Annotated in this window: 51 protein-coding genes and 3 pseudogenes (2 of these 54 cut by a window edge); 28 read left to right on the top strand and 26 right to left on the bottom strand. The window is 57.9% G+C overall.

Annotated features, from left to right (window positions below; genetic code table 11):
- From Q4D83_RS04160 to Q4D83_RS04145, 4 genes are all read left to right on the top strand, one after another.
- Nucleotides 1-1,244: the end of a cation-translocating P-type ATPase gene (locus Q4D83_RS04160; RefSeq protein ID WP_303173242.1), read on the top strand. 1,486 nt of this gene lie to the left of the window's left edge; 1,244 of the gene's 2,730 nt are visible here — the last part of the coding sequence; the start codon falls outside the window, past its left edge; it ends in the stop codon at nt 1,242-1,244.
- Between the two features lie 24 nt (nt 1,245-1,268).
- Nucleotides 1,269-2,192, top strand: coding sequence for a DUF808 domain-containing protein (locus Q4D83_RS04155; RefSeq protein ID WP_303173240.1), 924 nt, complete (start codon nt 1,269-1,271; stop codon nt 2,190-2,192).
- Between the two features lie 101 nt (nt 2,193-2,293).
- Complete coding sequence (locus Q4D83_RS04150) at nt 2,294-3,904, top strand: inorganic phosphate transporter (protein WP_303173239.1); 1,611 nt, start codon at nt 2,294-2,296, stop codon at nt 3,902-3,904.
- Nucleotides 3,905-3,962: 58 nt separating this feature from the next.
- The gene (locus Q4D83_RS04145) at nt 3,963-4,505 is read left to right on the top strand and encodes a hypothetical protein (RefSeq protein WP_303173237.1); all 543 of its coding nucleotides are present in this window, start codon (nt 3,963-3,965) and stop codon (nt 4,503-4,505) included.
- Here Q4D83_RS04145 and zupT read toward each other — a convergent pair.
- From zupT to Q4D83_RS04130, 3 genes are read right to left on the bottom strand one after another with little or no spacing between them, the layout of a single operon-like run.
- A complete protein-coding gene (zupT, locus tag Q4D83_RS04140) occupies nt 4,502-5,272 on the bottom strand; it encodes a zinc transporter ZupT (protein WP_303173235.1) in 771 nt (256 codons plus the stop codon). The genes Q4D83_RS04145 and zupT overlap by 4 nt on opposite strands.
- 22 nt (nt 5,273-5,294) lie before the next feature.
- Entirely contained in the window at nt 5,295-6,257 is a 963-nt protein-coding gene (locus tag Q4D83_RS04135) for an arsenic resistance protein (RefSeq protein WP_303173232.1), read from the bottom strand.
- A gap of 55 nt (nt 6,258-6,312) precedes the next feature.
- On the bottom strand, nt 6,313-7,038 hold the full coding sequence (locus Q4D83_RS04130; protein ID WP_303173231.1) for an adenylate/guanylate cyclase domain-containing protein: 726 nt from the start codon (nt 7,036-7,038) through the stop codon (nt 6,313-6,315).
- Here Q4D83_RS04130 and Q4D83_RS04125 point away from each other — a divergent pair.
- Nucleotides 7,037-7,165: a hypothetical protein gene (locus tag Q4D83_RS04125; RefSeq protein ID WP_303173228.1), complete on the top strand. Its 129-nt coding sequence runs from the start codon at nt 7,037-7,039 to the stop codon at nt 7,163-7,165. The genes Q4D83_RS04130 and Q4D83_RS04125 overlap by 2 nt on opposite strands.
- A 13-nt stretch (nt 7,166-7,178) precedes the next feature.
- Here the strand turns inward: Q4D83_RS04125 and Q4D83_RS04120 are convergent, their stop codons facing one another.
- Complete coding sequence (locus Q4D83_RS04120) at nt 7,179-7,793, bottom strand: YdcF family protein (RefSeq protein ID WP_303173226.1); 615 nt, start codon at nt 7,791-7,793, stop codon at nt 7,179-7,181.
- Nucleotides 7,794-8,064: 271 nt separating this feature from the next.
- Here Q4D83_RS04120 and Q4D83_RS04115 point away from each other — a divergent pair, with 271 nt between their 5' ends.
- A complete protein-coding gene (locus tag Q4D83_RS04115) occupies nt 8,065-9,117 on the top strand; it encodes a Tat pathway signal sequence (protein ID WP_303173225.1) in 1,053 nt (350 codons plus the stop codon).
- Nucleotides 9,118-9,192: 75 nt separating this feature from the next.
- Entirely contained in the window at nt 9,193-9,822 is a 630-nt protein-coding gene (locus Q4D83_RS04110; protein WP_303173223.1) for an HAD family hydrolase, read from the top strand.
- A gap of 166 nt (nt 9,823-9,988) precedes the next feature.
- Here the strand turns inward: Q4D83_RS04110 and Q4D83_RS04105 are convergent, their stop codons facing one another.
- Together Q4D83_RS04105 and Q4D83_RS04100 are read right to left on the bottom strand one after the other, a co-directional pair.
- Entirely contained in the window at nt 9,989-10,372 is a 384-nt protein-coding gene (locus Q4D83_RS04105) for a hypothetical protein (RefSeq protein ID WP_303173222.1), read from the bottom strand.
- A 157-nt stretch (nt 10,373-10,529) separates the two neighbouring features.
- Complete coding sequence (locus Q4D83_RS04100) at nt 10,530-12,113, bottom strand: hypothetical protein (protein WP_303173221.1); 1,584 nt, start codon at nt 12,111-12,113, stop codon at nt 10,530-10,532.
- Between the two features lie 419 nt (nt 12,114-12,532).
- On the opposite strand from Q4D83_RS04100, the gene Q4D83_RS04095 reads away from it, so the two are divergent.
- Nucleotides 12,533-12,955, top strand: a complete 423-nt coding sequence (locus Q4D83_RS04095; protein ID WP_303173220.1) for a helix-turn-helix domain-containing protein — start codon at nt 12,533-12,535, stop codon at nt 12,953-12,955.
- A 506-nt stretch (nt 12,956-13,461) separates the two neighbouring features.
- Here Q4D83_RS04095 and Q4D83_RS04090 read toward each other — a convergent pair.
- From Q4D83_RS04090 to Q4D83_RS04080, 3 genes are read right to left on the bottom strand one after another with little or no spacing between them, the layout of a single operon-like run.
- Nucleotides 13,462-16,932, bottom strand: a complete 3,471-nt coding sequence (locus Q4D83_RS04090) for a DUF499 domain-containing protein (protein ID WP_303173217.1) — start codon at nt 16,930-16,932, stop codon at nt 13,462-13,464.
- 20 nt (nt 16,933-16,952) lie between these two features.
- Nucleotides 16,953-19,736: a DUF1156 domain-containing protein gene (locus Q4D83_RS04085; RefSeq protein ID WP_303173216.1), complete on the bottom strand. Its 2,784-nt coding sequence runs from the start codon at nt 19,734-19,736 to the stop codon at nt 16,953-16,955.
- On the bottom strand, nt 19,736-23,317 hold the full coding sequence (locus tag Q4D83_RS04080; RefSeq protein ID WP_303173215.1) for a helicase-related protein: 3,582 nt from the start codon (nt 23,315-23,317) through the stop codon (nt 19,736-19,738). Before Q4D83_RS04080 ends, Q4D83_RS04085 begins: the two co-directional genes overlap by 1 nt.
- A 1,588-nt stretch (nt 23,318-24,905) precedes the next feature.
- On the opposite strand from Q4D83_RS04080, the gene Q4D83_RS04075 reads away from it, so the two are divergent.
- Nucleotides 24,906-25,778 carry a DUF3800 domain-containing protein gene (locus tag Q4D83_RS04075; protein WP_303173213.1) on the top strand — a complete coding sequence of 291 codons (873 nt, stop codon included), beginning with the start codon at nt 24,906-24,908 and terminating at the stop codon, nt 25,776-25,778.
- A gap of 322 nt (nt 25,779-26,100) precedes the next feature.
- Here the strand turns inward: Q4D83_RS04075 and Q4D83_RS04070 are convergent.
- The 3 genes and pseudogenes from Q4D83_RS04070 to Q4D83_RS04060 all read right to left on the bottom strand — a co-directional run bounded on the left by Q4D83_RS04070 (nt 26,101) and on the right by Q4D83_RS04060 (nt 27,729).
- Nucleotides 26,101-26,837 (bottom strand): annotated as a pseudogene (locus Q4D83_RS04070) (ATP-binding protein).
- On the bottom strand, nt 26,827-27,507 hold the full coding sequence (locus Q4D83_RS04065; RefSeq protein ID WP_303173211.1) for a hypothetical protein: 681 nt from the start codon (nt 27,505-27,507) through the stop codon (nt 26,827-26,829). The pseudogene Q4D83_RS04070 and the gene Q4D83_RS04065 overlap by 11 nt, the downstream one beginning before the upstream one ends.
- Nucleotides 27,508-27,534: 27 nt before the next feature.
- Complete coding sequence (locus Q4D83_RS04060) at nt 27,535-27,729, bottom strand: hypothetical protein (RefSeq protein WP_303173209.1); 195 nt, start codon at nt 27,727-27,729, stop codon at nt 27,535-27,537.
- A gap of 37 nt (nt 27,730-27,766) precedes the next feature.
- Here Q4D83_RS04060 and Q4D83_RS04055 point away from each other — a divergent pair, with 37 nt between their 5' ends.
- Nucleotides 27,767-28,117, top strand: coding sequence for a VOC family protein (locus tag Q4D83_RS04055; RefSeq protein WP_303173205.1), 351 nt, complete (start codon nt 27,767-27,769; stop codon nt 28,115-28,117).
- A 136-nt stretch (nt 28,118-28,253) separates the two neighbouring features.
- On the opposite strand, the pseudogene Q4D83_RS04050 reads toward Q4D83_RS04055, so the two are convergent.
- Both Q4D83_RS04050 and Q4D83_RS04045 read right to left on the bottom strand, forming a co-directional pair.
- Nucleotides 28,254-28,481: pseudogene (locus tag Q4D83_RS04050) on the bottom strand (acetyl-CoA hydrolase/transferase C-terminal domain-containing protein); the annotation flags it as partial.
- A gap of 72 nt (nt 28,482-28,553) precedes the next feature.
- Entirely contained in the window at nt 28,554-28,895 is a 342-nt protein-coding gene (locus tag Q4D83_RS04045; RefSeq protein WP_303173590.1) for a helix-turn-helix domain-containing protein, read from the bottom strand.
- 335 nt (nt 28,896-29,230) lie between these two features.
- On the opposite strand from Q4D83_RS04045, the pseudogene Q4D83_RS12055 reads away from it, so the two are divergent.
- The 3 genes and pseudogenes from Q4D83_RS12055 to Q4D83_RS04030 all read left to right on the top strand — a co-directional run.
- Nucleotides 29,231-29,344 (top strand): annotated as a pseudogene (locus Q4D83_RS12055) (NADP-dependent oxidoreductase); the annotation flags it as partial.
- A gap of 147 nt (nt 29,345-29,491) precedes the next feature.
- Nucleotides 29,492-30,067: an NADP-dependent oxidoreductase gene (locus tag Q4D83_RS04035; protein WP_303173201.1), complete on the top strand. Its 576-nt coding sequence runs from the start codon at nt 29,492-29,494 to the stop codon at nt 30,065-30,067.
- Between the two features lie 856 nt (nt 30,068-30,923).
- Nucleotides 30,924-31,382, top strand: a complete 459-nt coding sequence (locus tag Q4D83_RS04030) for a hypothetical protein (RefSeq protein ID WP_303173199.1) — start codon at nt 30,924-30,926, stop codon at nt 31,380-31,382.
- Nucleotides 31,383-32,316: 934 nt separating this feature from the next.
- Here Q4D83_RS04030 and Q4D83_RS04025 read toward each other — a convergent pair.
- Entirely contained in the window at nt 32,317-33,753 is a 1,437-nt protein-coding gene (locus Q4D83_RS04025; protein WP_303173197.1) for a HEPN domain-containing protein, read from the bottom strand.
- Nucleotides 33,754-33,803: 50 nt separating this feature from the next.
- The gene (gene ychF, locus Q4D83_RS04020) at nt 33,804-34,889 is read right to left on the bottom strand and encodes a redox-regulated ATPase YchF (RefSeq protein ID WP_303173195.1); all 1,086 of its coding nucleotides are present in this window, start codon (nt 34,887-34,889) and stop codon (nt 33,804-33,806) included.
- A 46-nt stretch (nt 34,890-34,935) separates the two neighbouring features.
- Between ychF and Q4D83_RS04015 the strand changes: the two genes are divergently transcribed.
- The 5 genes from Q4D83_RS04015 to Q4D83_RS03995 all read left to right on the top strand — a co-directional run bounded on the left by Q4D83_RS04015 (nt 34,936) and on the right by Q4D83_RS03995 (nt 40,704).
- Nucleotides 34,936-36,720, top strand: coding sequence for a SulP family inorganic anion transporter (locus Q4D83_RS04015; protein WP_303173193.1), 1,785 nt, complete (start codon nt 34,936-34,938; stop codon nt 36,718-36,720).
- 151 nt (nt 36,721-36,871) lie between these two features.
- On the top strand, nt 36,872-38,497 hold the full coding sequence (locus tag Q4D83_RS04010; protein WP_303173191.1) for a sodium-dependent transporter: 1,626 nt from the start codon (nt 36,872-36,874) through the stop codon (nt 38,495-38,497).
- 25 nt (nt 38,498-38,522) lie between these two features.
- On the top strand, nt 38,523-38,690 hold the full coding sequence (gene metS, locus Q4D83_RS04005; protein WP_303173189.1) for a methionine/alanine import NSS transporter subunit MetS: 168 nt from the start codon (nt 38,523-38,525) through the stop codon (nt 38,688-38,690).
- A 134-nt stretch (nt 38,691-38,824) separates the two neighbouring features.
- Nucleotides 38,825-40,045 (top strand): AI-2E family transporter, encoded by a 1,221-nt coding sequence (locus Q4D83_RS04000; RefSeq protein ID WP_303173587.1) that lies wholly within the window; start codon nt 38,825-38,827, stop codon nt 40,043-40,045.
- Between the two features lie 20 nt (nt 40,046-40,065).
- A complete protein-coding gene (locus tag Q4D83_RS03995; protein WP_303173188.1) occupies nt 40,066-40,704 on the top strand; it encodes a DUF6542 domain-containing protein in 639 nt (212 codons plus the stop codon).
- Here the strand turns inward: Q4D83_RS03995 and Q4D83_RS03990 are convergent.
- A complete protein-coding gene (locus tag Q4D83_RS03990) occupies nt 40,701-41,657 on the bottom strand; it encodes a 4-hydroxy-3-methylbut-2-enyl diphosphate reductase (protein ID WP_303173186.1) in 957 nt (318 codons plus the stop codon). The genes Q4D83_RS03995 and Q4D83_RS03990 overlap by 4 nt on opposite strands.
- 68 nt (nt 41,658-41,725) lie before the next feature.
- Here Q4D83_RS03990 and xseA point away from each other — a divergent pair, with 68 nt between their 5' ends.
- Both xseA and Q4D83_RS03980 read left to right on the top strand, forming a co-directional pair.
- Complete coding sequence (gene xseA, locus Q4D83_RS03985) at nt 41,726-42,940, top strand: exodeoxyribonuclease VII large subunit (RefSeq protein WP_303173184.1); 1,215 nt, start codon at nt 41,726-41,728, stop codon at nt 42,938-42,940.
- A 25-nt stretch (nt 42,941-42,965) separates the two neighbouring features.
- On the top strand, nt 42,966-43,202 hold the full coding sequence (locus Q4D83_RS03980; protein ID WP_303173183.1) for an exodeoxyribonuclease VII small subunit: 237 nt from the start codon (nt 42,966-42,968) through the stop codon (nt 43,200-43,202).
- 13 nt (nt 43,203-43,215) lie between these two features.
- Here Q4D83_RS03980 and Q4D83_RS03975 read toward each other — a convergent pair whose 3' ends face one another.
- Nucleotides 43,216-43,782: a DUF4245 domain-containing protein gene (locus Q4D83_RS03975; RefSeq protein ID WP_303173181.1), complete on the bottom strand. Its 567-nt coding sequence runs from the start codon at nt 43,780-43,782 to the stop codon at nt 43,216-43,218.
- Between the two features lie 155 nt (nt 43,783-43,937).
- Here Q4D83_RS03975 and glpX point away from each other — a divergent pair, with 155 nt between their 5' ends.
- Nucleotides 43,938-44,951 (top strand): class II fructose-bisphosphatase, encoded by a 1,014-nt coding sequence (gene glpX / locus Q4D83_RS03970; RefSeq protein ID WP_303173180.1) that lies wholly within the window; start codon nt 43,938-43,940, stop codon nt 44,949-44,951.
- Between the two features lie 141 nt (nt 44,952-45,092).
- Entirely contained in the window at nt 45,093-46,496 is a 1,404-nt protein-coding gene (locus tag Q4D83_RS03965; protein ID WP_303173178.1) for a class II fumarate hydratase, read from the top strand.
- A 70-nt stretch (nt 46,497-46,566) separates the two neighbouring features.
- Here the strand turns inward: Q4D83_RS03965 and Q4D83_RS03960 are convergent, their stop codons facing one another.
- On the bottom strand, nt 46,567-47,199 hold the full coding sequence (locus Q4D83_RS03960) for a GntR family transcriptional regulator (protein WP_303173176.1): 633 nt from the start codon (nt 47,197-47,199) through the stop codon (nt 46,567-46,569).
- 170 nt (nt 47,200-47,369) lie between these two features.
- Between Q4D83_RS03960 and Q4D83_RS03955 the strand changes: the two genes are divergently transcribed.
- The 4 genes from Q4D83_RS03955 to Q4D83_RS03940 are packed head-to-tail and all read left to right on the top strand — an operon-like array spanning nt 47,370 to nt 50,872.
- Nucleotides 47,370-48,602 carry an NRAMP family divalent metal transporter gene (locus tag Q4D83_RS03955; protein ID WP_303173174.1) on the top strand — a complete coding sequence of 411 codons (1,233 nt, stop codon included), beginning with the start codon at nt 47,370-47,372 and terminating at the stop codon, nt 48,600-48,602.
- Between the two features lie 21 nt (nt 48,603-48,623).
- A complete protein-coding gene (locus tag Q4D83_RS03950) occupies nt 48,624-49,370 on the top strand; it encodes a LamB/YcsF family protein (RefSeq protein WP_303173172.1) in 747 nt (248 codons plus the stop codon).
- Nucleotides 49,360-50,004 (top strand): allophanate hydrolase subunit 1, encoded by a 645-nt coding sequence (locus Q4D83_RS03945; protein WP_303173171.1) that lies wholly within the window; start codon nt 49,360-49,362, stop codon nt 50,002-50,004. Before Q4D83_RS03950 ends, Q4D83_RS03945 begins: the two co-directional genes overlap by 11 nt.
- Nucleotides 49,997-50,872 carry a biotin-dependent carboxyltransferase family protein gene (locus tag Q4D83_RS03940; RefSeq protein WP_303173169.1) on the top strand — a complete coding sequence of 292 codons (876 nt, stop codon included), beginning with the start codon at nt 49,997-49,999 and terminating at the stop codon, nt 50,870-50,872. The genes Q4D83_RS03945 and Q4D83_RS03940 overlap by 8 nt, the downstream gene beginning before the upstream one ends.
- Before the next feature lie 7 nt (nt 50,873-50,879).
- On the opposite strand, the gene Q4D83_RS03935 is transcribed toward Q4D83_RS03940, so the two are convergent.
- A complete protein-coding gene (locus Q4D83_RS03935) occupies nt 50,880-51,515 on the bottom strand; it encodes a LysR family transcriptional regulator (protein WP_303173167.1) in 636 nt (211 codons plus the stop codon).
- 45 nt (nt 51,516-51,560) lie between these two features.
- On the opposite strand from Q4D83_RS03935, the gene Q4D83_RS03930 reads away from it, so the two are divergent.
- Nucleotides 51,561-51,911 (top strand): DUF5997 family protein, encoded by a 351-nt coding sequence (locus Q4D83_RS03930; RefSeq protein ID WP_303173585.1) that lies wholly within the window; start codon nt 51,561-51,563, stop codon nt 51,909-51,911.
- Nucleotides 51,912-52,063: 152 nt separating this feature from the next.
- On the opposite strand, the gene Q4D83_RS03925 is transcribed toward Q4D83_RS03930, so the two are convergent.
- Nucleotides 52,064-52,978, bottom strand: a complete 915-nt coding sequence (locus tag Q4D83_RS03925) for a hypothetical protein (protein WP_303173165.1) — start codon at nt 52,976-52,978, stop codon at nt 52,064-52,066.
- Nucleotides 52,979-53,326: 348 nt separating this feature from the next.
- Nucleotides 53,327-54,625: a serine hydroxymethyltransferase gene (glyA, locus tag Q4D83_RS03920; protein WP_303173163.1), complete on the bottom strand. Its 1,299-nt coding sequence runs from the start codon at nt 54,623-54,625 to the stop codon at nt 53,327-53,329.
- Between the two features lie 173 nt (nt 54,626-54,798).
- Here glyA and coaA point away from each other — a divergent pair, with 173 nt between their 5' ends.
- Nucleotides 54,799-55,725 (top strand): type I pantothenate kinase, encoded by a 927-nt coding sequence (coaA, locus tag Q4D83_RS03915; RefSeq protein WP_303173161.1) that lies wholly within the window; start codon nt 54,799-54,801, stop codon nt 55,723-55,725.
- Here the strand turns inward: coaA and Q4D83_RS03910 are convergent.
- The 4 genes from Q4D83_RS03910 to mca all read right to left on the bottom strand — a co-directional run.
- Complete coding sequence (locus tag Q4D83_RS03910; protein ID WP_303173159.1) at nt 55,722-56,273, bottom strand: flavodoxin domain-containing protein; 552 nt, start codon at nt 56,271-56,273, stop codon at nt 55,722-55,724. The genes coaA and Q4D83_RS03910 overlap by 4 nt on opposite strands.
- Complete coding sequence (locus Q4D83_RS03905) at nt 56,270-57,040, bottom strand: isoprenyl transferase (RefSeq protein ID WP_303173157.1); 771 nt, start codon at nt 57,038-57,040, stop codon at nt 56,270-56,272. The genes Q4D83_RS03910 and Q4D83_RS03905 overlap by 4 nt, the downstream gene beginning before the upstream one ends.
- A 98-nt stretch (nt 57,041-57,138) precedes the next feature.
- A complete protein-coding gene (locus Q4D83_RS03900) occupies nt 57,139-57,408 on the bottom strand; it encodes a hypothetical protein (RefSeq protein ID WP_303173155.1) in 270 nt (89 codons plus the stop codon).
- Nucleotides 57,409-57,434: 26 nt separating this feature from the next.
- A protein-coding gene (gene mca / locus Q4D83_RS03895; RefSeq protein ID WP_303173154.1) for a mycothiol conjugate amidase Mca crosses the window boundary here: on the bottom strand, nt 57,435-57,671 show its end. Its footprint extends 645 nt past the window's final position; 237 of the gene's 882 nt are visible here — the last part of the coding sequence; the start codon falls outside the window, past its right edge; the stop codon is at nt 57,435-57,437.

Raw genomic sequence — 57,671 nt, 5'->3', positions numbered from 1 at the left:
CCCAGGGGTATCGCACCCTCGGGGTGGCCACCGGTGCCGCCGCCCCAGATTCGGACGCGCCCTTTGCAGAAGCGGATTTCACGCTGCTTGGGCTGGTGGCAATCATCGACCCGCCGCGCACGGAGGCGATGGAAGCCTTGGCGCAAGCGCACAGCGCGGGGATCCGCACGCTCATGATCACCGGCGACCACCCCGCCACCGCGCAGAAAATCGCCCTGGAGTTGGGCCTGACCAGCACCGACCGCGCCCTCTCCGGCACGGAGTTGGACGCGTTGGGCGAGGCGGAGTTCAACCAAGCGGTGCGTGAGGTGGACGTGTACGCACGGGTCACCCCGGCGCACAAGTTGCGCATTGTGGATACCCTGCAGGCGCAAGGCGCGGTGGTTGCCATGACCGGCGACGGTGTCAACGACGCCCCCGCGCTGAAAAGTGCGGATATCGGGGTGGCCATGGGGATCACCGGCACGGAGGTGACAAAGGAAGCCGCCACAATGATCCTGGCTGACGATAACTACGCCACGATCGTCGCCGCCGTGCGCCGCGGGCGCGGGATTTTTGACAACATTACGAAATTCCTCCGCTACCTGCTCAGCTCCAATATGGGCGAGGTGGTTACCGTGTTTTTCGGCGTGGTGCTGGCCACCTGGCTGGGGTTGCGCCAGCCCGGTTCGGAGGAAGTGGCGCTGCCGCTGCTGGCCACGCAAATCTTATGGATCAACCTGGTCACGGATTCGGGGCCGGCGTTGGCAATGGGCGTGGACCCGGCCGACGAAGACATTATGAAACGCGAACCGCGCGACCCGCGCCACCCGATTATTGACGCCGACATGTGGAAACGCGTCCTGTTTATCGGTGCCGTCATGGGCGCGGCCACGCTGCTCACCATTGATATGTTCCTGCCGGGTGGTTTCATTGCTGGCCACGATTCCTTGGACACGGCCCGCACCGCCGGCTTTACCACCCTCGTGTTCGCGCAACTCTTCAACGCTTTAAACGCGCGTTCGACCCTGCGTTCGGCGTTCCACCAGCTGTTTGATAACCACTGGCTATGGGCTTCCATCGCCGTTGCAGCAGCGCTCCAGGTCGCGGTGGTGAACGTGCCGCTGCTGCAAACCGCGTTCGGCACCACCGCCCTGTCCGGTGAGCAGTGGTGCGTTGCACTAGCGATGGCTTCTACCGTGCTGTGGGCGGAGGAGCTAGTGAAACTGGTGCGCCGAAGCTTGTACACTCTGTACAGCACATAACCGAACGAACACTGGAGCGTGACCATGCCCGGAGGACTTGCGGCACTACTCGACGATGTTGCCCTGATTGCAAAAACAGCCGCCGCCAGCGTTGATGATGTTGCCGCAGCCGCCGGACGTACCAGCGTCAAAGCCGCCGGCGTGGTGGTTGACGACGCCGCGGTAACCCCCCGCTACGTCCACGGCGTCACGCCCGCCCGCGAATTGCCCATCATTTGGCGCATCGCGAAAGGCTCGTTGTTCAACAAGCTGGTGATCATCCTGCCGGTGGCGTTGTTGCTGAGCTGGCTTGCCCCGTGGCTGCTCACGCCAATACTCATGTTGGGCGGCGCCTACCTCTGCTTCGAAGGATCCGAAAAGATAATCGAGAAGCTCACTGGCCATGGTGAGAAAGAAGAAACCGCGATCGAATCCGGCCCGGATGCGGAAAACAAGCTGGTCAAGGGCGCGGTGACCACGGACTTGATCCTCAGCGCGGAAATCATGGTGATTTCCCTCAATGAAATCGCCGCCGAATCCTTCGCCATGCGAGCCTCCGTGCTCATCGCCGTCGCGCTAGGCATTACCGCACTCGTGTACGGCGCGGTGGCCCTGCTAGTGAAAATGGACGACGTGGGCTTGAAGCTCGCGGCGCGGGATTCTGCGGGTGCGCAGGCGTTCGGCAGGGGGCTGGTGGCGGCCATGCCGAAGCTGCTCACCGCCATCGCCGTCATCGGCACCTTCGCCATGTTGTGGGTAGGCGGGCACATCTTGGTGGCTGGTGTCGCCGAGCTGGGCTGGCACGCCCCCTATGATTTCGTTCACCATATGACCGAGGCAGTCGCCCACCTCGGCGGCTTTGTGATGTGGCTGGTGGACACCTTCTTCTCCCTGATCGCCGGCGCAATCGTGGGGGTGATTATCGCGGGCGTGGTGCACGTAATCAAGCACCGAAAGCACGCACACTAGCTACGGCGGTCACAGGGAAATCTAATGTGTACTTTGCATGCATTAGACTTTTTACGTAACAGCCCGGACATTCCCAACATCCAACCGAGGACCGCAGCACCATGACGCAGGACACGCTGAGTTCACCGAGTGAAATCTCGGAACACAGAAACGAATCAGATTTCTGGTGGCACGTCACATTCGGAGCGTTATTAGCGGCAGCTGCGATCACGTTCATCCTGTGGGCATACGGTTCGATCGGTCAAACCACCCACTATTGGGTTTTGGGTTTGACCATTGTTTTTGGCTTGTTCATGGCCTTCAATATTGGCGGCAACGACGTAGCCAACTCCTTTGGCACAAGTGTCGGCGCCAAAACACTCACCATGAAACAGGCGCTCATTATTGCCGCAATTTTCGAAGTCGGCGGCGCCATCCTCGCCGGTGGTGAAGTCACGGAAACCGTGCGCAACGGCATTGTCGATCTGCACGGCGTAGCCCTCCAGCCCATGGACTTCGTGTTCATCATGATGGCGGCCCTGTTGGGCGCGGCGTTGTGGCTGCTCATCGCCACCCAAATGGGCTGGCCGGTGTCGACCACGCATTCTATTATCGGCGGTATCGTGGGGGCCGCCGTGACCATCGGGCACCGCACCGGCACCGGCGGATGGTCCATTGTGCACTGGGATCAAATTGGCGAAATCGCCCTATCCTGGATACTGTCCCCGCTGCTCGGCGGCATCGCCTCCTACATATTGTTTTCGGCGATCCAACGCGGCATTTTGGTGTACAACCAGCGCGCGGACGAGCAACTCCAGGTCATCCGCCAAGAGCGCATCGAACATAAGAAGCGCCACAAAGCATCCTTTGAACGTCTCAGCGAAATGCAGCAATTGGCGTACACCACCGCCATGGTCCGCGACGCGGAAATTTCCCGCCGCCAGGGCTTCAAACGCGAAGAATTGGAAAGCGATTACTTCCGCGAACTCTACGAGCTCGACGACCGGGAACAAAACGTCAACGCCTACCGCGCCTTGCAATTGTGGGTGCCGCTACTGGCCGCCTTGGGCGCAATGATGATCACCGCGATGATGCTGTTCAAGGGGCTAAAAAACCTGCACTTGAACATTGACAACGTGGGCAATGTGCTCATCATTGGCATGATTGGCGCTGGCGTGTGGATGGCTGTGCGTGTGTTTGCGCGCACGATCCGCAACATGGAGCTCAGCCGCGCGACATTCCTCATGTTCAGCTGGATGCAGGTGTTTACCGCCGCCGCGTTTGCGTTTTCCCACGGCTCCAATGATATTGCCAACGCCGTCGGCCCCATCGCCGCGATTCTCGACGTCCTGCAAACCAACGCCATCAACGCAAAAGCCTCCGTACCCGCCCCACTGCTGCTGTGCTGTGGTGTGGCCCTAGTATCTGGGTTGTGGTTTATTGGCCGCAAGGTCATCACCACGGTGGGGTCCGGCCTGACCCGCATCCACCCCGCCAGCGGCTTCGCCGCGGAACTTGGCGCCGCGACGGTGGTCATGGGAGCGTCCATGCTGGGCCTGCCGGTGTCCTCCACCCATATTCTTATCGGTGCGATTTTGGGCGTCGGCATGGTCACCCGCTCCGCGAACTGGCGTTTAATGAAGCCCATTGCGCTCGCATGGGTGATCACCATCCCCGCCGCTGCGGGCATTGGCGCGCTGGGCGTACTCATCCTACGCATGATGTTCGGCTAAGCCGCACGCCAAAAAATCCGATACACTGGCAACCGACTTTGCGGAAGGATGTTCGCGTATGCGTTTGATGCAGTGTTGCGTTGCCCTCGCGGTCGTCGGCTTAGCCGGGTGCTCAAACCTAGCCAGCGACCGCACAACAGTCCCCCTGGTGACGGATACCTCTACACCCGCCGTCGGCTTAACGCCCGCCCCGAAAGCAACCAGCAGCACCCCGAAATCCGAGGAGCTGGCGCGAACCTTGCAGGAAGTCCCCAGCGACACCTTCATTGCCAACGGCCTGCACACCTTGCGCTTTGACACCGGCGGCGACACAAACGGCTATTGCACCCTCATGGCGGATACCTTCACCTGCTCTGGGGTGCCGGAAGACGGCGGCGACACCAACGAAGTCAGCGTCGCGCCCGAGGGCATCACCTACCTCGTCGGTTCGGGCCCGCCCGCAGAACAGGAGCTTGTGTGCCTCAACCCCGGTGAATTCACCGAAGTAGAATCCGTACGCTGCTCCATGCTGGACGCCAGCACAATGATGTGCAGCGGCCCCGGCGGCACCATCAGCATCAACGGGCCCGAACACATTGTGCACGAACAAGCCGGGAATTAGCCTGCGAGCAGCAACAAACTCACGGCCATCACAGCCATACCGGCCACCAAACCATAGACCGCAATGTGATGGCGTCCCGTCGCCTGCGCGGTAGGCAGCAATTCATCAAGCGAAACGAACACCATTACGCCCGCCACCCCGGCGAGCACCACGCCCATCGTAATTGGGCTCAACCACGGCATCAGCAACGCAAACCCAACAAGCGCACCCAACGGTTCGGCAAGGCCGGAAACAAACGTCCACCCCAGCGCTTTCGCCCGCGACCCCGTGGCCTGCCGCAACGGCACCGCCACCGCCACGCCTTCCGGAATATTATGAATAGCAATCGCAGCCGCAATCGGCACCGCAATCGTCGGGTCCTCCAGCGCGGCAATAAACGTGGCAAAGCCCTCTGGGAAATTATGAATGGCAATAGCCAGGGCCGTCATCACACCCATGCGCATCAAGTTTCTTTGACGTGCGCCATCTGTGATCTGGGAAGGCTCGTGCGGGTTCATGGGTTCGGGCACCAACCGGTCAATCACCGCGATGAGCGCAACGCCAAGAAAGAACGCGAGCACAGCCAACGGCGACCCCGCTGACGACATTGCCTCCGGCAGAATCTCCACCAGCGACACATACAACATCACGCCAGCCGAAAACCCGAGCGAACCAGCGAGGAAGCCGTCGCTGGGGGTGCGCCGCAACACGCTGACAACGCCGCCGATGCCCGTGGACAATCCGGCAAGCAAAGTTAACGAAAACGCAAACCAAAAACCCGGGACCATGGACCACAGTGTAATACTTCGCCTATGCGGCCTCCGGCACCGCTCGGTCCACAATCAACGAGGGGAACACACGCACAAAAGTCACCATGCCCACCAGCTCCACCAACGTTTGCGTCACCACCACCAGCGCGGCAAAACTCAACGTGCCCGGAAGCGCCAACGCCAGCGGCAACACCACCAACGAATTCCGCGTGGAACTAGAAAATGCCAACGCTCGCCGCTCAGAAGCTGACTGGCCGGACCCCTTCCCTACAATGCACGCCAACACCGGCATGATCAGCAAAAATGCAACGTAAATTGGAATCACTCGCAACAACGAATCCAATTGCGCAAAGGCGGCTCCAAATTGGGAAGCCACCACCAAAAACAAGGTGAGCATCATGAGCGGCACCATGAGTGCCTCCATGAGTCGCTTCGTGTTGTGGGCGAACTCATTACCCTCCGCCAGCTGCGTCCCAATCGAAAGTAACAGCGGCACAATAATCAGCAGCAGAAACGCCTGAATAAACGGCCCCCATTGGATGGTGTCAATAATCTTCGCAGTGCCAAACAACGTAAGAAACACCGGTAAAAACACAATCTGCAACAACATGAGCAACGGGGTCGCGGCAAGAATCTTGTTCCAATTTCCGCGCGCGAGCCGAGTGAACACAATGACGTAATCCACACACGGTGTCAGCAACACCAACAGCACACCGATGAGCAAGGCTTGATCGTCAACAATGTGGCGCGTGAGCACAAACACCACACCAGGAACGGCCAAGAAATTCAACGCAAGCAGCGTCACCATAAAACGGACATCCGCAAAAGCCTGAGGCAAGCGGCGAAACGGGACTGCCAAAAACGTGGCGTACAACAGCAACATGAGTGACCACTGGATACCGGCCTCAAACATACCGCCGGGTAGCACATAGCCGACAGCTGCGCCAAGCAAAATCGCAAACACATAGAGCGATACCTGATTGCGCTCCAGCCACAACTCCATGATGACTCCCTGCCGTACACGTCCAGAAGACTCGGCAGCACCATGCAACCGAGCGTCAATCGTACTGAGCTAGCGTCCAAGCATTGATATATTCATCGACCACATTACCGTGCCAACACTCTGAACGTTCGTTCCAAGTAAGCCATTGTTGATTCACCGGGTCAAGGTTTTCATACACAGCTTCATCCACCAACAACGGATGATCCGCATGCGTCAGCGACGCCTGCGAAGCCAACGTAGCGGCCCGGTTAATCACCTCCCCGCTATACAACGCCGCACTATCCTCGGACGACATCGACAACGGCCAGTGCATGCAAATATCACCCCACGCCAGACCAAACCCAACCTCAATGGTGGGCAGATCGCGGCACTGCAACTCACGGTTCAAAATAATCACCATCGAATGCGCAACCCGCACACAATAAAACGCGCGATCAATGTCCTCCCGAGCCGGGGTGCGAAACACCGCCCACATCTTATCCCCCACCACATTCACATCCTGGCAATGCGTCTCCCCCGCACACACCGCAATCATCTCGCCCATAAAAGCGCTATAAAGCTTTGCAACTCCGGAAGAATCCATCACCAAAGGCAATTCCTGGGAGCCGCGAATATCCACAAACAACACCGCCGCAGTGGCCGCAACCCCTTTATAAAACGTCAATGCGCTGGGCGTCGGTAAACACTGCAACTCGGGGAACTCTAATTCCGTTTGGTCCAGAATCGTCCGGATTCGCTGCGCACCGTGCACAAAGTTATGCGCCTTAAACTCAGGTTCCATGACCGTGCGTCCCCTTGCTATCGCGTTGCCTACCTTGCATTCAATCTACGCCACCGGCACAAAAATACTGGTCAAAGCCGCGCCACTGGCGGGTCGTGTCGCCGTCAGCTCAGTTCCAAAACGCTAACCAAATAAGCCCATCAGCCCGACGCTGGGGAATCGGCGTACACGCCTAAGCGCACATTGCGTTGCATGCGCCAAATATCCCAAATCCCATAGACGGCGAAAAATAGTTTGCCCAGCGGCCACTCGCCAAAACGATAGTCGCCAGCCCGGACGACCCGGTTACTAAGTTCCGGATGGATTCTTTGCAAATACATTCGCGCCTTCAATGCGTGATGCGGGCTGGACACAAACTTTATCTGCCCAGCCTGCGCAATCAAAGGCACGGCGTTTTGGACGTTTTCCCAGGTAGTCATGGAACGCCCTTCCAGCGTGCAACGACCACGGTACCCAAGTTCCGTGACCGCGTAGCGCGCCATCAACTCCGCCTCAGAGACACCGGTGCCCACAGTGTCGCCGCCGCAAAACACAATCCAAGCGTCCTCAGGGGCGACCGAAACGGAGCGTAACGCGGCGCGCACACGCCACCGGTTTAAAGCGTTCGCCCGATGCGGATTTGCGTTGCGGTACCCGAGCACAATAACCACCTCGGGCCCCTGTTCAGGGGCACCCAGTCTCCGCCGGGAAACCCGCCAACTGATTGCCTCGCCCCACACGAGCAGGCCAGCAAACACAACAACGAACCATTTCATTGCGCGCGAATCACCAAACCAGCTTTGCCAAATGCGTTGAAAATACCGCAATCCGAATCACCCACCTGCCGGTTCTTCTCATCGACGCTCCCATTTCCTACCAAACAATAGCTGGTGCGTTACCGAATTGCGATGTTTACACGCGCCGAATCTATGCACGGAACTACACACACGAACGCACTGCATAGTTTCCAATGCTTAGCCATTCAGCACTTCATTCATTGCCCCCGCAACAACATCTAAATCGCGGATAAAATGCACATGACCCGCCATGCAAGCACAATGGGAAATCATGGGCCGATCCAAGCAATTCATCACATTCTTCGCTGTTACCGCCGCCATTATTCTCGTTGTAGGGACCACTGTATTCCTCACCATCAAGAACAATTCCAGCCCAAAACACATCGCCGTGCCCACGTCTGAAACCACACCGGAGGTTGCGGCGAATTCCCCTACGCAACACGCCGATCCCCCAGCGCCAATGCGCGGCGTGACATTGGATTCCATTGAACACTTGGATACTGCCGTACAGCTTTTGGAATCCAGCCCCGAGCAACTCACGGTTCGACTAGTCATGGACCCTGGCGAGAGCTTAGACGCCTACGACCGCGCAGTTGATGCCTTGGATCCGCACGTCTATGTAATGGCGCAGATCCTCGATTCGGAGGAAATGTCCAAATTCAGCGAGCAAGATGTCCGGAAACGCACGCAAGAAGCCGTTGACGCTATCGGCGATAAGGTTGATGTGTGGGAGGTTGGCAACGAACTCAACGGCGCCTGGGTGGGATCCTCCCCCGCAGAGATTAATTCGAAAGCAGCTGCGGCAAACGAGGTAATCAAACAAGCGGGCGGAAACACCGCCGTGACCTTAAATTATTGGTCCTCGCACAATTGTTATTCCCACGATTGGGAAGCCACCCTCCCGTACGCGCAACGTATGCCCGAAAGCCTGCGAAATGCGGACTACGTTTTCCTCTCCATTTACGAAACCGCGTGCGATCCGCCACAACACCCCAGCGCTACAGATATTGCCAAAACACTGAATTCACTCGGTGAGATTTTCCCAAACGCGCGGCTTGGAATCGGCGAAACGGGGCTGCAAAACACCAGCGATGGCATGCCCAACGACGGCACATTGGCCCAAAAAGAAGCAATTGCAAACTATTACTACGGCATGCAATCCGATCTTGAGTCCGAAGTTGGCGAACGCTACGTGGGCGGCTATTTCTGGTGGTACTTCCATAACGACGCCGTACAACCTGCCGCCGAACATCAGGCCGAATCATTATGGCCGACCATTCGGAGGCTCACCGCAAACCTGTAGCTCGATAACGACGGTTGAGGTTGGGGCGCTCGGAAGCGGGCGCCGCAGCGCAACAATTTTTGCAACAATAAAAGTATGCGTCACATAATTTGGGATATGGGCGGAACCCTCATCAACACCTACCCTGAGGTTGACGGCGCACTGTGCGAGGCTGCGTTCGGAGATACCGAACCCGAGCACCTGCGGTACGTAAAAACCTTAACCCGCCACTCAATCGGACATGCCATCGAAACACTGTCGGCCGAATGCAATGTCGACCCGCAAACGCTGGAAGACGCCCACGCGCGGCTCAAGGAACGTTGGCGGACACACCCCGCGCCGGTCATGGACGGCGCCCGCGAAGTAATGGCACGTATCAGCGAACTCGGTGGTCTTAACTTGGTGGCCACGCACCGCGACCGCACCAGCGCATCAGACCTACTCCAAGCGCACAACCTCATCATGGATGACATGGTGTGCGCGCCGGACGGCCTAGAGCGCAAACCAAGTCCGGCCATGAACCTGCTGCTCGCGGAGCGCCATGACTTGAAACCCACCGAGATCCTGTGCGTCGGCGACCGCCCTATCGACGTCATTGCCGCGCGGGCCGCAGGCATGACAGCGGCCCTCCTCGTACGCCCCGGCACCTCCGTGACCCTGCCCGACGACGCCCCCGGCGCCCTCGTCGTCGCAAGTTTGCGCGACTTACTCACCCTCCTCGCTTGACGCGGGTTTCTACGTTGCCCACCCGGGAACCGCAAATTAATCCCCCACGGCCCGAGGAATCGCTTAGACACCGAAACTTCTCGGTGCAGCAGCGGCGTGGATAAAGCAAAACCTGCGGACCGTTGAAGCATTCTTGGTCCGCAGGTTGGTTCCACCGGTGACGGTATTATTTGCGAGTGATCACGGCTTGCTCGCGGAAGACCTGCCACTTGCCGGCTTCATTTTTGCGCAGCATGAGGTTGAACACGCTCTTGAACCTACCGCCGCCGGGTTCCATGGTGCGGGTGCCGATGACAAAGCCCAGGTCGCCGTGCACGTCAGCGACCAAGAATTCCACATCGGTTTTGATCGGCTTTTCGCCGGCCTCGCGGCGGCTGCGGAAAAATTCCATGTTCTGCTCGTAATCGAACCGAATCATTTTGTTTTGCGGCTGCACCATGATGGTTTGCAGGTCGGGTGCATACGCTTCGGCCAGTTCATCCACTCGGTAGTGGCAGCCAGCGTCGATCAAGTTGCTGACGGTCTGGACCAGTTCTTCGTTCAGGCTCATTCGTTATTCCTCAAAGCTGTCTCGGGTTACCTACAAGAGGATAGCGAGTTTCAGTAATCCCTGTCTTGTCGAGGCAACGCACCTCGCCCGACACGCCCCGCGAACAGCACAAATCAATGAATTGTGCGCATGGCAATACCCCCTAGCGCAACCGCGACTAATAGAAATCGACGCCGCGCAGCGCCACCGGATGCACTGGGGAACTGATCCGCACGTCAGTGATGTCGGCGGAAGTCACCCAGTCCGGCAACGGGGTACGAATAGTGCCAAGGCGATACGTTCCATTGCTAGTGTCCGTGGCGCGATTCACCAGCGCGGGCTGCGTAGCGTCCAGCTCCTGCACAAATTCGCGGCCGTCGCGCAGCCGTAGCGTCACTGTGAGCGGCGTGCCTGGGGCGTCGAAAGTTCCGGTGGGTGAAACGTGCAGCGCCATGCCGCGCGCGCCGCCAACGTTGACTTCGGCGTGAGCGTCGGTGAGTTGGTTCACTTCCGTTGCTATTTCCACCACACCCTGCTCCGGCAATTCGCAACGGTTTGCTACCGGCGTGGGGTCCATGGGGTCCGTGTGCACACAGATTATCGACGCCCCGCCCGCAACCGCCGCGAATGCCTCCGCCGCCACCTGCGCAAGCGCGCCAGGTGTTGCAGCTAACCAACGGGCCGGCACGTCCGCCACCGTGTTCGGTAAGGGCTGGTCGGCGCGGACGGGCAGCTCGGTAGGCTCGCCGCGCAAAGTCGCGTGAAGCCAATCCACCGCCAGGGTGGCTACAATGCGTTCGTGCTCGGCGGCATCCGGGCAATCGCGTTCTTCGCAGCCGATACGATCATCGGCACCCTGCTCGCTGGCGGCACGGTTGATCAGCGTGTGCCCCAGCCCCGGCACCGCCACCGTCGCGGCGGCGAATTGTCGCGGCTGCACCACGTAGTGCCCAAGCCACAGGTTAGCGGAGGCCCCAACGTCGCGGTCCTCCTCCCCAGTCACCGCAAGGTACGGTATTTCCGCAGGCCCGGGGCTAAAATGCGCAAGGTCGAAGGTATCGTAGGCGGGGCCGAAAGCAAACACCGATTTCACCGCGCCTGGGCCGAAAAGCTCCGCAGCGGGTTCCACCGCGGTGCCGGAACGAGAATGCAGCACAAGCCCCACCGCGTTCCTATCAACTGCCTGCGCAACTGGTCCACCGAGGGTGTTGTCCTCGAACGCATCGATAAATTTACCAACGATGTCTTTCCACATCGCGTGCTGGTTATAAGGCTGATCCACATCCGCGCCAACAAACACACCGCCAAGGTCCGGAATGACCACAGCGTAGCCCTCCTCAGCGAGCCGCTCCCCCAGGTACGTCATGCCTCGATCGAACCGGACTTCGCTTGAACCCTCGGGGCACGGGTATGCGAATGAACCGTTGTCACAATTCGGCGCGCGGAGGTGGCCAATAATCACCAGTGGAACTGGGCCGCTGGGCTGAGTAGGCAGCACCACCACGCCGCGCGCTGGGGCGCTGTAATTTCCAGTGCGTACATTGCCAAAGTCGACGTCGATAATCGTCGCCGTGCCCGCAGCGTTAGCAGTCTCCGTGCGCGGGGCGAGCTTCCTATCCGATGCCGCATGCGGACCGTCAGCCACCGGCTCGGCGGTCGTTGGCGAAGATTCAACACCCGCGCTGCACGCACCCAAACCAAACGCACAAGCAATGATCGCCACTGCGAACACCTGTTGGAAGCGACGCCGCCGCAACCTCATATCAAACCTCGACGCTCTCACAAAAAAGACCCAAATCCTCAGCCCTTGGGAAAAGCCCCATCAACACCCGAATCTTAATCCAGACGAGCACACGCAGCGCAGCCGGGCACCGTTCCACACCAGAAGCGCGTATCTTGAATTCGTTTTGTCAGTTTGTCAGTTAAGGTTCGGAATCGTGAGCAATCGCAACATGCACGGCAGCGAAAATAGGTTGAATGCTTCACCCATATTTTCAGCGCGAAACCCCAATCACTTGCTGGTAGATCTTGCTAGCGATCCAGCGCACCGAACAGTCAGAGCTTACCCGTGCACAACACCAGCAAGGGTTACACTTATAAGTGCAACACCGTAGGTTGGGTTACGCCAACGGCGAATCACGAATCGACGTGACCCACAAACTCGTTCTAGGAGGCGCCGCCATGGCCACAACAGTTCCAGGGAACAAGGCTGTCATGCTCACAAACGAAGAGCGGTTATCCATCACGCATTTCATCGATACTATCGGCGGCAATGCCGCATCACTGGTAGGCCCCCAAGGCGACGAAATGCCCGATGAACTCAAGAAGCTTCTCAAAACAATCCTGGATGCAGTTCAAAGTGGTCAGTCAATATCGATCTCCACGCTGCCTCAAGAAATAACCACAACAACTGCCGCTTCAATGCTGAATGTGTCACGCCCAACCGTGATGAAATACATTAGAAATGGACGCCTCAACTCGCGAAAAGTCGGATCCCACCACCGACTCAATTCACAGGAAGTCCTCGACCTACTTGAGGCGAAAAAACACGAGCAACGAAAAGCCGTGTTCGAATTGATTGATTTGGAAGAGTCACTCAATTAACGGACAGAACCGACAAACCGCCCGTTTCAGATTTCTGCGAAACAGCATGGGATCATGGAAGTCCCCCCACTCAATCCTGCCCCAAACACCACACAGTTGGATCGCGCTTGCAGCTATCGAGCCGCAAGAATCGTGGCACTTCCAGAGGAAACGGCACCCGGAAACGGCTAGCAAACAGAATGAGGACCTGCGTGACCGCCTCATTCTCTCAAAAGGACAATTTAAAAGTCGCGAATTTCTCCATTGCTTCTAATGTTTCATACCCAGATGAATTTGATGCCTATGTCCATAGTGCAGCGATTCACGGCAACATAGGCATAATCATCACAAACGACAGTATAGGCTTCAAAGATTTATACACAGACCGAAATGAATGCCCTTATGAAGTTTATTCAGCGGACTAGTTTCTAATGCTAGGAGCCAAAAAGCTCAGAAACGCAGGATGCGATATGTTTGCCGCTTACGTTTGCAAGCGGCTGCAAGTGCTTTATTAGAACTGCCGCACCTCACCCTTCCTCAAACCCGGATCCGTCAAACTTCAATACTTGCGCGTTTTCCTTGATAGTTCGAATTTCGGCGTCGTTGAATCCTCCGGGTTTGACGGCTTGAATATCTAGGGTGATTTCTAGGTCCGCCCCGCTGCGGTACAGGTGGTCTATGATTTCTCGGCTGACGAGCTCAATGCTCTCGGCACAGCGTTCCGGATTGATTTTGACGCTTCCGAAGTAACGTACAAGGGCAGTCTCGACAGCTGCTTCAACGTGTGCAGCTTGCAGAGGTCTGGCGCTCCCGTCTGCATTATGAGCCGATGCGTATACGGTCCCAACATGCCGCACTACCCCACCACCAAGGCCCGCCCCACCAGCACTCCCCGCAGCTACCTCCGTGCCACCAGTAGCTTCCGCACTAACTTGACCCGCAACCCCTTCAGCTTGCTCCGCGGCAACCTTAGCTTTGTCCGCCTTGTCTTGCGCTGATGCGACCGCCCATTGCACAAGCATGGTGCTGTCAGTGACGGCAATATCCTGAACACCGTTGTTTGGGGGCAGTATGAGCCCAATATAACGTCCAGTTTCTGGGTTCTGCCCGGCAGCGATGCCGAATTGTTCGTCACCAACGAGAACGGCAATCACCGCGTCTTGTACGGCGCGGTCGAGAATATCTCGCCGTATGAGTCTTGGCATGTAGATATGCCGGGTGAAAAATTGCCAGAGCGCCCCTACCCTGACGGATTCTTGTTGCCTCCACCAGCTCCCGAGTTCGGCGTTAAGCGTCATGGCGAGGACTTCCGGCGAGTACTCCGTGATGATGATTCCCTCACGTTTGAGTTTGTCGCTGACTCGTGTTGCGAGTGAGGTTGCACCGTTATCGGGGACTTTTTCCCCACTGATGCTAAATGGCGCTGCTGGGTCAAATTGTTCAGGGTAGATTACGCGCGTGTACGCGCTGCGAATACGATCCTCAACGGTTTGGTCATACTTTTTCGCCCACGAACTGGCCTGTCGGCGTTGCTGCGCGGACAGGTTTAGCTGTTCTGCGTCATCATCAACAAGCTTCCAACCGAGGTAACTTCGTGTTGCCGCCTCGAGGTTGCTGAGTTCATTGTCATCAATGGCCAAAAAGATCAGGGTATTGCGGTGGATGCGCTGTCCCCGTCCGGTCGTTTCGATGGCGTTGCGCACCCAGTCGTATGTAGCTGTCCCAGGCCCTGAAGTTTTCCCCCACGTGTGTTTGGGGTGCAGCACCACAAGTCGGGTTTCTTCAAGGTCGGGTATTTCACTTGCACTGATAGGCGCAATGTGCACTCGATCGAATTCGCCGCGGGCGCGTTCTTCGGGTTTAAGCCTGCGGATGATTTCATTCCATACGGTGTCGGGCTGTTCGCGCAGGCGTTCGGCGTGGTCACGCGCAGTTTTTGCCACCGAGGGTTGAGTATCAAACCAATAGTGCCCTTGCTCGTCGTAAAAGTAGGTCGAACGCTGCGAGAGCTGCTCCACGGCTGTCCCGAAATTGCCCAGGGTATCACCCGGGATGGCTGTGCCCAGCCAGAGGTACTGTTTATCCAAGCCTTTCCGATTAGCGTTGCTGCGTGGTGCTGCTCCTATGAAAATGGTTCGGGCTAGGCGTTGCGTGACGTGGCGTTTGCCCAGGTTGGGCTTGTCTTTGTCGATTTTGCTCGCGGTGGAGTCCGGACTATCAATGTCCGAATCAATAATTGGTTTCCACGAGTCTTCAAGGTATTGCGTCAAGTCTGTGTTTACTGTCGACGCCGCCAACGGGACGTTTCCAGGCAAAATCAGCGGTGAGGTGTCATTTGACGTCCAAAGCTCGTGGACGATCGAAGAGACGAGTTTCAGCACACCGCGGGTACGCTGAAATCGCTCCAGTGTGGACCAATCTTCATAAAGCCGGTCAAGTAGTTCGGGGTGAAGCGGGTAGGATGCCCGAATTCTACGTTCGTATTCATTGGATGCGGTGACGGCGTCTCGGGGGAATTGCACAGAATTCTCGCGATACATGGTGACAAAGGCCCGCGAAACTGCCGCGATCATCGCTTGGCTTTCCGCGTCGGTAGTTTGGAATAACCTGCGCCGGACGATTTCGAAGGATTCATCGCGGGTGGAAGGTCGCCATTGGTCGGCGACGCGGCGGATAACATTTTGGAGCCGTTCCAGTGCTCGTTGGCCTTTCTCACCACCGATTTCGATGTCGGTACTGCCACGTCCGCCAGTGTCAGAAGCGGGGATGGAAACAACCAACATGGTTCCGGGAATGGAACTGACGGTTTCAGTAAGCGATTGCGCAAAGGTGAACTGGGTATCAAAGGACCCTGCGGGGAGTTCCTTATCCGTGATAAGTTGCCGCGCGTAAGCTACCCATTCATCAATCAAAATAATTGCTGGCCAATAGGTTTGCAGTAAGTTGCGGAGCGCTTCACCGGGGCTGGTGCCGGTTTTGTCGGCGTCGGCAATCATGTCGTAGGCTTCGCGCCCACCGAGCTGCCATGCCAGTTCACCCCACAAGGTACGTACTTCGGTACCGTCTTCTTTAATGCTTGGCGAACCTGCCTGCAGGTATGTGCCCACGAGCGCCACCCGTCGCACTCGAAGCTTCTCAAGTTGTGGTTTGCCGGACTTTTCCACAAGCTCTTGAAGCTCTTGAGGTAATTCACTCGCGGGTATCCCGCTGAAAAGGTGATAGAGCGCCAGCATAGAGTGGGTTTTTCCGCCACCAAAGTTGGTTTGCAAATTGACCACGGGGCTGGCATTCGCATCGCCGCTCAACCGCCGCAGCGCGCGCGAAAGCAGATCCGCTAAGCCTTCGGTGATATAGGTGCGATTAAAGAACTCAACGGGCTCGCCGTATTCAGGCGCCAATGCCTGTTTCGTGTGCACGAGATGCAGGTCCGCAGCAAATTCCGACGCCGTGAACTCACCCCGCGCCACATCATCGTGCGGCTGGATCACTTCACGCCAAGGTTTCAACCCCGCTCCCGCTTCGAGCTTAAATTCACTCGCCCGTTTAGCCTGCTTCCTCGTCCGATCTTCGTACACATTGCGCTGCAAATCCTCACGCAATTTCCGCACGTCCGCCGCCGAATCCACAGCATCCACAGCCTGCAACAGTCGTGCAATAGTGTCCAATGCCCGGGCTGCATCATCGGAGCTAAACGGTTCACCATGCGCCCACTGATTTCGGGTTTCCCGCAGCTCAGAGGCATAACTTTGCTGAGACCGCGAGAGGTAATCGTTAAAATTACGTCCAAATTCCGTAATGGCACGCAGCTGCACCTGCACATCGTGTTTGGTGTACTTTCGCGAAAAACTGCCGTTCCTTCTGGCTTCGCGCTCCGCCCATCGTTCCGGCCATGCGGAGGTTTGGAAGCTGTCAGTCATAGCCTCGTCAACAACATCCATAAGACCTTCAGAGAGCAAATCGAATGCTTTTCCAACGCGATCGCGGTTATTCAGCGCCATTGTTTTGTTTTCTCCTGTGTTTAATTGTCGTTTTCGAACAACAAAGACTCTTGAGTTACCCGCGGCGTTGCTGCATATTGCCGGGCCTGTTCATTCAGTTCATTCCATGAACGGACCAAGCCGTTAAACAAAAGGGCATCCGCCGAATCCTTCTTTTTCTCAGCTTCGTGGAAAAGCAGGAACCCAAGTTCCTTCACCGCATCGAGGTTTACCTTCTGACGCACCTCAGAAAGCAATTCAGCGACTTTATCCGCGCCAACCTTAGACAACACCGCAGCTAGCCGAACAGTTGCCTCCCAAACACTGACGTGATCATCCGCGGCCGGATCCCAATCCCCATCAAGTTCACTAGGCGCCAGCAACCGCGCCTTACCGCCCTTGGCCTCGAAAATACCGCCACGTTCCAGCGTTCCAATGGAAGTGTCCGAACTGCGCGCCAGCTGATCAGCAAGACCAGCACTATCCGCAGCCCAGCCATACTGGCGATACCACTTCACCGCGAAACGAGTATCCGCATCGAAATCAGATTCCTGCTCCCCCAACACCTCATCCAGGGTGGCGTTAATAAGGTACAGCGCATCCCTCACACTCATGTCCGTACCGTCTGCTTCCCGCACCCGAGCAAACCGCGAAAACACCGAAATACCAGGCCCAATAGCAGCCTGCGCCAAATCCACCGGAGCAATCGCACCCTGCATCAACGTGCGTAAAGATTCCGGCAATTCGGCTTTCAACGCAGCAACAAAATTCCGGCGCGTAATCGTCCGCGCATGCTCCGGCCGCGGGCGACACGCCAACACGATTGATGATGCGAGGGCGTTTGTGCCCTGTGAAACCATGCGGTTTTTCAACTCACTGCGCATCGGCCAAGTTGCTGTGATTTCCCAGCCACTGCCAATCAAACCCTCCAGCAGCGTGTGCCAGCCTGTCGACGCCGTGCCATCCTTACCCTTATCCTGCTGCTTATACGCGTAGTACACAGTCATAGGAACACTGGAATTCACATCGTCTTTTCGGATACGGTGAAACACCGAATTAAAACCCTTTACAAAGAACTCCTCGGCCCCAGCTTTACCGTTATGGCGATACGGGTTCGCCACCAGCTCCTCGTTCTTTGGCGTAAGCATAGTTCCGACAGTCGCTGGCTGAATCGTACGAAGGCTCCTGCGCAGCCACACATAGAAGAAATCAGACAAATCCGAATAGCCAATATTGTCGTAATAAGGAGGGTCGGTGGAAATAACGAGCTGCGAATAGTCCCGAGCGGTAGCGCTAACTTGTTGAGCTTCACCCTTCCGTGCAGCCGGCGTGTGCAGAATGGCTTTGCTTATCCAATCAATTTGACCAAGAAAGTTACCTGATGAGCTCGACAGCACATTTGTTTCAACAAAGTCCCATACCATCGGGATAGCTTGACGACCGAAAACATTTCGGACACTGTCGCGAGTTGAATCCCAGCTACATAGGCTAGATGAGCGATCAGACAGTCTACTCACACCGAGTGCAAGATACGTCGCAACCGCATCCGCGTAGGCTTCAGCACCAGTACCACCAGCTTCAAGGCGCTCGCCCGCTGGGAGCCCAGCGGCCAGTGCATCCTCGAGAACCTTTTCCCTAGCCTCGGAAACTAGGTCACTGAACGTCGTGAGAGCAACCAACTGCCGAGGAGTGAACAGGTCCAAAAATGATTTCATCCCATATGCTGGCGGCGAGAACCACCTGGGATTATCAGCAATTTCGCCATCAATTGCCACTCCGTCAAACTCAATGTTTGCCGCAGCATTCTGTTCATCATTCGGTGAGACATACAATCGCCCTGGATTCCCTTCAGCAACGATAGCCATTAATTGTCGCCCGATTTCTCCTTTACACCCAGCTTCACGAATGTACTGGTAGTCGAAAGGCGTGTTGTCGCCGACAACTTTTGCGCCTTTTCCATGTTTGATCGTCCACTCGTCGTCTCCTTTAGGGCCATCAGCGCTGTGTTGGACTTCGTAGGTGACGCGGCCGTCGGTAACAGTGGCTTTAACCCAGGCTTCTTTGCCTTTCTTTTTGCTCAGCCACCATGAACGAACTAGCGGAGTTTCAATGGGGTTTGCAGGATTCGGACTGGTTACAGTGCGTGCCCATATCCATGCAATGACGGTGTGTTCGGTGCCACCCGGAGCTTTTACTTTTGGATAAAGGTGGCCGATGCGCTTTTCGGCCTCATCACGCATCCATTGGCCGTACTGCCGAACATCTGCGGCGAGTCCTTCGGCGCGAGTCCAGGAAGATTGTTCTTGTGCAATTCCCGGGAAGATTGGTGTTTGCCCCGCAAATTTTGGTGGGATTTCAATCAGTGCCTTATTGATCAGCACCGCCAAAGGATTAAGGTCGCTAGCGTGGGCTTCCAGCCCCAAACGCTGAGCTTCTAGCGGAATTGACCCCCCCCCCGCGAAGGGGTCTAGTACTGCGGGAAGCTCACCGTTATTGCTCTTCCGAATCTCTTCCTGCGCTTGGGCAAGCAGTTGTTCATCGTTACTGTTTTCCCAAATTATGAGTTTTTCCATGAGCTCATGTAGGCGGGCGCGTTCCGCATCCTGCGCCTCGGGGGTGGGAAACTCTTCGGGGCGGGAGGCTGGGTCGTCGACAAGCTGGGCGAACAATACAGCACGCGAAGTAGCTAGGGGCCGGCGTGCCCAATATAGATGCAGCGTGGACGGGTGCCCATGCCGGATCGACTTTTCCCTGGCGGACTCAGCATTGATTGCCTCCAGCGGGAGGGAGGTTTCAATGAGTTTCTTTTTAGTTTGAGGTGTCACTAGTGGTCCATTCGTGTGCTGTGAGCTGGGCTATTCAGTTTTTGGCTCGGGGGACTACCGCGATCCCAATATGCCGACCATTTTTCATCATAGGCTTGGGTAGTGATCGAAGATTCAATATGGTCAAACGCTTGGGTAAGGTAGCGGATCTCATCATATTCGGGGCCGTCTGGATGCACCTTGACCAGGGCTAATATATGACTATCTCGATGAGATTGAGCGAAATTCACCTCGGTGACAGTCACCGTGAACGAGTTCGCGCCAACAATTCGGCCCTTTACCTCGATATAGACCGTGCCGTTTGCGCCAGCCGAACGGACGTCAAAACCCGGGTTATTGTGGGGCATCTCCGTTGGAATCCTGCCGAGGCGGCGCTCCGCCGCAAGCACAGCCTCAACCGCTCGGCGCTCAACTGCTTTAGTGTCTTTTGCAAAACGAGCGACCTCTGGGGAAATCAGAGCACTAGGGATAACCAAAGCGACGCCACGGACCTTGGTCGGAGCGGGGCTAATGCGTAGCGACTCGTCCAGTTCTCTCATGCGTCTCTCTCGGCGGAGCTCAAGGTCCAAAACGCGTTTCTTAGCTGTTTCAGCGCGAACACGACCAATCGTGCCTTCGCGCTCTAGGGCCAAAAGACGGTTGTATTCGCGATCCCAGTGGTTTATCTCCGCGCGCAAACGTTCACGCACCTGGGTGCGGGTTCGCTCAATCTCTGCAGAACGTCGGAGTTGCAGCTCCTCGATTCGTGGCTTCATCTCTTTGCGATGCGCCCATCCCCTGATAGTTGTGTCGTGGTTCTGCCGAACCCAATCCGTGTTGAGGATTTTGCTAATGGCCGGCAGTTCGTCATCGCGCGGCTGCTCATAATCCAAGTAGAGTGGCGCGGCCGTACCAGAAATCTCACCGTCCTGTGAAAGCACTAGGTAGGCGAAATGATGAGACACGGTGTCGTCCGAGGCGCTAGCTCGAACTCGCTGCTCAACGGTGTACATCAATGACGGGCATTCCAATTGTGTGTCGCTGCGATCAATAAACACCGCTCCTGTGGAAAGCACACCCCCCAAATCCGCAATCGTGAGTTCTATAACCGCTTGCAATAGCGGATGCCCAGGGGCAATGAGCGCGGCGTCAGCACAGTGAGGTCGACGAATAAATCTCGTCTCAAACGTAATCCGCTCATAGCGAGCCGAAGGCGGGGCAACACCGCGCAGCTTTTGCATCTGCTCTAAAACCCGATGCGGGACCCGAACAACCTCATAACGCCCCTGCTCCCGCCTGCGAATACTCCCACCAAGACGTTCGAAAGCTGGAATGAAAAAGGAACTGATAAAACCAGGATGGAGTTTCCGCTCTCGGGCCTGCTCCATGCGTTCGCGCACCGACTCCAGATCCAAAGTATTAAACATTCCAGGGTGCAAAGCGCGCTCAGCAATCATATTGTTGAGCCCCTCAGAGACGCCAGCATCGATGATGTAATTGAGCTTTGCTTGAATGTCCGGACGGTCGCCGTATCGAATGGCGCTAATGAGCAAGTCCTTCAGCGACTTTTCCTGAAACGCGCCGCGCTCTCCGAGGACATTAAACAAATTGCCGTTATAGGCGCGGTCCATATTGCTGATTTTGCTGAGCAAGCGGGTAAACACGGCGCCCTCACGAGTATCATTTGCCACGAGATTCCACAAATGGCACACCTCGCGTTGGCCGATACGATGCACGCGGCCGAAGCGCTGTTCAATACGGTTAGGATTCCATGGAAGATCGTAATTCACCATCAAATGCGCACGCTGCAAGTTCAGCCCCTCACCGGCGGCATCCGTAGCCAACAACACGACAGCCTCTGGATCATGAGTAAACCGCTCACGCACAACGAAACGCTCGTCACGCGACGTGCCGCCATGAATTGACAAAACAGCACCCTCACGACCAAATTGCGTGCGAATCCTATCCTCCAAATAATTCAGCGTGTCTCGATGCTCCGTGAAAATAATAATCTTGCGGGGTTTGCCGGAAGAATCCTTGGACAGCAACTGCTCATTAAGAATATTTCGCAGCTCCACCCACTTTCTGTCCTCCCCTTGCGCGCGAACCTCACGAGCAACAGTAATGAGATCGGACAAAACCCTAATCTCATACTGCAATTCCTCAGTGGTTTGCGCAGCCGTAGCAAGACCCACCACCTCATCGACCCGCTGCTCAAACACAGCGGGTTGATCAAAACCCAACTCGTCTTCCGCAGCCACGAGATCGGAAACATCCCCGACTGCGTCCGAAATACCACTCCGATGATGCGCAACCTGCCGAAACTGTTCGAGCTGATCTTGGAGGCGACGCTGCCGACGCTCCAAAGAGCGCAAAATAGCCTCTGGGCTAGAAGCTAACCTACGCTGCAATACCGTAAGGGCAAAGCCAACATTATTACCGCGCTTACCATCCCCTTCTCGGCTCAGTCGATCCGCCCGCCCCATCTCCGTGCGAACGTAATCAGAGACAGCCTCATATAGCTGCCGCTCCCCATGGCTTAAATCGTAAGCAACCGTATAGGCACGACGCTCCGGAAACAACGGTTTGCCTTCAAAAGTGAGCAGATCCTCCTTCACCATTCGGCGCATCAAACCCTGAGTATCCGTCCGATGCACGCCCTCCCGAAACTGGCCTTCAAAACGATCCTTGTCCAGCAGCGACATAAACAGCTGGAAATCTTCCTCCTTGCCAGCGTGCGGAGTGGCGGTCATCAGTAGGAAATTGTGCGCGGTTTCCGATAACACCCGTCCCAACGCAAAACGCTTCGTCGCTTCAACGTCACCCATCCACGTGGAATAGTGTGCTGACATGCGATGCGCCTCATCCACGATTGCCACATCCCACTCCACCGCGCGCAGCTGTTCCATCAACACTTCGCTACGACAAACCTGATCCATTCGAACAATCAAATAAGGCGATTCCGCGAACGGGTTGCCATTCAGGCAATTGGAGCCATTATTGGAAAACTGCGCGGAAGCCTGTGGATTAGATGACGGATTGAACACCTCAAAATGCACATCAAACTTCTGTGAAAGCTCATCCCGCCATTGCTCAACCAAACCCCCCGGCGCAACAATAATCGCGCGTTCACAATCTGAACGAAGAATAAGCTCCTTAATATACAACCCAGCCATGATCGTCTTACCTGCACCGGGATCATCAGCAAGCAAAAAACGCAGCGGAATACGCGGAAGAAGCTCCCCATACACCGCCCTAATCTGATGCGGCAATGGATCAACGTCAGAACTATTCACAGCCGCGATCGGATCATACAGCGCAGCATATTTAATACGTAATGCCTCAGCCGCGAGACGAAAATCCATCGCTTGCCCATTGAAATCTGGGCCGACATCCTCATCCGCGACTACTGTAATGCTGCCTAAATCACCAGCCTCAAGTGTGCACTCACGAAACCCGCCCGATGACAACTGAAACACAACATCAACAATGTCTTCGGCCAAAACTGACACCGAAACCACCTTGGCCACCTCATTCGGCACAAGTCCACGCAATAGCAACCCCTGCCGCAAATCACTCAGACGGAGCAGATCCTTGGACACGTATTTTTCCTCTTTGACTGGGTGGTGGGATGGGTGGACAGGAGGATGTCAAGCCCAACCAGTTTAACCCAGATTCAGGAAACGCTCAGGGATAAGATGGTGGACTGGGAAAAGAAGGGGTGAATGCCGGGATCGATAAGCTGCAAGTGGGTAAATCGTAGGCACCTAGCTGCATTTTTCGGCGTAATGGTGTAGTTGGTGGGCGACAGTGACATACACAGTAACGCCGCTCTTGATGTTTAACTACCAACGTAGCGCAGATCGTTGACTTCCTTGGCGCTTGCGCCGCTGTTTGAGTGGAACGCGGACCATCTCACTTAGTTTGATAACGCGCCACTTGGCGTCACACTTCCTCGAGAGTTTCTTGCAGAACGACGTCAAAATCAACTGCTGGTCGCTTGTGCTCCGCTCCTCCTAGACGTCGGGTGCGCCATCAGCTCGGCGCTGGTCTCGGTGGCTGCGCTTTTCTTCGGAATCTGGGGCCACCTAGGTTACTTTATGTTTTAATACAAAGGAAGAGCACGCCGTCATGGTTATGGTGTGAGGTAATGCTTGGCGGTTACTCGCGCCCTAATGTGATCTCTACACGGTTATTTCCAGTTTTCGGAATTTAACAAACACGCATTTACCTCAAGAAGATCGTGGTCGCTATACGCGCATGTTCGATTCCAATTGAAAGCACTTGACGCTGCTTATCCATGAAGACAACTCAAGCTTCTGCAATGTCTTCTGTTCATGTTAAAGCTAAACCTACTATTTCTCCGCAGCTGCAACATCCTCTCGCTCCGGAATCTTTTAGCTTCAGAAGCTTGAACCGTTCTGACATGGCGTGCTCAGCGTTCATTCTAACCCAGCTTCCCAGCGTTTTCATTAGCGTATTTTAACTTGATCCCCAGCTTATCTCCTCCTGAGCCGATAAATGCATTCATTCCGCACCACACACATGGTATTCCGTGTATAGCTTTGGAACTCCCATATTGTAGTTCTGTTGCACTGTGACCACATCTGATTCAATTTGACGCTAGGCAATGCGTCGTATCGCACGAGAAATCGATTAGATCCGGCTCCTCCATATCCATCAGTAACGTTTTCATCCGGACAGCATTCTAGGAAGAACGCTCCCTTTCCCGTACGGAATCGTAGGAATGCCCCTTTCGCACAGTCGCCGAATTAACCGACACATCGCCACGCTACCAGCTCCAGACCGCATGTTTGGCCAAGTCCGATAGCTACAGCAGTGGCTCAAGTGCGACACATTTCGCACTTTGATTTCTCAATGAGTCAAAGCCACACGTGTCAAACGGCGATACATGACTGCAGCTCACCTTCAACAAGTAACCGATATTGCTGGTGAGACCTTACAATGTCTTCCAGAAGGTTTCAGCGCCTGCGCCGCCCCCATCAACAAGCTCTCAACGCCTTCCCATGCCGAACTGCATTACGAGAACTAAGGAACATGGGCTAAAAGCAGAACCCTAGCAATTGACCCAAATTGACAACACACGTTACAATGGGCTTGGACGCACCAAGGTGCTCCACTTCCGAGGCTCGTGTGCAAGCACGGGCTTTCGCGCATTCAAGAGGAAAGATGTACATCGGATACTTCGACGAATTCGGACACAACGGCGCCTACATCTCCCGCACTCACCCGAACTATAAAACACACCCAGTGTTCGGCATCGGCGGCTTTCTCATCCCAGCGGACAACATCCGTGACCTCTCAGGCTCATTCCGCAGAATCAAAGAACAAGGGCTCAAAGCAGAAATCGATGCCAAGGTAATTGCCAAAGGTAAGCCAGTAGAACACTGGGAGAAAAAAGGCGCAGCGCTCCTCACCACCCAGAACATCAATAGGTACAGGGAGGTGCGGAACATGATGAACCGTGTGCTCAATAAACTTAAGGAACTCGACGCTCAAATCATCTTCTACGGGCAAGAAAAACCACGTGGTACGAATGACAATACTGGGGAAAATGAAGCTTCGCGCTACGACCACGCGATGAAACAACTTATCCAACGTATTAATTGGGCTCTCCCCGAGGATCAGCGCCACCTCATGGTACTGGACAAACAAGGACCAAAAGAACGCATGCAGATCTTCGCATCCAGCGCGGCCTTCATGTTCTCCCATCAGGATGCAGACAAGCTACTTGAACCACCTCTCGAGGTAGAGAGCCACCTGTATCAAACAGTTCAGTGCGCCGATTGGATCTGCGCGCTGATTGGCAGAATTGCAGCATTCAAATATGACCCAGAGTTTAATGAGTTTAGCTGGGCGATTAAATATTTTGGCAACCGACTCGCCTGTGCGAGTAACCCCCACAGTAAGATCCGCGCCGCAGGCGATGGCCGAGACCTCTATGCGAACCACCTAGGAAGTTATCTTGAGTGCTACTCGCGCGAAGAAATTCCAATGAGCGCCAGCGACTTTGCAGCGCTAAAAGAGAAATTCAAACACTGACGCCCATTACCCTAGTTGTATCCCTTTCCGTGGGATGAGCCCGCTGGACTTAGTGCGGCTATCATGCCCAGTAACATCGATGACCTGAAGGTATTCCAACAGTTCAAGAGGTAGTCGCTGACGGTTAGCAGGGACATGCTCCAGCCACTGCGACGTCACACAAGCGACACGTCGTGGAGGGAGTCATGCACCACTAAACCCACCTATACGCCTCTTTTGCTAGGAGCGTGTGTTTGGTACTGGGTTTGTGGTGTTGTGGTACTGGGGGTTTGTGGTTAGTTGGTACCGGCCCCGGTTTGTTGTGGGGCCGGTTTGTGTGGGGTTAGTCGTTGTGGGTGGCGGCGAGGTGTTTTCGGATGTCGTAGCTGCCGATTTGGATTCGTTGGCCGCTGTTGAGTCTGCTGACGAGTGAGTCAGCGCCGAATGCGTTTGGTAGTGTTTGCCGCCAGTAGGCTGCGGAGGATTGTGACGAGATGATCGTCGGGAGTCGTCCGTCGCGTTCGAATATGATCTTGGTGAGGTCTTCCTGTCCGCGCTGGTTGATGCCGAGGGTGAGGAAGTCGTCGATGATGAGGACATCGATATTGCAGAGCTTCCGCATTCGGTCGATGTAGGCTTGATCGGTTGGCTGGAAGACCGCCAGTTCATCTACGAGTTGATCGAGTCGGTAGTACGCGACTGTGTATCCGGCGTGGCAGGCAGCGACTCCGATCGCGCACGCGAGGTATGTTTTGCCGGTGCCGGTCGGTGCCAGAATGTGGATGTTGGTGGGGTGTTCCCTCCAGTTGATTGCCGCTACGCGTTTGAGTTGGCGGATGTTGATGTCTCTGAGTTCGGGGTTGATGATTTCGGCGATGGCTGCGCCTGGGTGATGGTTTTGGCAATATTGCGCAAGGTGCGTTGGTTGTATGCTTCATCGACTGCGGCGAGGAAGACTTCTTCGGGCAGTGCGTCAGCTTGGGGATCGTCGGCGATGAGCCCGAAGAAAATGTCTGCGAAGGTCGATACCCGCGGTTTACGCATCTTCGCGCGCATAGCTTCGTCAATTTCAAAGCTCATCGGTGGCGTTGTCCTTGTCGGTGTAGTGTTCGATGGGGCGGAGAAATACGTCGCCATCGTTAAGTTGTGTGATGTCGACGAGTGGGGGTGTTGTTGATGGTTGCTGGTGCGCACCGGCAGGGCTGTGACTGTCGTGTTGGCGCTGCTCGTGGGCGATGTTGGGTTGGAGCCGTTTCAGCACCGTGAATGTGGGAATAAGTTTCCTGTCGAGCGCTTCGCGGCACGCTGGTTCCAGCGTGGCTTTGTCGTGTTTGCGGCCCAGACTGGCCAGCACGTTGCGGGCTTGGAACAAACCTTTGGGAATAGCGGCGCGGTGACGATCTAGGATCATCGTGATCACCTTGACCGTAGCCGACCCAAACGAGGACGCCCAAGCGACAAGCTCATCGCGGGTCAGCACATTGTGTCCATGATCGTTGCCGACGGGACTGTGCGCCGGGTCGGTGGAATACCGGTATTTAAAACCGTGCAACCGAGTGTGTTCGGCGACCAGCTCGCCGTTGTCGAAAAGGCTGACTACCTGCGGGGTTAGCCGTGCGGTGAGCCGTTTTCCTACCAGCTGGAACGGCACCGAGTAGTACTGATAGTCGCAGGTGACATGCCAATTGCGTTCCACCTTGGGATGCTTCCACACAACGTCGGTAAACGCCGTAGCGGGCAGTGCTCGCATCAACGGAGCTTCCTCCTCATCAAAGCGCTACTGCCGGGTGGTGCCATCCGGACGTTTCAGCCCACAATTGATATCGTCAACCCGATCTGCGATTGCCTCATTGAGCTCATCAAGGCTGTAGAAAGTCACGCCATCGAAATACCCCATGATCTTGGTGTAGGCGATTTGTAAAGCGCGTTCCACCGCGGCTTTATCCTTCGGGCGAGCTGGCCGCGTGGGCATGCTCGTGATGCCGTAGTAATCGGCAATACTGGAGGTTATGGATAACACCCCCACCAACAAGATAGATTATGTGGAGTTTCCGGCTCGAAGTATTGCAGAGTTAACGGAAACGCGCGATTTCTTTAGCGACGTATTTGGCTGGAACTATGCCATGTATGGTGACGATTTCGCCGACACCGCAGATAGTGGCACGTTTAGCGGTGTGAATGCGGAGAACCCAGCACCGGCAACGCTGGCTGTGGTTCATGTCGCTGATCTTCAAGCAACCTACGAGAAAGTAACAGCAGCTGGCGGCGCAATCACAAGGGAAATCTTTAAGTTTCCCGGCGGCAGGCGTTTTCATTTCCGAGACCCTGCTGGCAATGAGCTCGCAGCGTGGTCGGAATAATCAGGTTGCCGGTCATTACTCACTAAACAAACCGGCTGTTCCACAACCAGTAGAAACCACCCAGTCCGCCACAAAAACAAAAACCCACGTCCTTGCAAAGCCAGAACGTGGGACTAACTACAGATCAGAAGTTTTATTACTTCTTCATAGAACCGGTAGCTGCGAAGCGCTGATGGAAGGAGAAAGCGTTCTCCAGATCGTGTGGTGCCTGGAGGCTCTTGCGCTCAGTAGCAAGAGCCTCAGCACGCTCTAGGTATTCCTCCAGCAGCGGACGATAGTCTGGGTGCGCAAGAGCAATGACCTTGCGGGCACACTCACGTGGTGCCAGACCACGCAGGTCTGCGTAACCATATTCGGTGATGATGCCGACACCAGCCTCTAGGTCTGCGTGTGCCTGCTCAGCATGGCCCCTTCTAACCTCGCCATGCGGCAGACCTCAGACGATCCCCTCGATCTGCGAGACCTTCTGTTGCTCTGCCATCTTTTCATCAAAGGCCATCCGAGCGGAAACTACCGCATCGCGATGTGACTCAACCCACTCCCTGACGAGCTGAAGCGGTTCAGACAACGTTCGACCTAAGTCAGTCAGACTGTAAACCACTGTCACCGGAACAGTCGGAAATACCTCTCGATCAACGATCCCGTCGCGTTCAAGCGCGCGAAGCGTCTGCGTCAACATCTTCTGCGATACACCCGGGATTGACCGCTTGAGCTGGTTAAACCAGTGCGGCCCCTCATCAAGCCGTCCGATAATCAACGGCGTCCACTTGTCCGCAATCCGGTCGAGAATGCTCCTGCACGAGCACTAATCCGAATACACATCTCCACGACTACACGCCCTAGGTTCCATAAGGTACTTATACCACTACCGGGTTCTTAGGGCATCAGGAAGTGAGTTCAGCAGCGAAAAGTGCGTTCTTGTGCAAAAACAGAGCGTGCCTAAAACTGGGCGCAACCGGTTAGGAAATCTCCGCCGGTTCACACTCCAACCCGAAAGGAAGCCCGAACCATGGTTGAATCCATGCGCCAAGTCCAGCTCCACAACTGGGGAAGCCCCGACGCACTCAAAATCGCCGAAGCCCCTATTCCGGAGCCGACCCCGGAAAACTCCTAATCAAGACCTCATCGATCGGTATCAATCCCGTCGACTGGAAGACTCGCGCCGGTGACGGAATCGCTGGCCTTCTTCCGAAGTCCCGTCCAATCGTCCTTGGCTGGGACGTCGCCGGCACAGTCGTCGCCACCGGTCCCGATAGCACCGGATTCAGCGTTGGCGACGAAGTGTATGGGCTCATCGGCTTCCCAGAGCTGGGCAGTACATACGCGGAATATGTTTGCGTGAGGGCCACCGACGTTGCCCACGCGCCAGCCAAGATGCCAATCAAAGATGCCGGCGCAGTCCCTCTTGTAGCGCTCACCGCCTGGCAGGCACTGCATGACATTGCCAAAGTCAAAAAAGGCGATCGAGTCCTGATTCATGCTGGTGCCGGTGGCGTCGGCCATGTCGCCACCCAACTGGCGGCGCACGTAGGCGCGAAAGTCTACGCCACTGCCTCACCTCGAAATCACGACTTCCTCTCTGATCTCGGCGCAATCCCTCTGGACTACGCCGAGGGCAACTACGGACTTGACCTACCGGCCTTCGACGTCGTTCTCGACACGATTGGTGGCCAAGCCTTTAATCATTCACTCGACCTAGTGGCACCGGAGGGAATCATCGTGTCCGTTCCCGACCCTTCTCACCTCCATGAGGCCCACGCCCGCAGAATTCAAGCTGAATGGGTATTCGTCCACCCCGATTGCTATCAGCTCCAAGAGATCACTCAGCTCATTGATACCGCAAATCTGAAAATCAATATCGACCGACGGTACAGCCTCGATGAAATCGCAGCGGCACACGCTTTCGGCGAAGAAGGCCACGTCCGAGGAAAGCTCGTCGTGCCCCTGTAATTCCCCTCCGCTACTACAAGAGAAAGAAGAACATTGACCGTCATTACGAACAACTCGCCCGGGACTGCCGTTGCGCGAGCAACACTTTCTCACGGCTCAACACTTCGAATGGTCGCCGAGCACACAATCGACATCATTGAGTCAGCTCACTCAGCCTGGATTCGCCAGCACTACCAGGCCAACGGTTATCAGAACCCGTTCGGCCACCAGCTCGAAGAAGCTGGTGATCTCTCCGCAATCATCGCCCACGGGCATAAGGTACTCGAACAATGCGATTCACAGTTCAGGGAAGCGTCCGCCATCCCCCAGTTAGCCACCGCGCTCCTCGACCGCATCGCCACACTTCATCTACCGCGACTACGCGCTTCGACTCGAAGGAACTCATCGCCGAACTCCGCGTAACGACCCAAGCCGATGATGGCATCTCGTCCACACGCTTTCTCACCGCAGCTTCCGCACTTCTCTTCCGACGCAGACAGGCCGGAATCTCAATTACCGTTGATGAAGGGATCGCCGTCCATATGGCCTATGCCTTACTTGACAGTGGACAGCAGGTCAGCGACCCCTTCCCCATCTGGGGAACAAGCGGCTTCCGAGATTACCAGACTTACATGTCACTGACCGACCCCGGCGCCGAGCACCTAGATGGCACTACTTTTAAGGCAAGCCATCTCCACGGTTCAATCGTCCACGTCGAGCACCTCGAACGAGGAATCAGTCGACGTCGCGAGGATCTTGAGCCGTACAGAATCCCGTCCCCAAAGACGGTCTCGCGCGTGCGCCTTCATGCGGACAGTAGCGCACCGACATCAACCTACATTGGCCGACCGATGTTCGACGGAACGTGGATGATTCGATGCTGAAGACAGCTCGCACCTTCGACGCCGCAGCCAGCTCCCTGTTCGCCGACGGACTTGCAGAGTGCAAACTGTCCATCGAGTTCATGACTGCAACCCAAGCAATCACCTTCATGCACTCGATGTATTTTGAGGGTTCGCTTCTTTGCCAGCTCGACGACACTAGGAAGCGGATTTTCGAAACACTACGGGATCCGCAAATTGACGAACACGCCATCGAGGATTTACTAACTTTAGCTCATGAAACGACACTCATCCCTCCCGATACCGCTCACCCCCTGTTGGAATGGGCATACCGAATCGTCACGGCTACCGAACCGATCATTGCTGAGACCCGAGTTTCTGGGCACGATTGGCCCTCATTTATCAGTAAGGTTCACGAACGAGTCGATCTCCTCGATCTTGAGGGTTTAGCTGAACTCCTCAACTGTATCTCCTTCTCGGGAGGAGATTACTAAAGCGACTTCACGCGGTGCGTCGCTGGGAATCGTTGGCCGTGGCCGCTCCACGCCCAACGGTTCCCTTCTCGTAGTACAAGATAGCGGCCCCTCCCATTTGAGCTTCTTCGAGAGGCTTGGAAGGGGGTCAATTTCTTCTACATATAACTGCCCGCAGAAAACTACTGCTAGGACAGACACTAGCGCGAGAACCTCCACTCAAACACTTGCGCATTTTGCTCGTTGCCGTCCCCAGTCGTCACGCTGCATTCAGCAACGAGGAAAGAGAACAAGCCAGACCGCTCATCCCGAGCGGCTAATTCTTCCCGTCAGACCTGCGCCCGCTACAACAAGAAAACCACGCCTCCACCTGCGAAGCTCGACGCATTGAGATTAAACGTCCACGACGTACCTGGGCACCTATGAGCAGCTGCCAAGTCGGATCGTTAGCGGGCGTTTCCGCAATTCAATTTAACGATCGATCAGATGTTGAACCAGAACTTACCAACCGGAATGACAATGCCGCTACGTGCGGGCCTGAGGTCCGGTACGGAAAGTCTACGTTGGGCCAAACCCAAACCCATGACGAATGAGGCGGCGCAAATCAAGCTGACGAGAGAACGAGAGTGTCGAGCTACGTAAAGAGAACATGATCCTCAAGACTGTAAGCGTAATTTCGCGAAGCAACTCGACCGCCCGCACCCGAGGTGACTCGATTCATCGACGAGTACTAGGATCAATTCGATGTCGAGTTCATCTGCCATGTCAAGCGACCGGCAGTTCTAGGGTTCCTCACCTCGTGGCTATCCGGGCCGCCGTCGGTCGCGCGCCGTTAACGCGACGGACCGAGGGACGACCCCTTCCTGTCGGAAGTCGCCTGGCTATGTGTGGAGAACGACAGCATCTGCATCACTCAGGAGTTGGCCTCTGGAGCCACTAACTGCTCGCGCGCTGCCTAACAAACCGCCCGCAACTGCCGGTGCTCTTCCACGATTTGTCGCTGCCGTTCTGCTGGCAGCCCAAGCTCGTGCAAGACGTTAAGGATCACGACCGCGGTCGTAGCCTTGACGATGGCGACCAGCTCATCGATGGAATGATAAGGTGTCCTGCCTGTGTGTGCGAGGTCATTGCGGGCTTGCGTCGTCCGCTTCGCCCAATGATCGATGTCTGGCACAAGCTGCGCGATTGCTTCTGGATCGGGTCGAGCAGCGAGGGCGCGAAGCCGGTCCTGGAGCGTCGGATCGTTTCTAATCGCGCTCTTGAGCCTGGCGCGGTGCTCTTGGGGCGCTTGGTCTAACATCTTGTCGCGCATGTCCTTGAACTCCGCCTCGGGGAACGGCTTCTCATCAATATCGAGGCCTCGATGCAGTACCTCTGCAGCACCCACCGCCATCAAAAGGTTGTTCTCGATGAAGTGGGCTGGCGCATAGCGCAAACCCAGGATCATGTTGATCGCTGCTCGCAGTCGGTCGTGCACTTCGCACCAGCGGGGCAGGACTTCCTCGAACGGGAACGCCGCACAGGTGAAGAACACGCAGTCAGAATCTACAGCCTTCGCGTCGTGCTTACCCAGCACTAGGGGCGAGTAAAGCACGTTGGCATGCAAAGGCTGACCGTTCTGCAGGACCGAGTCGGTCCTGGCAACCTCCAGCTGGAGCCAGATTACGCCAGCAGCGCGGTGCATTGCCAGCGCGATCAAGTCCTGTATCAAGTCCGCAGCCTCTAGCGCGGCACTCAGGCTGAACGGCTCGGTAGGGCAGACGCGGATGGAGGCGGTGTCACGCATGTGCGCGACCGTTCCGCTCTTGCGCTTGTCGAAGGACGGCAGAGTATAAGTGTGCACGAGGCGGTACTCTGTGCCATCGACTGTCACCGTCTGCGCCTCGACTGGCTTCACTGAGATTGTCTCAGTCCCGTCACTCTTGTCGTCGTTAGTGTCACGGGGATACTCAAACGCAGACGATGCAGCCCAGAGCCCCAAGTCTTCGACCGAGACCTCGGCCGCCGCGAACGCCGCGTCGCCCTCCCCGCTGACGTGCACACCGATGATCGCAATCGTCGCCCTCACGAGCTGCGTATCGCGGCTCTTCGACCGCGGGAGCATGCCCTCCTTCCCGCTGGTGAGGGCGCAGCGTAGAAGCGTGACCTCACCTTGCTGCTTGTCCTCCCCATAAATAACATGCCACGTCATGGCACCCTCATGGTAGCCTGGGACCCCATTGGCAGGATCGTAGGTATTGCGATTTTTTAATGCACCGTTCAGCGAGAGCGAAAGGCCGCCCTCACCGTCATACCGCAAGGTACCCGGAACCTTCCTGTCAGGGTCTTCCGGCAGCCACCATAAGCCGGTCCGCTCGGCGGCTTCATCAAGATTCAAAGGATGATTAGTCATCACTTCCCGCCAGACCTGTACCTGCTACAACAAGACCACCTGCCGAGCGTCTACACATTGAACTTAAACTCCACCACATCCCCATCGGCCATCACATAATCCTTACCTTCTTGCCGCACTTTCCCGGCGGCTTTGGCTTCGGCCATGCTGCCTGCGGCCACCAAATCATCGAAGGACACTACTTCCGCTTTGATGAATCCGCGTTCGAAGTCGGTGTGGATTACGCCGGCGGCTTTGGGTGCGGTGTCGCCTTTGTGGATGGTCCAGGCGCGGGCTTCTTTCGGCCCTGCGGTGAGGTAGGTTTGCAGCCCGAGGGTGGCAAACCCGGCGTGCGCTAGGGAGTGCAGTCCTGGTTCGGTTTGGCCGACGGATTCGAGGAGTTCGGCGGCTTCTTCGGCGTCGAGCTCGAGGAGTTCGGTTTCGGTTTTGGCGTCTAGGAATACGCAGTCGGCGGGCGCCACCAGGGCGCGCAGTTCGTCTTTGCGGTCTTCGTCGGTGAGTACGGCTTCGTCGGAGTTAAATACGTAGAGGAATGGCTTCGCCGTCATCAAGTGAAGTTCGCGCACGAGTGCGAGGTCGATTTCGCCGTTGCGGCTGGCGGTGTACAGCGTGCGGCCGTCTTCTAGGATTTGTTGGGCGAGTTTCGTCGCTGCGACAACTTCGGCGAGTTCTTTGTCTTTTTTGGCTTCTTTTTCTAGGCGTGGCAGTGCTTTTTCCACGGTTTGCAGGTCCGCGAGGATGAGTTCGGTGTTGATTACGTCGATATCGGCGCGGGGGTCTACTTGCCCATGTTCGTGGATGACGTTTTCGTCGGCGAATGCGCGTACTACCTGACAGATGGCGTCGGCGTCGCGAATGTTGGAGAGGAAGGCGTTGCCGCGGCCTTTGCCTTCGGAGGCGCCTTTCACAATGCCCGCGATGTCTACGAAGGTGACGGTGGCGGGCAGAATGCGTTCGGAGCCGAAGATTTCGGCGAGTTTCTGCAGCCGCGGATCCGGCAACTCCACCAAACCTACGTTCGGCTCGATGGTGGCGAATGGGTAGTTTGCGGCGAGAACGTCGCTGCGGGTCAGTGCGTTAAACAGGGTGGATTTGCCTACGTTGGGCAATCCGACTATTCCAAGGGTAAGGCTCACGGCATTTGATCCTATCAACACGGGGTTTTTTCACTAAGCTCGTGCTATGAACAGTGGCGTGCCTTCGGGCCCACCAGGGCCGATTAAGGATTTGATGTCTTCGCTTGGCGGCGGGGAGCCCCACCCACCTGCCACCGTGCAGCATTCGTTGGGGTATTCGGTGCTTCGGAATTATCAGCGGCGGTGGTTTCGATTCGACTTTTTGGCCGGGATTACGGTCGCCGCGTATTTGGTGCCGCAGGTGATGGCGTATGCCACGATTGCGGGGTTGCCGCCGGTGGTTGGTTTGTGGTCGGCGATTATCCCGCTGGTGTTGTACGCGTTTGTGGGTACGTCGCGGTCGATTTCGGTGGGACCGGAGTCGACGACGGCGTTGATGACGGCTGCGGGTATCGCCGCGCTTGCGGGTAGTAATCCTTCTCCGGAGCGCGCGGCGCAGATGGCTGCGTTGTTGGCGCTGGCGGTGGGTGCGGTGTCGTTGGTTGGGTATGTTGCCCGCCTGGGGTTCATTTCGGAGTTTTTGTCTAAGCCGGTTCTCATTGGCTACCTTGCGGGTGTTGCGGTGCTGATGATTTTGAGCCAGTTGGACACGATTACCAAGGTGCGCTCCGACGGGCAGCATGATGTGATTGCGGCGTGGGAGTTGCTGCATCGTTTGCCGGAGGTGCATCAGCCGACGTTGTGGCTGGCGCTTGCGTGTATCGCGGCGTTGATTTTGTTGTTTCGGTTTTTGCCTACGTGGCCGGCTCCGTTGATGGTGATTATTGTGTCCACGGTGGTGGTGTGGGCGACGGGTTTGGAGCAGCACGGGGTGGAGGTGATTGGGCAGCTTCCGCGGGGGTTGCCGGATGTGGGGTTGCCTTCGTTGCGCGATATTAATGTGGTGGCGCTGCTGAATGCGGCGATTGGGATTACGGTGGTCGCGTATTCGGACAATATGTTGACGGCGCGGGCGTTTCGCCAGTCGAAGGAGCCGCGTATTAATTCGAATCAGGAATGTTTGGCGCTAGGTTTGGTCAATATTGGCACCGGGTTGACAGGTGGTTTCCCGGTGAGTTCGAGTGGCAGCCGCGCGGTGTTGGCTCGTGTCATGGACTCGCGCACGCAGATGTATTCGATTGTTGCGGCGGTGACGGTGGTGTTGACGATTTTGGTGTTGGCGCCTGCGTTGTCGCATTTTCCAGCCGCGTCGCTCGGGGCGATTGTGATTGTGGCTGCGGTGAAGTTGATTGATCCGCGCGCCTGGAAGCGCATCGCGCGGTTTCGTACAAGTGAGCTGATGTTGGCGGCGTCGACAGCCGTTGCGGTGGTGTCGTTGGGGGTGTTGGAGGGCATTGCGATTGCTGTGGCGTTGAGCATTATTGATTTGCTGCGGCGGTTGGCCAAGCCGAACGACGGGGTGTTGGGCTACGTTGACGGCGTGGCGGGCATGCACAATGTGGAGGATTACGATATTGCCACCCAGGTGCCGGGGTTGCTGGTGTACCGCTACGATTCCCCGCTGTTTTTCGCTAACGCGGACGATTTTATTACGCGGGCGTTGGCGGCTGTCGACGCCGCTCCCTCCCGAGTTCGCTGGTTCTTGCTAAACGCCGAAGCAAATGTGGAGATTGATTTGACGGCGATTGATGCGGTGGATGAGTTGCGCAGGCAACTGAAGCAGCGTGGGATTGTGTTTGCGATGGCTCGGGTGAAGCAGGGCATGTATCGCCAATTTGTGGACGCTGATGTGATCGATAGGATTGGGCGCGACCGCATTTTCCCGACGCTGCCGGCTGGGGTGCAAGGGTATGCCGATTGGGTGATTGACCAGCGAAAACGATCGCAATAGTGAGGTAGATTACCCAATCGCATTCCAATATGTGGAACGGTGTGCTAATATCTGCCCACAGCGTGAGATGAATTACAGAGTTTCCTAAATTTTGCTGTGAAGTTTTGTAAGTTCTCTACCGGTATCCATACCATCGACGGAAAGGCCGACCATGGCTGAATCACCTCGTCGCGAAGTATTTTCCACCCGTATCGCGTTCCTTCTTGCCGCCATTGGCTCGGCGGTCGGCCTGGGAAATATTTGGCGCTTCCCCTACGTCGCCTACGAAAACGGTGGCGGCGCGTTCCTCGTCCCCTATATGGTGGCCCTGCTCACCGCAGGTATCCCCTTGTTGTTCCTCGACTACACCCTGGGGCACCGCTACCGCGGTTCCGCGCCACTGGTGTTCCGTCGTGTGAAGTCGTGGGCGGAACCCATCGGCTGGATCCAGGTGGGCATCTCCTTCTTCATCACCATCTACTACGCCTCCATCATCGCGTGGGCGGGCCTGTACACGGTGAAGTCCTTCAATATGGCGTGGGGCGACAACCCACAAGAGCACTTCTTGAACGACTTTTTGCAGATGGATCCTTCCGTCACCTTCTCCTTTGAAATCATCCCCCAGATCGCCATCGCACTGGCGCTGGTGTGGGCGCTCGCCATCGTGGTGCTGGCCATGGGCGTGGATGAGGGCATCGGTAAAGTATCCAAGATTTTCATGCCCATTTTGACCGCCCTGTTTATTATCGTCGTGGTGCAGGCGCTATTCCTGCCCGGTGCGGCAACCGGCTTGGACGCATTCTTCACCCCGAACTGGGCGGCGCTGTCCGACCCCGGCGTGTGGGTTGCCGCCTATGGCCAGATCTTCTTCTCCCTGTCGGTGGGCTTTGGCATCATGCTCACCTACTCCTCCTACTTGAAGCCGCGCACGAACCTGACGGGCACCGGCTTGGTCACCGCGTTTGCGAACTCTTCGTTTGAGGTGCTGGCGGGTATCGGCGTGTTCGCCGCCTTGGGTTTTATGTCCGTCCAGGCCAACACCCCGGTGAGCGAGGTTGCCACCTCCGGCATCGGCTTGGCGTTCTTCGCGTTCCCCACCATCATCAACCAAATGGCGTTCGGCCCGGTGTTCGGCGTGCTGTTCTTCGGCTGCTTGACCATCGCCGGCTTCACCTCCTTGTTCTCCCTGCTGGAGGTTGTGGTGTCCGCGGTCAAAGACAAGCTCAACTCCCCGCGGAAGTCCACCGCGATCGCCGTCGGTGTGGTCATGGGTTTGATTTCCTTGGCGCTGTTTTCCACCACTTCCGCGTTGGTCACCTTGGACATCATGGACAAGTACACCAACCAGATCGGCATCGTTTCCGTCGCCTTGATCACCATCGTGGTGCTGGACTGGGTGCTGCGTCGCATCGATGAGTTTTCCCTGCACCTCAACGCAGTGTCTTCGTTCAAGGTGAACACCGTCTGGCGCGTGTGCGTGGTCAACATCACCACGATCGTGTTGGGCTACACCCTGCTGCAAGAGCTGATCAACCTGATTCGCGAACCCTACGAGGGGTATTCCGCCAGCCAATTGGGCTTGTATGGTTGGGGCGTGTTGGCGGTGATTACCCTTGGTTCGCTGCTGGCGTCGGTGCTGCCGTGGAACAATGGGGTCAGTTTGGTCGGCCCGCCCGGCTCGGACTTCGGCGTGGATCCGGATACGGAACGCACGATCGACCGGCCGCGCAAGTACATTCCGCGTCGCGCCGCTGGCTTTGCCGCCGAGCAGTACACCGATACCAACGGGCTTAGCTAACCCACAACGCAGGAAAGGAACAGCAATGAGTGGCATCGCGATTATGATGATGATCCTGTTCATGGTGGTGATTTGGGGCGGCCTGATTGTGAGCATTCTGGCGTTGCGCCGCAACCCGGACGAAATGTCGGGTGTGCTGGGCAATTCGGAGTTCGCCACGGATGATGTGTTGATCTCACACGAAAACGACTAGATAGTTTTTACGCAACGTAAACGTCTCCTTCGGGAGGCGTTTCGCATTTCTTTGGCAATATGGAGGACGTGAACGAAAAGGACTTCCGAGGCGAGGCAACCCAGGCGTTTCAGGAACTCGAGGCGCATGACTCGATTGACCGCTTTGAAGTCATCGCCGACGGGATTAAGACGTTTACTTGGTGGTGTTTACGCCTCCTTGTGATCGCCGCGGCGTCGTGGGTGACGTGGTATGTCATGAGCAAGTTCTGGCGCGGACTGCTGCCCATTTTTATCGCGTTGATCTTGTCGTCGGTGTTGTGGACGCCCACCGGGTGGATGCAACGCCGCGGCGTACCGCCCGCCCTCTCGGCAATCATTACCATTTTGGGCGCGTTGGCGTTTTTCGGCGGGCTTATCGGCCTGATCGCACCGAGTATTGTTAACCAATCCCAAACACTATTCTTCCAGGCGTTTGAGGGGGTGCAGCGGCTGCAATTGTGGCTGCAAAGCCCGCCGCTGAACATTAACAGCGAAGACTTGAACGGCTGGTTTTCGGACGCCGCCACGTGGTTGCAGCAGCAATCCGGCACCATTGCCGGGGAGCTCTTCGCCGGCATTGGTGTGGCCTCGTCCGTGGTGGTGACGTTCGGCATTGTACTGGTGTTGACCTTCTTCTTCCTCAAGGACGGCCCGAAGTTTATGCCGTGGTTGCGGGAGGTGACGGGCCGCCGCGTGGGTTGGCATCTCACCGAACTGCTTACTCGCGCGTGGATTACGCTGGCGGGGTTTATCCGCGCCCAGGCACTCGTTTCGCTTGTCGACGCCGTGTTTATCGGCCTTGGGCTAGTCCTCCTCGGCGTGCCCATGGCATTGGCGTTGGGTACGCTGACGTTTATCGCCGGGTTTATCCCAATTGTGGGCGCGGTGGTCGCCGGCGCTTTAGCGGTGATGATCGCGTTCGTGTCCCACGGCGCCACCACCGCGTTTTTCGTGCTGGGGCTGGTGATCTTGGTGCAGCAGCTCGAGGGCAATATTTTGCAGCCGATTGTGCAATCCCGCGCGGTAAACCTGCACCCCGTGGTGATTTTGCTGTCGGTGACCTTGGGTGGCAGCTTGTTCGGCATTGTCGGCGCGTTTCTGGCGGTGCCAACGGCCGCCATGCTGGCGGTGCTGCTGCGGTACCTGAGCGATTTGGTTGCGTTGCGCTCTGGGGAGAAACGCGCCTCCGATATTGAGTTCGCCACATTGGTGGGTTCGTTGACCGCTCAAGAGGGCGAAGAAGCTGGGCGAAAGATGCGCGCGGCTCGTCGGGACGGTACCCTGACCCCCAGCTTGTCCCGCTTGCAGGATATCCTACATGTATTTCGCTCCTGACCCCGGTAGAATAACGCCCCGTGACTCAACACTATCGAACCGCGCCTCCTCGTCTCCCCGCCGCCGCTCGCTTTGGGGTGCCGGTGTGGTCCGCGACGTCGATAATTTTTGCCTCGCTGATCACCGGTGCGCTGTTGAGTATGAACTTCAAGGAGCTCGGCCCCGCGTTTTTGTGGTGTTTCGCCGCAGGCGGCATTGTTGCGGTGTTGTTTGTGGAGCCGCGCGGGCTGTTTGTCACCGCCGCGCAACTTCCGTTCGCGTTCGGGGTGTGCATGCCCATCACCGCCTGGCTCGTGGGACGTATGCTGCCTGGGGCGGACGGGCCGATCACGCGCACGGAAATCATTACCGCGGTGTATCCGCTGACGGAGCAATTCCCGTTTTTGATGACCGTGACGGTGATTACCATCGTCATTGCGATGACACGCTGGGTCCTCGCCTACCAGGCACAAAAACGTGCGATGCGCCGCCGAGTGGTCAAGCAGCAGAAGGTGCGCAAGGTTAATCAGCAGCGCGCAGAGCAGGCAACCCGGGCGCGGACCACGGTGCGCACGCGCCGCACCCACCGCGCGCAGGGGGCGCAATCCTCGCAGGTCACGGTGCAGGAGTTGATGCGCCAGCGGCGCGCCGCCTCACGGCACGACGACCTGTACCGTTAGCGTTGCGCCCGGTCCTGCGGCCGAAGTACGCGCGGGAGGGAAAACACCAGTTTTTCCGCGGCGGTGGTCACTTCCTCGACGTCGGTAAACCCGTATTCGGCCAATAGTTTCAGCACATCCTGGACGAGGATTTCCGGCACCGACGCGCCCGATGTCACGCCCACAGTGGACACCCCTTCGAGCCAAGCGGGGTCGACCTGGGATGCGAAATCGACAAGATAGCTGGCGTCCGCGCCGGCTTGCAGCGCCACCTCCACCAGCCGCTTCGAATTGGAAGAGTTTTGCGAACCCACAACGATGACGAGGTCGCAGCGCTCCGCGATGGCTTTCACGGCCACCTGCCGGTTCTGCGTGGCGTAGCAAATGTCGTCGCTCGGGGGGTCGATCAGGTGCGGGAACTTGGCTTTGAGGAGCCGCACAATTTCCATGGTTTCATCCACCGACAGCGTGGTTTGGGAAAGCCACACCAGCTTGTCGTCCGCGGCGAATTCCAACTGTTCCACGGATTCCACGCCGTCGACCAAATGCACCACGTCGGGCGCTTCCCCGGCGGTGCCTTCCACCTCCTCGTGGCCCTCGTGACCGATCAACAGAATTTGATAGCCGTCGCGGGCGAACCGCTTCACCTCGTTGTGTACCTTGGTCACCAGCGGGCAGGTTGCATCGAGGGTTTGCAGGGACAGCGCGCGCGCCTCGGCGTGCACGGCTGGGCTCACACCGTGGGCGGAAAACACAAGGTGGGAGCCTTCGGGGACTTCGTCGGTTTCGTCTACAAACACGGCGCCGCGCTCCGCGAGGGTATCCACCACATAGCGATTGTGGACGATCTCTTTGCGCACGTACACCGGCGCGCCATACTTCTCCAGCGCGCGTTCCACGGTTTCCACGGCGCGATCCACGCCGGCGCAATACCCGCGGGGGGCAGCAAGCAAAATCTTCTTGGGTGCGGTCATGCGATACAGAGTATCCAACAACACCTACAATAGGTGCGTTCACCCACAAGGAAAGGGAGTTTTTCAAGGTGGCTACCACTGCTGAACACCCGTGGCCCGTCCGCGAAGTCAACGCCAAAGTCAAGGCTTGGATCGAACGCTTGGGCCATATTTGGGTGGAGGGGCAGCTCACCCAGGTGAACATGAAACCCTCGTGGCGGCTGTCCTACCTCACGCTTCGCGATACGGAAGCCGAAGCAAGCGTGCAGGTCACCTGCCCAACAACCGTGCTGAAAGGGACGTCGTTGCGCGACGGCGACCGCGTGGTCATCTACGCCAAACCAGCGTTCTATTCCGGGCGTGGTTCCTTCTCCCTGTGGGCCACCGAAATTCGGCCCGTGGGCATCGGCGAACTCCTCGCCCGCATCGAACAATTGCGCAAGCAGCTGGCTGCCGAAGGGCTTTTCGACGCCGCCCGCAAACGCCCCCTCCCGTACCTACCGCGCTGCGTTGGCCTGATCACTGGGCGTGGCTCCGCCGCCGAACGCGACGTACTCAGCGTGGCGCGCGACCGGTGGCCCGAAGTCCGCTTCGAGGTGATCAACACGGCCGTCCAAGGCGCGCCTGCCGTCCCCGAAATTATCGCCGCCCTGGAAACCCTCGACGCCAACCCGAACGTAGATGTGATTATCATCGCGCGCGGCGGCGGCTCCGTGGAAGACCTCCTGCCCTTTTCCGAGGAAGCCCTCCAGCGCGCCGTCGCAGCCGCAACCACCCCGGTGGTCTCCGCGATCGGGCACGAACCCGACAACCCCGTGCTTGACAACGTCGCGGACCTCCGCGCCGCCACGCCCACCGACGCCGCGAAACGCGTTGTACCGGACGTCGTCGCGGAACGCGCGCTCATCGAAGAGCTCCGGCAGCGCTCCGCTGCGGCCTTACGCGGCTGGGTGCAACGCGAAATGCAAGGCCTTGCCAGCGTGCGATCCCGGCCCGTGCTGGCGGACCCGTTCACCCCCATCAACCGGCGCGCCGAAGAAATCCAGCACGCACGTACGTTGATTCGGCGCGACATTACCCAACAGCTCCGCCACGCGGACACCACGGTCAGTGCGCTGCGCGCCAGAATCGCCACCCTCGGCCCCGCCGCCACGCTGGCCCGCGGCTACGCCGTCGTGCAGGTCACCCCGCCAGGCGACGTGGTTACCGCAATCGCGCAAGCCCCGCCCGGCAGCCAATTGCGAATCCGTGTCAGCGACGGATCCATCACCGCAGCCTCAATCAACACCACGCCCGCCAACTAACACACCGTTGAAGGAAGCATTGCCCATGAACACCATCGGCTCCGGAACCCCCAAAGAATTCACCCCCGTCACCGAACTCAGCTACGAAACCGCACGGGACGAACTCGTAGAAATAGTGAAAATCCTCGAGCTTGGGCAAATGAGCCTAGACGAATCCCTCACCTACTGGGAACGCGGCGAAGCACTGGCGAAACGCTGCGAAGAGCACTTAGCCGGGGCGCACGCCCGAGTCGAAGAAGCCATCGGGCGCGCCCAAGAATAGTCGGCCCGCCCGACTAGGACACGGCGATAGGTTCGGCGCGGATCGCCGCAGTGGCAAGCTCTTCGAACTCTTGGCTGCCGGCGGTACCAACAATGACGAAGCGAACATCGCCCAAGTCGGCCACCCACGTGTCATCCCCGGAACCGTCCGCGGGGGTGAAATGGCGAAACGATTGCCCCGCGACAGACACCGGATCGGCCTCGTCGGAGGCCTCCTTCATGGTTTTCATAGCTTTGTCCACCGGTGCGCCGGTTTGGGTGAGCTGCAGGTAGGCGCCTTCGGCGGTCACCCAACCAATCACCGGCGCGGGCTCTTGTTGAACACTGGTGCGACGGGCAGAGTTAGCGGTCCAGCCTTCAGGGACCTCCGGCATCCGCACTGGGAATTTCACCGCACGGGCCTCAAGCTCTAAAAACTGCCGCGCATCAACGGCGCGCACAGGGCCGTTTTCCGGTGCGCCTGGATTGAAGGAACACAACCCCGTAAAACCCACCGACAGCAGCATGATGAGCAACAGGACCAGAAGGGTCATGGAAATGTCTTTCCCGTCTTGGAAAATACGGGGTTTATTCTCTGCCACTCGAACAGTATGGCAGAAGGCCCCAATTCGGGTGGAAAAAGGGGACATTTCACGGGAGACTAGTGCAACAATAGAACCGCAGAGTTTAGCCGGACGGATGTTCGGCTAACTGCGCCCGCTAATGTGATTTCGCCGTTATCAGGAGGCCGCCAGTTATGAATACACCGCACCAGGAAGCTCACGAGCGCCCAGATCGTAACCTCGCGTTGGAGCTCGTTCGCGTCACGGAAGCAGCGGCACTCGCATCTGGGCGCTGGGTTGGCCGCGGCATGAAAAACGAGGGTGACGGCGCCGCGGTGGATGCCATGCGCAAACTCATCAACTCTGTGAGCATGCGCGGCGTCGTTGTAATTGGTGAAGGTGAAAAAGACCAAGCCCCAATGTTGTACAACGGTGAGGAAGTAGGCACGGGTGACGGCGCCGACGTTGATATCGCCGTGGATCCCGTAGATGGCACCACCCTCATGGCGGAAGGCCGCCCCAACGCGATTTCCGTACTGGCCGCCGCGGAACGCGGCTCCATGTACGACCCCTCCGCGGTGTTCTACATGAACAAGATTGCCGTCGGCCCGGAAGCTGCCGGCAAGATCGATATCCAAGCACCCGTCGCGCACAACATTGGGGTGGTGGCCAAGGAAAAGGGAATTACCCCCGCCGATGTGACTGTGGTGGTTTTGGACCGCCCGCGGCACGATGCCCTGATTACGGATATCCGGCGCGCTGGCGCGAAGGTACGCTTGATCCGCGACGGTGACGTCGCTGGCGCGGTGGCCGCAGCGCAGGATACGAACTCCGTGGACATCATGATGGGTATCGGCGGCACCCCCGAGGGCATCATCACCGCCTGCGCAATGAAATGTATGGGCGGAGAGATTCAGGGCATGTTGCATCCCCGAAACGACGCGGAAATCCGCAAAGCGTTGGACGCGGGCCACGACCTGGATCGCGTGCTAACCACCAATGACCTGGTGTCTTCAGATAACTGCTACTTCGTGGCCACCGGTGTGACCAACGGCGATATGTTGCGTGGTGTGAGCTACCGCAAGAACGGGGCGACCACCCGCTCACTGGTCATGCGTTCGAGGTCGGGCACGGTGCGCTACATCGAATCAGTACACAAGCTGGCAAAATTGCAGGAATATTCGGTGGTGGATTACACCCGCAACTAACCCCCAATTATGATCTAGCTCACTAGAGCCTAGCTTGTTCGGCACCGACCACACGGTGCCGAATTTTTTTGGGCATACTAGTTGCTGTGCCGTGTGCGTCACGGCGTTTTGCATGAACTTTCAACGTAGAAGGTGGACTATATGACCGAGCAGGAATTCCGCATTGAACACGACACCATGGGTGAAGTGAAGGTTCCGGTGAACGCTCTGTGGCGTGCGCAAACCCAGCGCGCCGTCGAGAATTTCCCTATCTCCGGCCGCGGCTTGGAAGCCGCACAGATCCGCGCCATGGGCCTGCTCAAAGCCGCCTGTGCGCAGGTAAACAAAGACCGCGGCCTGCTGCCTGCAGAAAAGGCTGACGCCATCATCGCCGCCGCCAAGGAAATCGCGGATGGCAAGCACAACAGCGAATTCCCCATCGACGTTTTCCAGACCGGTTCCGGCACGTCTTCGAACATGAACACGAACGAGGTGATCGCCTCCATCGCCAAGGCAAACGGCGTGGACGTACACCCCAACGATGACGTCAATATGGGCCAGTCCTCCAACGACACCTTCCCCACCGCCACCCACGTCGCGGCCACGGAAGCTGCCGTCAAGGACCTCATCCCCGGCCTGAAGAAGCTGCACGAGTCTCTTTCTGCGAAGGCGCAAGCATGGAAGGACGTGGTCAAGTCCGGCCGCACCCACCTGATGGACGCGGTGCCGGTCACCCTCGGCCAAGAGTTCGCAGGCTACGCCCGCCAAATCGAAGCTGGTATCGAACGTGTTGAGGCCACCCTGCCGCGCTTGGGTGAGCTGCCGATCGGCGGCACCGCCGTGGGCACCGGCCTGAACACCCCAGCAGATTTCGGCCCCAAGGTGGTGGCCGAACTGGTCAAGCTCACCGGCGTTGAGGAACTCCGCGAGTGCGAAAACCACTTCGAAGCCCAGGCTAACCGCGACGGTTTGGTGGAATTCTCCGGTGCGATGCGCACCATCGCGGTGTCCTTGAACAAGATTGCAAACGATATCCGGTGGATGGGTTCCGGCCCGCTCACCGGCCTCGCCGAGATTCACCTGCCCGACCTGCAGCCCGGCTCCTCCATCATGCCCGGCAAGGTCAACCCGGTGCTGTGCGAAACCGCAACCCAGGTTGCGGCCCAGGTCGTGGGCAATGACGCCGCCGTGGTGTTTGGTGGCGCCCAGGGCGCCTTCGAACTCAACGTGTTTATCCCTGTGATGGCGCGCAACGTCCTCGAATCCGCCGTGTTGCTGGCCAACACCTCCCGCATGTTCGCCGAAAAGCTCGTCGACGGCATCGAACCTAACGTCGAACGCATGAAGACGTTGGCGGAATCCTCCCCGTCGATTGTTACCCCGCTGAACTCCGCGATCGGCTACGAGAACGCCGCGAAGGTTGCCAAGACTGCGCTGAAGGAAGGCAAGACCATCCGCCAGACGGTGATCGACATGGGCTTTGTTGATGGCAAGAACCTCACCGAGGAAGAACTCGACAAGCGCCTCGACGTGTTAGCAATGTGCAACACTGACCGCGACAAGTAGTTCATTCAGATCAAACCCTTCCGTGGCTCCGCATCAGGAGCGCCCGGAAGGGTTTTGCATGAAGCGAGCCCTATCCGCCGCTGAAGAGGCGCTCTGATCGCAGCAAATAATCTGCGAGGAGTACGCGCGCTTGTTCGACATCGTTTCGCTGAAGCGCGAAGAGAATGCTGCGATTCATATCGATGAAGGGTTTGTGTACGGCTTTCCAATCAGACGTGGCAAGAAACAACAGCCGCAGGTGTGCGAGCACCACCCTCGAATGGTCGCTGAGGCGTTGGCAGCCCACGAGGTTCACAATCGCTTGATGGAACTCTGAGTTGGCGGCGCCGACGTTCACCCAATCGTTGGCTTCCGCCGCCGCCTCCGCGGCATCGCACGCGCGTTCCATGGCGTTGAGGCATTCCATGGTGACGTGCGGGTCGCGGTGCACGTGATCGAGCGCGCCGAGTTCCACGAACCGGCGAAATTCATACACATCATGGATTTCCTCGGTGACCGTGCTGACAAACACCCCTCGATGGGGGATATGCTCCACGAGGCCATCGCGGGCGAGCATACGAAACGCCTCTCGCAGGGTGTTTCTGGATACCCCTAACTGGGTGGATAAACCTATCTCGGCGAGTTGCTCCCCCGCGCGCAGTTCCCCTCGGTAAATGCGATCGGTAAGTAATCGCACGAGTTCATCAATGGTTGCTCTGCCCATAATGAAAAAGCGTATCCGTTTCTAGTAGTGATCTGGTAAATATGAACTTGAGATTGTGTGGCCCGACACATCAATCCTATAATCTGATCGTTGTTGAACAACGCGAAAGCCGCACCCACGCGAGGCCCGCACACTCAACACCTGGCACCACACTTGCAAAGGACATTGTTATGGCAGAAAAAACCTTGGGCCAAGCGGCCGCTTCGGCGACGGCCCGCAGCGCACTTTTAGGCGCGATTTTCCTTATGGCGACCAGTGCCATCGGCCCTGGGTTTTTGACGCAAACAGCCGTATTCACCAGCCAACTAGGCGCCGCATTCGCATTCGCAATCTTGGTGTCAATCATTTTGGATATCGCCATTCAGCTTAACGTGTGGCGCGTCATTGGCATTTCCGGCCTGCGCGCCCAAGAGCTGGGCAATCGGGTAGTCCCCGGCTTGGGTTGGGTACTGGCAGTATGTATCGCCGTCGGTGGCATTGTGTTTAACATCGGCAATATTTCGGGTGCTGGCTTGGGCACCAACGCGTTGATGGGTGCAGATGTGAAACTCGGCGGTATCCTCACCGCCCTCCTCGCGATTGGCGTGTTCTTGTTCCAACGCATCGGCGGCGCATTAGACAAGCTCATCGTCGTGCTGGGTGTGATGATGATGCTGCTCACCCTGTATGTGGCTATCGTATCCAACCCTCCGGTAGGCGACGCACTGCGCAACACCGTGTGGCCGGAGACAATCGACTGGGTGACCATCACCACCCTCGTCGGTGGCACCGTCGGTGGCTACATCACCTACGCAGGGGCGCACCGCATGTTGGACAGCGGCCGCACCGGCGTCGAACACGTGAAAGATGTTGCTCGTTCCTCCATCACCGGCATTTTGCTCACCGGTGTTATGCGCGTGGTGTTGTTCCTCGCCGTGCTGGGCGTGGTGGTTGGTGGCGCAACCCTGGGCGGGCAAAACCCTGCTGGCGACGCATTCCAAGCCGCCGCCGGCGATCTGGGCTTGCGCTTCTTCGGCATCGTGCTGTGGGCAGCCGCCTTGAGCTCGGTCATCGGCGCGAGCTACACCTCCGCAACCTTCCTGGTTTCGAACGCCCCCGAGCGGCGCACGCTACAAACGTGGGTGACCATTGCGTTTATCGCGATCTCGGGTGTGCTGTTTATGGCGTTGGGTACCGCCCCGAAGCAACTCCTTGTCTTCGCGGGTGCGTTCAATGGGCTGGTGCTCCCGATCGGCTTGACGCTCATGATGTACGTGGCGGCGTTCCGCCAAAAGGACCTTCTCAATGGCTACCGCTACCCCATGTGGCTGCTCACCATCGGCACGTTGTCCACGCTGATCGCATGGTGGCTCGCCTGGACGTCGTTCGGCAAGGTTTTTGAACTACTTAGCGCAACAGCGTAACCACCGGAGGCGAACACACTGATGCAGATCGATCTCAATAGCGACCTCGGCGAAAGCTACGGCTCCTGGAGTATGGGCAACGACGGCGCGATCCTTAAGCTCGTCAGCAGCGCGAACGTGGCCTGTGGCTTCCACGCGGGCGACCCGCTGGTGATGCGCCGCACGTGCGCAAAAGCTCGTGCACACGGCGTCCGCATTGGCGCCCACCCGGGCTACCGGGACCTCGCGGGTTTCGGTCGGCGCGCCATGGATTACGATTCCGCGTCCCTCACCGCAGAAACCATTTACCAAGTCGGTGCGCTCCAGGCTGCGGCCTTCTCCGTGGGCGCCAAAGTCGAATACGTCAAACCTCACGGCGCGCTGTACAACCGGATCGCCCGGGATAAGACGCAAGCGATGGCCGTCATCGAAGGCATTTTGCCGTTCCGGCTGCCGATCATGGGGTTGGCCGGAACCCCAATTTTGCAGTGGGCGGAGGAGGCAGGTCTACCCACCATCGCCGAAGCGTTCGCGGACCGGCACTATTTGCCGGATGGGTCGCTGGCGTCCCGCAGCATGCCGGGCGCGGTCCTCGACGCCGAACGCGCAATCGAACAGGCCATCGCGATCGCCACTGGCAAACCGGTAACCACGCACTCGGGCGAAGAGTTGCTGGTCAAGGCGGATTCCATTTGCGTTCATGGTGATAACCCCGAAGCGCTCGAGGTGGTCAAGCAAATCATTGTCGGGCTGGAAGCCCACGGCGTGGCGGTGAGCAATGGACATTAAACCCTGCGGTGATACCGCCGTGCTGGTAGATATTCACGACGCCGACGCCAAGGCCTTAGGCCTTTCCACACTCGCCGTGGTGATGAATGTGCACCGGCAGATTCAGCAACTTGGCCTGCCGGGGGTTATTGACATTGTGCCGGCGGCGGCGACGGTGTTGGTCACCCTCGACACCGCGCGCACCACCCCCCAAGAAGCCGCACAAGTATTCGCGAATCTTAGCCTCGAAGGTACCGGCGAAATCCAGGGAAATGAAGTGGTCATCCCCGTGGATTACTCCGGCCCCGATCTTGAGGTTGTCGCGGAAGCCACTGGGTTGAGCGTGTCCGGGGTGATCGAAAAGCACACGGAAATGCGCTGGTTGGCGGCGTTTGGCGGGTTCGCACCCGGGTTTGTGTACTTGGTACCCACCACCCCGTTATGGAATATTCCCCGCCGCAGCCAACCCCGCGCAAAGATCGCCACCGGATCCGTGGGGTTAGCGGGCGAATACTCGGGTGTGTACCCCCAGGCTTCCCCGGGTGGCTGGCAGATTATCGGCACTACGGATACCCCCATGTGGGAGGTTAATCGCACTCCGCCCGCATATATTCAACCAGGCGACACAGTACGTTTTGAGGCCCGCAATGCTTGAGGTAATCTCCCCCGGCCCGCTCGCGATGTTTCAGGATCGCGGACGCATCGGCTACGCCAATATCGGGGTCAGCCCCTCTGGGTCGTTCGACCGATTGAGCGCGGCCCGCGCGAACCACGCGGTAGGCAACGGCCCACAAGCTCCCGTAATCGAAATTCTGATCGGCGGATTCGAAGCGAAAGTATTGGCGGATACTACGGCGATTGTTACCGGCACCGCCACCCCCATCACGATCAAGTCCAATGGGAAAACGCGGGAAAGCTACACCAATACGCTGCTGGATCTACACGCCGGCGATACCGTGTCGTTGGGGCATTCCAACTACGGGCTGCGTTCGTACCTTGCGATCCGCGGCGGTTTTCACGTCCCCACCACCCTGGGCAGCGCCGCCCGGGATATGCTGAGCAACCTTGGGCCGGAACCAATCCGCGCGGGGGATGTGTTGACGCGCGGCGATTTTACCGCTGGCGAACATTGGTGGCCAAAGTTGCGCCAGTTGCCGCCCCTGTGGCGGCCGCGCCGCCATGAGGAATTGAGCGTAATCTTAGGCCCCCGATCGGACTGGTTTAGCTCAGAAAGTATGTTGGATTTCCTGTCTCAGGAATTCAAGGTGTCTCCGGAATCAAACAGGATTGGGTTGCGGATGCACGCAACCACCCCACTGCAACGGGCGCGCCACGAAGAGCTCCGCAGCGAAGGCATGGTACGCGGTTCGATCCAGGTGCCACCGAGCGGCGACCCCGTCATTTTCGGCCCCGATCACCCCGTGACCGGCGGTTACCCCGTGATTGCGGTCCTTACGTCGCGTTCGTGCGACCGCGCGGGCCAATTGGCCGCCGGCGATAGCGTCCGCTTCCGCCTTGCTTAACCCGCGCTCATCTGCGCCCCGCCGCCCGCCGTTGCTGCTTCGCCCGCGCTTTGTCGCGGGCTTTGCGCTTGGGCGCCGCCTGGCGTGACGAGTTCGCGGTGCGCCCACGGGTAATACCCACGAAATCTTGGATGGCGTCCCCGTCGTGGACCTTTTTCCACACCACGGCGATGGTGGTGGGCTGACCTTCTGCATATGCCCGGTGCTCAACTTCTTTCAGGTTCATACTGCGCAGCAACGGGCGCGGGGCAATCACCACGCCAACATTGGCGGCCACGACGTGGGCGGCCTCGCGGACGGCCGCCACATCCACCGCATTCGCCGGCTGATACAGTACCGTTTCCGCGGCGATATCGGCCCGGGTGATTTCCTCCAGCAAGGTAAGTTCATTGTCTTTGGGCAGCCCAATGCCGGGTTGCTCTTCATAAAGGCGCACCACATGGTATGCGTCTTGACCGGTGCCGTCCCCAATGTGAGCGTCGGGCAAACGTACGAATGCCACGCGAGCCTCGTCAGCTGCAAGGGCCGCCACGGGATCATCACAACCGAATGTGCGCTCGATGCCGTGCTTGGTGTGCTCCGAGAAGCGCGTGAACCACTTCTGGGGAGCGGTGCCGTGGACGTAGGCAATAGTCAAGCTCATGGCACAAATGTTACCGTTGACGATGTGACAACCGCATCAAATAATATGAAACCGCAAACAGCTGCGAAGAAGCTGGGGATCTACCTGCCGGCCACCCCGGAGGAGTTTCAAAACACCCCGCTCAGCCACGCCGCGTTTGTGGAGCTCCAAACAAACCCGCCGGAGTGGCTCCGCGAGCTGCGCCGCACCGGCCCGCATCCGCGGCCCGTGGTGGCCCAGAAACTGGGCATTACGATTGCCGCGTTAAAGCGCAACGATTGTGACCGCCCGCTGACCACCGCGGAAATCAAGGCGATGTTGGAGCACCAGCCGGATTGGCTGCGCGCCGCTCGGACGCAATTGGCCAAGCAGCGTGAAGAACAGCGCGGCGGGACCGCTGAGGAGCACACCCAATAGCCTTTCCACGCCCCCGTTTTACCCATAAAATATTCGATCAACTATTCGAAGATAGGGGAATTGTGGGCCGCGGCGCCAGGATTGTTTTCATCCTGCCGCGCCGGCCCACTGTGAAAAGGCATGAATAACATTCGGCAGTTATTAGCAACGCGTCACGCCATGCGGAGATCCACGCCGAATGCGCCGCGAATCTGCGAAATGAGATTCAAGTTCCATCGAAAATCCGACGGCGATGCCGCCATAGTTGAGCGCACGCCCGGATGATCTGGGTGGGTAACGTTGTAGTGTTTTCCGCGCAACTCCACCTCAAATCCACGCTGCTCCAACAACTCTTTCATCTCTTTCGCGGTGGTAGGTGCTGCGATACGGCGGTCAGCTTTCGGTGTGGCGCGCTTCTTCGGCATGTCCATGGGCGAAGGCTTGCGCAGCGCAACTTTCGCTTTGTCGCGGGCGGCTGCCACCAGCTCGGCCTCCGGCCCGGAGTATGGGAACACCCCAAGGATGCAGGTACCGTCTTCCGAAACGATCACGGAATGCTCCCCCGCTACAAATTGGTACCTTCCCTGCTCTGCCGGCCGCGGCCGGGACTTTGCTATCGTGTGCCGTAATTCCGCCTCTACCAGCCCAAATCGTTCCATTGCCGCCCGCGCACCGGGAAGCATTTTCGCCTTGGACATTTTCTCCGATGTGGGCGCATCCCCCGCCTGTGTGCCCAGCTTGGATCGGAGCTGGTCTTTCGCCTGCCGTAAATCGATTTCCGGAAAACCTGTGGGTACCTTTTTAGGCAACACGTTTGGCGTCGGCATTGGCTCCGTGGGAGCCTCCTCCACCGTCGGTGTTTTCACCTGCGGCTCGGGCGGCTGTTCCACCACCGGTTGTTCCTCGGTTTTTTGCTTTCCTGCCCGCTCCGAGAACCACCAAACAATACCGCCCGCGACAACAGCAATACTAAGCTGAAGCAGCGCTACCACGTAAATAGGAACACCCAAAACTAAAAGCCACGTTGAAATAAACACCACACCAAGAAACGCAAGCACAACTCCCTGCGCTAGGCGTCGCATGGACATATTCGGCTCCCTCCGCGCATTCTCATTCAAATATTTTATACGCTGTAGTTAAGCACATTTGTCAAGGCAATTGTATACGTTTGCCCCTACAAAGAACTCCGTGTAGCAAAACACAATCTATTTATCTTCGCAATATGCCCCACCCCGGAAACAACCCATTCGATCCTTCGTGCGAAGCGGCGAGAAGCCGCCCCATCACCCGGGGCAACATCACCCCTGCGATCGTACACAACTTATCAGCAGATGTGATGCACGCCGCGCGCATAAAACCCCGATGAAGCTAATTCTTCACCGGGGTTTATCCGCACCACCCCGCTGTGTTCAGGGGTGGCGGCCAACTACAACGAGCTAGATGAGCTTCCACTCCTCCAGGCCGTCATACAGTGGGTATTGTTCCGCGAGTGCGGTCACGCGGCCACGCAACGCCTGCACGTCCGCCCCGCTGCCCGCGGCCAGCGCGCTGCCGATAATGTCTGCAACCTCGGTAAAAGCCGCGGCGTCGAAACCCCGGGTAGCCAAGGCGGGCGTGCCGATGCGCAGCCCGGAGGTCACCATTGGCGGGCGCGGATCATTCGGCACAGCGTTACGGTTGACGGTAATCCCCACGGCGTGCAGCAAATCCTCCGCCTCCTGGCCGTTCATGGTGGAGTTGCGCAGGTCCGCCAGCACGAGGTGCACGTCCGTACCGCCGGTGAGCACATCCACCCCGGCAGCGCGGCAATCCGCCGCCATGAGCCGCTCCGCCAAAATGCGCGCCCCCTCCAGCGTGCGCTGCTGCCGCTCCCGGAACTCCTCGGTGGCGGCGATCTTCAGCGACACCGCCTTCGCCGCGATTGCATGCATCAACGGCCCGCCCTGCTGGCCGGGGAACACTGCGGAGTTGATCTTCTTCGCCCACTGCTCGCGGGACAGGATCAGCCCGGAGCGCGGGCCGCCCAGGGTTTTGTGCACGGTGGTGGACACGACGTCGGCATGCGGTACGGGTGAGGGGTGCAGGCCCGCGGCAACCAAGCCAGCGAAGTGCGCCATGTCTACCCATAGTTTCGCGCCCACTTCGTCGGCAATGTCGCGGAACGCTGCGAAGTCCAAGTGGCGCGGGTAGGCGGACCAGCCCGCGATAATCACGTCGGGGCGTTCCGCCAGGGCCTGTTCGCGCACCTGGTCCATGTCAATGCGCATGGTTTCAGCGTCAACACCGTAGGCCGCGACCTCGTACAGTTTGCCGGAGAAGTTCAGCTTCATACCGTGGGTGAGGTGCCCGCCGTGTGCCAGCGACAGGCCCATGATTTTGTCCCCAGGGTTCGCCAGCGCCATGAGTACCGCGGCGTTGGCTTGCGCGCCGGCGTGTGGCTGCACGTTCGCAGCCTCCGCGCCGAATACTTCCTTGGCGCGTGCGATGGCAAGGTTTTCCACCACGTCCACGTCTTCGCAGCCGCCGTAGTACCGGCGCCCCGGATACCCCTCCGCATACTTATTCGTAAGCACGGAGCCTTGTGCTTGCAGCACGGCGCGTGGCACGAAGTTTTCGGAGGCGATCATCTCTAAGGTGTTGCGTTGCCTGGCGAGCTCGCCGGCCATGGCCTGCGCCACCTCTGGATCCAGCTGCGTGAGCGATTGATAACGAACATCTGTGGTGGCATCGGTCATGGTAGTACCGTCAAACCTTTCAAAGTCAGTCGGGCCGCAAGACCTCGCGGGGCACCGACGTAAGTGAATGCCCGCTTATTGTAACTAGATTTTTCGTACGTACCTACTAGCGTCGAGGAGTTCGCCTCACCCCATGTTCGTCAGCTGCGGCATTGGTTGGCACAATAAGGTGTATGGTTCGCCCCAACGTGGTCAGCCCGTACCTCGACTTCAACCGCACACAGTGGCGAAGGCTGCGTCAGTCAATGCCGCAAGTGCTTACCGCCGCCGAGTTGGAACAGCTCCGCGGTATCGGCGACAATATCGATCTCGACGAAGTCGCCGAAGTATACCTGCCGCTCAGCCGCCTGATTCACCTGCAAATCAACGCTCGCCAAGAGCTGATGAAAGCCACCGAAACGTTCCTTGGGGCCCAAACCCCGCACGTTCCATTTGTTATCGGCATTGCGGGCTCCGTCGCGGTGGGCAAATCCACCACTGCGCGCGTATTGCAGGTACTGCTCCAGCGTTGGGAATCCCACCCACGGGTGGACTTGGTAACCACCGACGGTTTCCTCTACCCCGCTGCCGAATTGCACCGGCGCAATATTATGAACCGAAAAGGCTACCCCGAAAGCTACGATCAGCGGGCGCTGTTACGCTTTGTCACCGAGGTCAAGGCCGGCCGACCCGCCTGCACCGCGCCGGTGTATTCGCACACGTTGTACGACCGTGTGCCGGACGAGTTCATTACGGTCCGGCAGCCCGACATCCTCATCCTCGAGGGCCTCAACGTGCTGCAAACGGGGCCCACGCTCATGGTCAGCGACCTGTTCGATTTTTCCGTGTATGTGGACGCCCGCACCGATGATATTGAGCGCTGGTACATCGACCGCTTCCTCGAGCTGCGCAGCACCGCGTTTTCCGCCCCCGGCGCACATTTCTCCCACTACGCCCAGCTTGACGACGCCCGCGCCCGCGCGGAAGCCCGCGAAATCTGGCAGTCCGTCAACCTCCCGAACCTGGTGGAAAACATCCTGCCCACCCGGGTGCGCGCCTCACTGGTGCTGTTTAAAGACGCCAACCACCTCGTCGAGCGGGTCCGCATGCGCAATATCTAGACCCGCTCGAGGGTCAGCGCCCGCCACCAATCCACAACGGGTTGCACGTGCGCGAAGTCAACGTGATCCACGTCTTTGCCGTACTCGGCGATCATGTTGCGATCGTTTTCATTTAAGCCCGGTTTCCGCTTAATCATTTGATTCACCGACCACAGCACGCTGCGGTGCTTGGCGCTGAGCTGGGAATGGCGAAGCCGGCCCGGCAGGTAGAACCGCTCCACCTCTGGGGCGAGATCCCCCAAGGCGCCGCCCGCCGCATCGCGGGAACGGGCGTACTCGGGCAGGGACATGCCCACCACCACGAGAGCAACCGCGTGGCGGCGCACCAGCAGCCCATGATCCTTCAACCAAGACACCCCCTTGTTCACGGGCCCGTAGTTGGGAGCGCACACGATAATCGGTGCGGGCGTCGCCGCAAGCTCCGCAGCGAACGTCTCCTCCGCGACTGCTAACGGGCGGATCACACCGTCCGTGCGCTTGGCTAGTTCGGTGGCGTACTCCTGAGTGGAGCCGTAGACAGATTCAACGAGAATGTAAGGTGATTTCATTTTCCAAAACGGCGGTGCCGCGAAGAGTAATCACGCAACGCGCGCAAAAAATCGATGCGACGAAACGCCGGCCAGTAAGTATCGGTAAACCAGATTTCTGAGTACGCCGCCTGCCACAGCAAAAACCCGGACAGCCGCTGCTCCCCAGAAGTACGGATTACCAAGTCGGGATCGGGTTGCCCCGAAGTGTACAGGTGCGACGAAATGGATTCCACCGACACCTCCGAAGCCATCTTCTCTGGGGCAATGCCGCGCGCGCCGAGATCGTCAATCAGTTCGCGCACGGCGTCGACAATTTCCTGGCGCCCACCGTAGCCCACAGCGACGTTGACGGTCACCCCCGAATGGTCGTCGGTGTCGCGCACCGCGTCCCGCAACCGCGTGGCCACCTGCTCCGGCAGCAAATCCAAGTGGCCCACGAGCCGCACCCGGCAATCTGCGGCGGGGGCGGAAAGCTCCGCCACAACATCGCCAATAATGTCGAACAGCAGCTCCAGCTCCTCGGACTCCCGCCCCAAGTTTTCGGTGGACAGCAGGTAGATGGTCACCAGTTCAATATCGGTATCGGCGCACCAACGGACCATCTCCCCGATCTTTTTCGCGCCCACGCGGTGCCCATGGCTAACATCCGCGAACCCCGCCTCCCGCGCCCACCGCCGGTTCCCATCACACATGATGGCGACATGCTTCGGATGCTTTGCCCCGCGCAATTCACGTCGGAGAAGTTTCTCGTACACGGGGTACAGCAGCTTCGGCAGATAGTTCACGACACCTAGTTTATGTGCGCACCGTCCCACGTGCACGCGCGGGCATACCAAAATCGCCGAATCGAACGTACGTCAGCTTTTGCGGGCGCTGGGCGGGACTAGAACCACTGCTTGCGCGTGTCCACGGCAAGCCCCTCCGCGGCCATCGCCTTATCCACGGCTTCCTGATCAAACACGTCGATGCCGTGCGTTTCGGCGAATTCTCGACGCCGCGCCATCCGCTTAATGCGGCGCGTCAACGCCCAACCAATAAACAACACCGCCACCAACATGAGCACAATGATGAGCAACCCCACCGGGGACGCCTTGCCAAATTCAGGGCCCAGCGGCCCGCCGCGCTCGGCTTGCGCCAACACGAATTCCACCATACGTTTCTCCTTATTCTTGAGCCGGGCTACGCCTCAGCGGCGGCTTCGGTAATACCTGCGAACAGATCATTTTCTGGATATGCCGTGGTCACGCGGGTGGCCGCCAGCTCAAATTCCTCGGTCGGCCACAGCCTACGCTGTACTTCCACGGGCGTACCGAAAAACGCCCCCGCAGGGTCAATCTGCGTCGCGTGGGCACGCAGGGCGTCGTCACGCTGTTCGAAATAATCGGCGCACGGAACTTGCGTGGTCACCCGGGCCAT

This window comes from Corynebacterium sp. (assembly GCF_030532715.1).
In the GTDB taxonomy this organism is placed as follows: domain Bacteria; phylum Actinomycetota; class Actinomycetes; order Mycobacteriales; family Mycobacteriaceae; genus Corynebacterium.
This window is presented reverse-complemented; position numbering and strand designations above follow the sequence as displayed.

What these genes read in the sequence shown, in the direction of transcription:
- Q4D83_RS04155 (WP_303173240.1), top strand. Translation starts at nt 1,269, where the DNA reads ATGCCCGGAGGACTTGCGGCACTACTCGACGATGTTGCCCTGATTGCA.
- Q4D83_RS04150 (WP_303173239.1), top strand. Translation starts at nt 2,294, where the DNA reads ATGACGCAGGACACGCTGAGTTCACCGAGTGAAATCTCGGAACACAGA.
- Q4D83_RS04145 (WP_303173237.1), top strand. Translation starts at nt 3,963, where the DNA reads ATGCGTTTGATGCAGTGTTGCGTTGCCCTCGCGGTCGTCGGCTTAGCC.
- zupT (WP_303173235.1), bottom strand. Translation starts at nt 5,272, where the DNA reads ATGGTCCCGGGTTTTTGGTTTGCGTTTTCGTTAACTTTGCTTGCCGGA.
- Q4D83_RS04135 (WP_303173232.1), bottom strand. Translation starts at nt 6,257, where the DNA reads ATGGAGTTGTGGCTGGAGCGCAATCAGGTATCGCTCTATGTGTTTGCG.
- Q4D83_RS04125 (WP_303173228.1), top strand. Translation starts at nt 7,037, where the DNA reads ATGACCGTGCGTCCCCTTGCTATCGCGTTGCCTACCTTGCATTCAATC.
- Q4D83_RS04130 (WP_303173231.1), bottom strand. Translation starts at nt 7,038, where the DNA reads ATGGAACCTGAGTTTAAGGCGCATAACTTTGTGCACGGTGCGCAGCGA.
- Q4D83_RS04120 (WP_303173226.1), bottom strand. Translation starts at nt 7,793, where the DNA reads ATGAAATGGTTCGTTGTTGTGTTTGCTGGCCTGCTCGTGTGGGGCGAG.
- Q4D83_RS04115 (WP_303173225.1), top strand. Translation starts at nt 8,065, where the DNA reads ATGCAAGCACAATGGGAAATCATGGGCCGATCCAAGCAATTCATCACA.
- Q4D83_RS04110 (WP_303173223.1), top strand. Translation starts at nt 9,193, where the DNA reads ATGCGTCACATAATTTGGGATATGGGCGGAACCCTCATCAACACCTAC.
- Q4D83_RS04105 (WP_303173222.1), bottom strand. Translation starts at nt 10,372, where the DNA reads ATGAGCCTGAACGAAGAACTGGTCCAGACCGTCAGCAACTTGATCGAC.
- Q4D83_RS04100 (WP_303173221.1), bottom strand. Translation starts at nt 12,113, where the DNA reads ATGAGGTTGCGGCGGCGTCGCTTCCAACAGGTGTTCGCAGTGGCGATC.
- Q4D83_RS04095 (WP_303173220.1), top strand. Translation starts at nt 12,533, where the DNA reads ATGGCCACAACAGTTCCAGGGAACAAGGCTGTCATGCTCACAAACGAA.
- Q4D83_RS04090 (WP_303173217.1), bottom strand. Translation starts at nt 16,932, where the DNA reads ATGGCGCTGAATAACCGCGATCGCGTTGGAAAAGCATTCGATTTGCTC.
- Q4D83_RS04075 (WP_303173213.1), top strand. Translation starts at nt 24,906, where the DNA reads ATGTACATCGGATACTTCGACGAATTCGGACACAACGGCGCCTACATC.
- Q4D83_RS04065 (WP_303173211.1), bottom strand. Translation starts at nt 27,507, where the DNA reads ATGCGAGCACTGCCCGCTACGGCGTTTACCGACGTTGTGTGGAAGCAT.
- Q4D83_RS04060 (WP_303173209.1), bottom strand. Translation starts at nt 27,729, where the DNA reads ATGCCCACGCGGCCAGCTCGCCCGAAGGATAAAGCCGCGGTGGAACGC.
- Q4D83_RS04055 (WP_303173205.1), top strand. Translation starts at nt 27,767, where the DNA reads ATGGATAACACCCCCACCAACAAGATAGATTATGTGGAGTTTCCGGCT.
- Q4D83_RS04035 (WP_303173201.1), top strand. Translation starts at nt 29,492, where the DNA reads ATGCCAATCAAAGATGCCGGCGCAGTCCCTCTTGTAGCGCTCACCGCC.
- Q4D83_RS04030 (WP_303173199.1), top strand. Translation starts at nt 30,924, where the DNA reads ATGCTGAAGACAGCTCGCACCTTCGACGCCGCAGCCAGCTCCCTGTTC.
- Q4D83_RS04025 (WP_303173197.1), bottom strand. Translation starts at nt 33,753, where the DNA reads ATGACTAATCATCCTTTGAATCTTGATGAAGCCGCCGAGCGGACCGGC.
- Q4D83_RS04015 (WP_303173193.1), top strand. Translation starts at nt 34,936, where the DNA reads ATGAACAGTGGCGTGCCTTCGGGCCCACCAGGGCCGATTAAGGATTTG.
- Q4D83_RS04010 (WP_303173191.1), top strand. Translation starts at nt 36,872, where the DNA reads ATGGCTGAATCACCTCGTCGCGAAGTATTTTCCACCCGTATCGCGTTC.
- metS (WP_303173189.1), top strand. Translation starts at nt 38,523, where the DNA reads ATGAGTGGCATCGCGATTATGATGATGATCCTGTTCATGGTGGTGATT.
- Q4D83_RS03990 (WP_303173186.1), bottom strand. Translation starts at nt 41,657, where the DNA reads ATGACCGCACCCAAGAAGATTTTGCTTGCTGCCCCCCGCGGGTATTGC.
- Q4D83_RS03980 (WP_303173183.1), top strand. Translation starts at nt 42,966, where the DNA reads ATGAACACCATCGGCTCCGGAACCCCCAAAGAATTCACCCCCGTCACC.
- glpX (WP_303173180.1), top strand. Translation starts at nt 43,938, where the DNA reads ATGAATACACCGCACCAGGAAGCTCACGAGCGCCCAGATCGTAACCTC.
- Q4D83_RS03965 (WP_303173178.1), top strand. Translation starts at nt 45,093, where the DNA reads ATGACCGAGCAGGAATTCCGCATTGAACACGACACCATGGGTGAAGTG.
- Q4D83_RS03960 (WP_303173176.1), bottom strand. Translation starts at nt 47,199, where the DNA reads ATGGGCAGAGCAACCATTGATGAACTCGTGCGATTACTTACCGATCGC.
- Q4D83_RS03955 (WP_303173174.1), top strand. Translation starts at nt 47,370, where the DNA reads ATGGCAGAAAAAACCTTGGGCCAAGCGGCCGCTTCGGCGACGGCCCGC.
- Q4D83_RS03950 (WP_303173172.1), top strand. Translation starts at nt 48,624, where the DNA reads ATGCAGATCGATCTCAATAGCGACCTCGGCGAAAGCTACGGCTCCTGG.
- Q4D83_RS03945 (WP_303173171.1), top strand. Translation starts at nt 49,360, where the DNA reads ATGGACATTAAACCCTGCGGTGATACCGCCGTGCTGGTAGATATTCAC.
- Q4D83_RS03940 (WP_303173169.1), top strand. Translation starts at nt 49,997, where the DNA reads ATGCTTGAGGTAATCTCCCCCGGCCCGCTCGCGATGTTTCAGGATCGC.
- Q4D83_RS03935 (WP_303173167.1), bottom strand. Translation starts at nt 51,515, where the DNA reads ATGAGCTTGACTATTGCCTACGTCCACGGCACCGCTCCCCAGAAGTGG.
- Q4D83_RS03930 (WP_303173585.1), top strand. Translation starts at nt 51,561, where the DNA reads ATGAAACCGCAAACAGCTGCGAAGAAGCTGGGGATCTACCTGCCGGCC.
- Q4D83_RS03925 (WP_303173165.1), bottom strand. Translation starts at nt 52,978, where the DNA reads ATGTCCATGCGACGCCTAGCGCAGGGAGTTGTGCTTGCGTTTCTTGGT.
- glyA (WP_303173163.1), bottom strand. Translation starts at nt 54,625, where the DNA reads ATGACCGATGCCACCACAGATGTTCGTTATCAATCGCTCACGCAGCTG.
- coaA (WP_303173161.1), top strand. Translation starts at nt 54,799, where the DNA reads ATGGTTCGCCCCAACGTGGTCAGCCCGTACCTCGACTTCAACCGCACA.
- Q4D83_RS03910 (WP_303173159.1), bottom strand. Translation starts at nt 56,273, where the DNA reads ATGAAATCACCTTACATTCTCGTTGAATCTGTCTACGGCTCCACTCAG.
- Q4D83_RS03900 (WP_303173155.1), bottom strand. Translation starts at nt 57,408, where the DNA reads ATGGTGGAATTCGTGTTGGCGCAAGCCGAGCGCGGCGGGCCGCTGGGC.